Source organism: Stenotrophomonas sp. 2694, from assembly GCF_040548715.1.
Classification (GTDB): Bacteria; Pseudomonadota; Gammaproteobacteria; order Xanthomonadales; family Xanthomonadaceae; genus Stenotrophomonas; species Stenotrophomonas indicatrix.
Window position 1 is genome coordinate 1 of record NZ_JBEPSG010000001.1, and the last position, 56,026, is coordinate 56,026.

Sequence of the window (56,026 nt, forward strand, 5' to 3'; positions counted from 1 at the left end):
CAGCGGCCGGCACTACCGTGCCCGTTTACCGGAAGGGCTGGCGCTCCTCCAGCACACAGTTGCTCCAGGGACGGATTCACGGCGTCCCCCGCGAACCCAACCCGGCCGACCCACCTGCGGCTTTTGCATTCCGCGACCAACCACACCTACCCACGAGGGGCTGCGCCGTTGGCTGAAACCCCCGTATTCGTTAGCCGGAAGTTAAAGATCCGTAAGCATTCTGCTGCTATCCCGCAGTCATCTGCATGCAACCGATCGTCATTAGTCTTCGTGACGTTCCAGTCAGCTTGGTCGCGGTAAGCTCTATCCCGATGAGCCAACAAGTACCGCTCATCGTGTGCAGTACGCAGTAGCAATTTGGAGGAAGACATCACATGGCAATCGTTCTTTATGTCGGTGGTAGCAAGGATGGCGAGAAGGGCGTGGTGCCCTACGGCTTCAGCAAATCCCGCGCCGATACCGCGCTGGGGCCGGAGTTCTACACGGAGCGGTTCATGGAACTGCAGGGTGTCGGCAAGGTCCGCCTGATGGCGCTGGAGAGCCTGCGTGACGACATCGTCATGCAGCGTGCCGCCCGCCACTACCGCTGACCTTCGCAGTACGCGGCAGGACGCGCTCCACCATCGCGCGTCCGCGCCGGCATCCCAGCCCCGGGGCCAGTCCGAGCCCCCTTTGCCAGGATGCCGGCGTCCCATCCGGACCCGCCGCCTGAACCGCCGCTCTGTCAACGCCTTGTCCCTGCCGCCCGCGCATTGCAAGAATGGGCCTTTCCCGCAATGCGGCCCAGGCCGGAAACAATGCACGACGCCAAGCACGCCCAGCGCCAGCTCGCCCAGCAGATCGCCCAGACCATCGCCGATGAAATCGGTGCCCAGACCGCCCAGGTCAGCGCCGCCGTCGGCCTGCTCGATGAAGGCGCCAGCGTTCCGTTCATCGCCCGCTACCGCAAGGAAGTCACCGGCGGCCTGGACGACACCCAGCTGCGCAACCTGGAAACCCGCCTGACCTACCTGCGCGAACTGGAAGACCGCCGTGCGGCGGTGCTGGCCAGCATCGGCGAGCAGGGCAAGCTCAGCGATGAGCTGCGCAACCAGATCCTCGCTGCCGACACCAAGAGCCGATTGGAAGATCTGTACCTGCCGTACAAGCCCAAGCGTCGCACCCGCGCGCAGATCGCCCGCGAAGCAGGACTGGAGCCGTTGGCCGATGGCCTGTTGGGCGACCCGACACAGGACCCGCAGATCTTTGCCGCCACGTTCGTGGATGCCGACAAGGGCGTGGCCGATACCAAGGCCGCGCTGGAAGGTGCCCGCGCGATCCTGATGGAGCGCTGGGGCGAGGACGCCACGCTGGTTGGCGAGCTGCGCAGCTGGTTGAGCGAGCAGGGCGTGATCCGTGCCCGCGTTGCCGAGGGCAAGGAAACCGAGGGCGCCAAGTACCGCGATTATTTCGAGCACGCCGAGTCGTTGGCGAAGATTCCCTCGCACCGGTTGCTGGCGTTGTTCCGTGCACGCCGCGAGGAGATCCTGTTCCTGGAGCTGGACCCAGGCAAGGATGCCGAGGCCGGACATCAGTACGCCGAAGGGCGCGTGGCGCACAACGCCGGTATCCGCGATGCGGGGCGCCCCGCTGACCGCTGGCTGCTGGACGCCTGCCGCCTGACCTGGCGGGCCAAGCTGCACATGCACCTGCTGCTGGACCTGTTCAACCAGGCCCGTGAGAAAGCCGAGGCCGAAGCCATCGCGGTGTTCGGTGACAACCTCAAGGACCTGCTGCTGGCCGCACCGGCCGGCCCGAAAAGCGTGCTGGGCCTGGACCCGGGCATCCGCACCGGCTGCAAGATTGCCGTGGTCGACGCCACCGGCAAGCTGGTCGCCACCGACACCATCTACCCGCACGAGCCCCGCCGGCAGTGGGAGCAGTCGCTGCAGACGATCAAGCAGCTGTGTGCCAAGCACAACGTGCAGCTGATCGCGATCGGCAACGGCACCGCCAGCCGCGAGACCGACAAGCTGGCCGGTGAAGCCATCAAGGCGCTGGGTGACAACGCGCCGCAGAAGATCGTGGTCAGTGAAGCCGGGGCGTCGGTGTATTCGGCGTCGGAAACGGCGGCCAGGGAATTCCCGGACCTGGACGTGTCGATCCGTGGTGCGGTATCGATCGCGCGTCGCCTGCAGGACCCGCTTGCCGAACTGGTGAAGATCGAGCCGAAGGCGATCGGCGTGGGGCAGTACCAGCACGACGTGGATCAGTACCGCCTGGCGCGCGCACTGGATGCGCGCGTGGAGGACTGCGTGAATGCCGTCGGCGTGTACGTCAACACGGCGTCGGCTGCACTGCTGTCGCGCGTCTCGGGCCTGTCGTCGACGGTAGCCGAGAACATCGTGCGCCACCGCGATGACAACGGTCCGTTCAAGCGTCGCAAGGACCTGCTGAAGGTGTCGCGCCTGGGCGAGAAGACGTTCGAGCAATGCGCGGGTTTCCTGCGTATCGCCGATGGCGATGAGCCGTTGGATGCATCGTCGGTGCATCCGGAAGCCTATCCAGTGGTCGAGCGCATCGTCGCCAGCACCGCGCGCCCGATCAAGGCGCTGATCGGCGACGGCAGTTTCCTGCGGGGCTTGAAGGCCGAGCAGTTCACCGACGAGACATTCGGTGTGCCGACGGTGCGCGACATCCTCAAGGAACTGGAAAAGCCGGGCCGTGATCCGCGCCCGGAATTCAAGGCGGCCCGTTTCGCCGATGGCGTCGAGGACATCAAGGACCTGCGCGAGGGCATGGTGCTGGAAGGCGTGGTCAGCAACGTGGCCGCGTTCGGTGCGTTCGTCGATATCGGCGTGCACCAGGACGGCCTGATCCACATCTCGGCGCTGTCTGATACCTACGTGAAGGATCCGCGTGACGTGGTCAAGGCCGGCGACATCGTCAAGGTGAAGGTGCTGGAGGTGGACGTGCCGCGCAAGCGCATCGCCCTGACCCGTCGTCTGGACGACACGCCCGGCCAGGCCACCAGCCGCCCGGGCAGCCGTGACGAACGCAGCCAGGGGCAGGCGCCGCGCCGCGACGCCGGCAACCCCGGGCAGGGACGTGGCCAGGGGCGCAACCCGGGCAATGGCGGACGCCCGGCACAGGCCGCGCCGCCAGCCAACAATGCCCTGGCCGAGGCGTTCGCCCGGGCCAAGCGCAGCTGAGTCCGCCGTCCCCCTCCCGGCGCGATCCGGGCGGGGGACTTGTCGATGTTCCCCGGCAATGCGCACACTTGCGCCGGAAGGGGCGCCTGGGCCCCTGCTGTCGCTGGGGAGGCCATGCCGTCAGCACCATCCGCGCTGTTCCGTGACCGCTGTGGCTCGCCACGGCCTGCGGGCAGCTGCGTCGGCAGGGGAGGCGGCTGATGGCCGATCAGGGCAACAGCGGCAACGCACTGCTGGAGCGCCGGCTGCAGGAACTGGCCGAAGAGCGCCGCCGCCTGGCGATGATCATCGAGGGCACCGCGGCCGGCACCTGGGAATGGAACGTCCAGAGCGGGCAGATGCGGGTCAACGAACGGTGGGCCGAGATCGTCGGCTACCGGTTGGACGAACTTGAACCGATCTGCCAGAAGACCTTCATCGCGCTGGTCCATCCGGATGATCTGGCGCTGTCCGATGCGGCCCTGCAGGACCACTTCGATGGCCGCACCGACCACTATGTCTGCCTGTTGCGGATGCGCCACAGGAATGGCGAATGGATCTGGATCCACGATCGCGGACGGGTATTCGAATGGGACGGGCAGGGCAGGCCACTGTGGATGGCCGGCGCCCATGCCGACGTCACCGAACTGCAGCAGGCGCGCCAGGACGCGGCCGAAATGCGGCAGCGCCTGCAGGCGATGGTGGATGCTTCAGACGAAGTCGCGGTGATCGCGACCGACACCGATGGCATCATCACCATTTTCAATACCGGCGCGCAGCGTCTGCTCGGCTACACCGCCGCTGAAGTAGTGGGTGCGCGCCGCCTGGATGCCTTCCACGACCCGGTTGAACTGCAGGCGTGGCTGCGACCGCTGGCGACCGCCGATGGACAGGTTCCGGGTGTGTTCGAGGCACTCAGTGCACGTGCCGAGGGCCAGACGTATTCGCGGCAGTGGACACTGCTGCGCAAGGACGGTCAGCGTCGCCAGGTACGCCTGTCAATCAGCCGCATGGATGGCGCCAATGGCGAGCGCATCGGCTATGTCGGCATGGCCATCGACATCACCGAGATCCTGCAGGCGCGCGCCGAGGCTCGTCTTGCGGCGGAAAAGTTCGCCGGTGCGTTCACCTCGGCGGCATTGGGCATGGCGCTGGTGTCGCTGGAAGGGCGCTGGCTGGATGTCAACGATGCGCTGTGCCGCATTCTCGGCTACACGCGCGAGGAACTGCTGCAGGTCGATTTCCAGCGGTTGACCCATCCGGCCGATCTGCAGACCGACCTGGCCCTGGTGCAGGACCTGCTGGCGGGGCGACGCACGCACTATCACCTTGAAAAGCGTTACCTGGGCCGTGAGGGCAACACCATCTGGGCACGGCTGTCGGTATCGCTGGTACGCAATGAGCGCGGTGAACCGTTGCATTTCGTGTCGCAGATCCAGGATGTCAGCGCCCAGCGCAGCAGCGAGCAGCGCCTGTTCGAAAGCGAGCAGCGCAGCCGCATCACCCTGGATGCGGTTGCCGACCTGGTACTCAGCGTGGCCCTGGATGGCCACATCGAATATGCCAACGCGGCCGCCGTGCGAATGCTTGCCGGCGATGGAGCGCTGTCGCTGGCCGGGCATCTCGTGCAGGACGTGCTGTCGTTGACCACCGAATACGCACCGCAATCGCAGCTCGACGTCAGCGTGCTGCTGGATCCGGAAAGCAACGCCGTGGATCTGCATGCCGATCTGCTGCTGCAGATGGGCACCGCCGTGGTGCCGGTTGACCTGACCCGGGCCTGGCTTCGCGACGACGAGGGCCAGGTGCGTGGTGCGGTGTGGGTCCTGCGCGATGACACCCAGCAGCGTGCACGCGAGCGCGAGGCACGGCACCTGGCGGAGATGGACCCCCTGACCGAACTGGGTAATCGCCGCGGCTTCGAAGTACATCTGCAGCAGGCGATCACCCGGGTCGAGCGGACCGGGCAGGCGGCGTCACTGATGTACATCGATCTGGACCGGTTCAAGCCGGTCAACGATACCTTTGGTCATCTGGCCGGCGACGCCGTGCTGTGGGCCGTGGCCAGCGTATTGCGCCATGGTGTGCGCGACTCGGATGTGGTGGCGCGCCTGGGCGGTGACGAATTCGCGGTGATCCTGTCCGGGTGCAGCCCGCGGCGAGCGGCACGCATCGGCGGCGATTTGCTGCATACCCTGGCCAACCTGTCCATTCCGTGGGACCAGCACCAGCTGCGGATCGGCGCCAGCATCGGCATCGCACCGCTTGCCGCCGGCATGAGCGTGGACCAGGCCGTCGCCGCCGCCGATGCCCAGTGCTACCGGGCCAAGGCGATGGGTCGCAACAATGTGCAGGTGCAGGGCGAAACCGGCGAACTGCCCGGTAGCTCGGCGGCGGACGGCGGCGACCTCAGCGACGGCTGATCTCAGCCTGTGAGAGGGGCGCGGCGAATACTGCACCAACGCCCCACCTTGGCAGGAAAACAACATGACGTCCTGGAACCTGAGTGCAGTCCGTGCTTATGCGCCGGCCGTTGTCGGCTGGTCCCTGGCTCTCTCCGGCTGGCTCCGGCTGGAGCAGCTGCGCAACGACCAGCAGGCCCGGATGCTGGTCCCCGTGGTGCAGTGGGGCGTGGCGCTGATGCTGCTGGTCACCCTGGGCTGCATCGTCACCACCAGCCTGGTGCTCTGGCGCGCTGCGCGTCGTGATGCGCAGCAACGTGGGTAGCGGATCTGCTGCGTTGATCAGGTGCGGGCCTCAGCGCAGCACCTCTTCGGCATCCACCAGCTGCACGTCGTGCATCATGTTGAGGTAGGCCTCGTAGTAGCCTTTGTGCGAAGCGCCAACGATGGCCAGCAGGCGCGTTCCCGGGCGCTGGCCCAGCACTTCGCGGATGTTGGCGACCATGCGCAGGTTGCGGGTTTCCCAGTAGCCCACATAGTTGCGGCCAAAGCCCTGGGGTGAGGGTTCGACCAGCGCAGCACCGAAATCGGCCTGGTAGGCCTGCAGGCCGACGCCGGGGCGGTTGTAGGCGCGATACAGGTCCAGCACGCCATCGACCTTGCCGATGTTGGCATACAGCGGCTCGTCGGCGTCCCGCCGTGCGTTTGCGTGCGGATTGTCCCAAGCCGACATGATCGCTTCGCGTGCTGCCTTCTCGTCCTTGGGCGCGGTTGGCGAATCGGCGGTGTGGTCGTCCACTGCCCACAGGCGTTCCAGGCCCAGGCGGGCAGCGAGGACTGCCGCCACCAGGTTGGTTTCATTGCGGCGGGTCAGGCTCTTGTCGAGAATCCCGACCAGCGCAGCATCCAGGCCGTCGCCGGCGATCCGGTCCTGCACAGGCAAACGCAGCCATTGCACCTGCGCCGATCCGCGCTCGCCAGCGGCCAGGAACACCGCGGCCAGATGTCGACGCTGCGCGGCTGTCGGGCTTGCCGGCCATGCCGACAGCAGGCGCCCCATCTCGGCGTTGGCGCTGGGCACGTCGAGGCCGGTGGCGACGCGGGCCTCATCGGTGTCGTAGCAGTAGGTTTCAACGCTTTCGGCATAGCGGCTGGGATTGCGACGCATGAAGTCGCACTGCAGGCCGGACAGGTTTTCGGTGGCAATCGCCTCCGGGCGCCAACGTGCCAGGCGCTGCAACAACGGCTCCAGCATGGCCGGCTCGAAGGTCTTTGGCAGTTCCGACAGATGTGCTGTCCCAAGCACCAGTACTTCGTTGTGGCGACCCGCGGGTGGCCCCTTCAGCTGGTCGGGATGGAAGCTGGGGCGGAAGCCCGCGTCGCTGGCCAATGCGCCGGCACTGCACAGGCTGAGGAAGATGATGGCGTTCAAGCGTCGAAGCATGCTGCCTCCCAGGAAAAATCCATTCAGTGGGCACATGCTGCCGGCAGTGCGCAGGCAAGGGATGTCCCGATGGTCATTGCAACCTTCTGCGTGCCTGCCGCATCCCCTTTCCGTCAGCGCTGGTCCAGAATGGTGGCTGGAAGACTTCCGGAAGCGCGTCATGGATGAAATCGCCACCATCGCAGCTGCAGGTGCCGTGCTGGGTGCACTGGCCGGCTGGATCGGGCCGGGGAGGTGGCGGTGGCAGCTGTTGCGGCTGGCACCGTTGCTGCTGGTGCCGTTCGCGCTGTACATCCTCGCCACCCGCAGCTGGATCCTGGGCGGAGGCGGGCCGCTGGCGGGGCCGTCCCTGCTGGTCGTCTGCGGCAGTCTGGGCTACCTGCCGGCGGTGCTGGCAACGATGCTGCTGCGCTGGGTTCTGCGGCGCGCTGCCGACCAGGGGCTGGCCCCCTAAAGTTGCTGGCCGTCGCGCCGTTACCTTCTCTGGAGCCCGCTGCAGGCTCCCGCCGCCGGACCCGAGGCTGCCTCCGATGGGCGGCCCGTGCCGTGTGCTCCGCCGCTGTTTGATGACGATCGCAGCTGCCGTACTGTTCCTGCCAGTCGCTCGAGTGACGCCTTCCGGCGTCTGCAGTCCCAGGCAATCGAAGTTGCCGCCGGGCATCCCGCCCGGCGGGTCGCAACCGCTACCCGGACACCGAGGATCAGACGATGCTTATTTCAGGCTCCATGGAAGGTGCTCAGGCGCCGGTCGAAGTGCTCACCCGTTGGTCTCCCCTGCGCGCGCTGCAGGGAGTGTTGGGCAGGCAGCGCCGCGCCACGGAGGTGGCCGAGCAGCATCGGCGGCACGTCGAGCTTGAGGCCCAGGTTGCCGCATTGCACCGGGTGCAGGCGGTCATCGAGTTCGCCCTCGACGGCACCATCCTGCAGGCCAACGACAACTTCCTGCAGGCAGTGGGATATCGCCTGGATGAGATCCAGGGCAGGCATCATTCCCTGTTCGTCGATCCCGAGGACGCGCGCAGCACCGGATACCGCGACTTCTGGGCGCGGCTGGGCCGCGGTGAGTTCGATGCAGGTCAGTACCGGCGCTTCGGCAAGGGGGGGCGCGAAATCTGGATCCAGGCCTCCTACAACCCGGTGCTTGACCAGCACGGTCGGCCGTACAAGGTGGTCAAGTTCGCCACCGACATCACCGCGCAGAAGCAGCAGGCAGCCGAGTCGGCGGGGCAGCTGGCCGCCATCGACAAATCGCAGGCGGTGATCGAGTTCAGCATGGATGGCCGCATCCTGGCGGCCAATGCGAACTTCCTGGCCGCCACCGGCTATACGCTGGAAGAAGTGCGTGGCCAGCATCATTCGCTGTTCGTCGAGCCCGACTACCGGGCCAGTGTCGAGTATCGGCGCTTCTGGGAAAAGCTCGGCTCCGGCGAGTACGACGCAGGCCAGTACCGGCGGCTGGGCAAAGGTGGTCGTGAAGTGTGGATCCAGGCGTCGTACAACCCGATCCTTGATGCCGGTGGCCGGCCGTTCAAGGTCGTCAAGTACGCCACCGACATCACCGCACAGGTGCATGAGAGCCAGGCCATGCAGCGCGCCGTAGCGCAGACGCGCGAAGTGGTGGCGTCGGCAAAGGAGGGCGACCTGACCCGGAGCATCGGCATGGCCGACAAGACGGGCCCGATCGCCGAGCTATGCGGTGGCGTCAACGCGCTGGTCGAGGCGATGGCGGCCATCATCGGTCAGATCAAGTTCGCCGCAGACACCATTGCGGTCGGTGCGAGCGAGATCGCCGAAGGCAACAACGACCTTTCCCAGCGTACCGAACAGCAGGCTGCCTCTCTGGAAGAAACCGCCGTGTCGATGAAGGGGCTGGCCGAGACCGTGCAGCGCACCGCGACCAACGCGCGCCAGGCCAGCCAACTGGCCGGCGGCGCCGCCGATGTGGCCGCACGGGGTGGCCAGGTGGTGCATGACGTGGTCTCGACGATGGAGGTGATCAATGCTTCCTCGCGTCGCATCGTCGACATCATCGGTGTGATCGATGGCATTGCCTTCCAGACCAACATCCTGGCATTGAACGCGGCGGTGGAAGCGGCGCGTGCCGGTGAGCATGGTCGTGGTTTCGCCGTGGTTGCCACCGAGATCCGCGAGCTCTCGCATCGCTCGGCCGGTGCGGCAAAGGAGATCAAGCAGCTGATCGATGCGTCTGTTGCCAACGTCGGTGCCGGAACGGCGCAGGTCGAGAGCGCCGGCCGGACCATGGACGAGATCGTGGTCGACGTGCGGCGTGTCAGCGACCTGATGACCGAGATCAGTGCGGCTGCGCAACAGCAGAGCGATGACATCCAGCAGATGAACCACGCGGTGGATCTGATCGATCAGGGCACGCAGCAGAATGCAGCGCTGGTGGAAGAGGCCTCAGCGGCCGCGCGCAGCATGGAAGAGCAGTCTTCGCAGCTGCTGCAGACGGTGGCAGGGTTCCGTGTGCACGCGGGGGCAGGGCATGGCCATGGCGTGCATTCCCCGGCGCTGCGGGTGGTGTAGGGCGCCGGCGCGCGCTGGCTTATGGGTGGGCGCGGTCTTCGCCCTGGCCGCAGTGCAGCCGCGGGTGAGTGTGCGCATACATCCAGAAATCGCGCGGCCGTCCACGGACATGGCGATAGGACTGCAGCAATCCCTCGCGTTGCATGCCTGCCCGTTCCAGTACGGCAATGGATCGCAGATTGCTGTCGAGCACGGTGGCCTGGATGCGCACGCAACCTAGTGCGGCCTGCGCCCAGGCGATGACCGCGCGCGCCGCCCCGGTCGCCAGCCCGCGTCCCTGGTGGGCTGGGGACAGGTCGTAGGCCAGTTCCGCGCGGTGGTGCTCGATGTCGATGTCGTTGAGGCCGACGGTGCCCAGCAACTGATCGTGACTGTCGAGGATCGCCCAGCGGCGGCATCGTGTGTTGCGCGCATGGTCGACGATCTGCCGCTGCAGAGCCTCTACAGAGACATCGCCCCAGCTGGTGTGCTCGATCACGCCCGGCAGCGACAGGTAGTTCGACCAGGCGACCGCGTCTGGAAGGACCAGTTCGCGCAGGTGAGCCTGGAACGCTGGGGGAAGGGAGGGAGCGGAGTGCGATGCCATCGCTCCAGTGTCGGCGGCGTTGGTCGGGCAGGGCAAGACCGGAAACGACAAAGGCCAGGTCGTAGACTTGGCCTTTTATCGTGGTGCCGGTGAAAGGACTCGAACCTTCATGGGGTCACCCCCGGCTGATTTTGAGTCAGCTGCGTATACCATTCCGCCACACCGGCAGCAGCGGGCTAGTGTACCCGAGCCGGGCGGGCGTTCATAGAGGTGCGGGCGAACAGGGCCGAAATGGCTTCAAATTGTCGGTATCGGCCGACTGCTGGCTATACTGGCAACGCTTAACAGGCACGGAGCGATAGCCTATGTCAGCGTTGCAGGACCTGCGGGTGCTGGTAGTGGAGAACGACGAGATGAGTGCGGCGCTGCTGCAGATGCAGCTGGTGCATTCCGGTGCTCTGGTCGTTGGTCTTGCCGCGTCCGTTGCCGAGGCACTGCGCCTGCTGGAAGAGGCCAGCCCTGACGTGGCCCTGCTGGATTACCGGTTGGCCCACAACGAGACCAGTGAGCCGGTCGCTGCGGCGCTGGCCGCGCGCGGGGTGCCGTTCGTGCTCGCCACCGGCATGACCGCCGAACAACTGCCTGTCGCGATGCGATCGGGTGTGCTGTTGATCAAGCCCTATCTGTCGGCGGAACTGTCCAAGGCATTGGTCCGCGCAGTGGGACGTTCCAGCGCCAACGCCTGATCCGACCGCTCAGGCGGCTTCTTCGTAGACATAACGGATCTCCTCGCGGTCGTCGAGGATGGCGTACTGCGCTGCCAGGTTGTCCGGGTCCGGGTTGAGCCAGGCGTCCAGATGCTCGGCGCGGATCGGTAGTACGCCCCGGTCATGGCCGGCAGCGGCAACATCGATTGACGGTCCATCGGTGATGGTGGCGAACGACAGCAGGCGTCCTTCCGGGCCCTCCCATTCCGCCCACAGGCAGGCCAGCAACAAGTCGCGCGGCGGATCAGGGCGGAACTCCAGCACCACGTCCTGTTCCTTCTCGTCGTTGTGCAGGGTGCGGCCGGCAATGGCGTGGCGAGGAACGTGCTCGTAGAAGGCCTGTACCACCACCACGCCGTGGCGCAGTCCGAAGGCCCCGCGCCAATAGCCTTCCAGGCTGTCCCGCCGCGCATTGTAGGTGCCGGGATAGAGGACATCGTTGCGCGCGGGCTTGTCCGGAAGCCGGCATTGATAGCGCATCGGCTTGATCACGCGTCGGCCATTCTCGCTGACCATCACCGGCGCGTAGGTGCCAGGAAAAATACGGTTGTCGCGTGGCAGCAGCTGTTCCCGATGCAGGTCGTCCAGTCGTGCCTGCGCGCGGTCGATGCGGTTGCCGGCAACGCGCAGGTCATTGCGTGCTTTCTGCGTGGGACGGGTGGCCAGGGTTGCATTGGCGATGTCGCGACGCTCAAGCTGCCGCTCCAGCTCGGCCTGCAGCTGCTGCCGCTCCTGTGCATGCCATTGCTGGATCTTCGCCACGATGTCGCGGCCCAGTTCAGTGCGCGCACCGGCAAATCCGTCGTCCATCGCTTTCGGCGTTTTCGGTCGTTTCTTGCCGGGATCATGCGCATAGAGTTCGGCGAACTCCTCCAGGGAGAGGACGGCGCCGAACTCGCGCACCAGCTTGGCGTAGTCGGCGCGGATCAGGGCGGAATAGCACATTGGACTCTGCCGGAAGATGGGTCGCAGCGGCTGCGACGTGGATGCGGCAGGATAGCTCGACCTTCCAGGAGACGTTGCATGAATGATCCAGAGACGATCCATTTCCGTCAGGCGGTGCCGACGGTTGAGGACTACTGCCAGCTGCGTGCGCTGGCCGGGCTCAGTGCAAAGACCCATGAGGCGGCGACGCGGGCATTGCCCAATACCGTTTTCGGTGTCTGTGCCTACCAGGGCAGCGAGCTGGTAGCGATGGGCCGGATCATCGGCGATGGTGGTTGCCACCTGCAGGTCTGCGATATCGCCGTGCTGCCGCGCCTGCAGGGGCAGGGTCTGGGCAAGGCTGTGATGCAGCGTCTGAGCGACTGGATGCAGGGCAACCTGCCGCCGTCGGCGTATGTGAGTCTGTTGGCCGATGGCGAGGCACATCGGCTGTATGCGCAGTTTGGCTTTGCGGCGACCGCGCCAGCCTCGATCGGCATGTATCGCCGGTTCTGAAACGCGGTCACCAGGGAATCGCAGGCAAAGAAAAACCCCGGCCGAAGCCGGGGTTTCAAAGATTGGCGTCCCCACGGGGATTCGAACCCCGGTCGCCACCGTGAAAGGGTGATGTCCTAGGCCTCTAGACGATGGGGACGCACGAAAAACTTTGAGTTGTAGAACTTTCGACGGCCTAATGCCGAAAGTGGTGGAGCCAAGCGGGATCGAACCGCTGACCTCCTGCATGCCATGCAGGCGCTCTCCCAGCTGAGCTATGGCCCCATGAAACCAAGATTCCTGCTGGGAGCAGGGTCCTCTTTGAAACTGGCGTCCCCACGGGGATTCGAACCCCGGTCGCCACCGTGAAAGGGTGATGTCCTAGGCCTCTAGACGATGGGGACGCACGAAAAACTTCAAGTTGTAGAACTCTCGACGGCCTAATGTCGAAAGTGGTGGAGCCAAGCGGGATCGAACCGCTGACCTCCTGCATGCCATGCAGGCGCTCTCCCAGCTGAGCTATGGCCCCGTGTTACCGAGCCGCCTATCATACCTGCCTGTTCACATTTGTGGAAGCTTTTTTTTGAAGCTTTTTCATCGAATCGTTCATTGCCACAAGGGCAGGAGCGTTCCGACGCCACAACCTGAATGCCGGTGGGCGGTGAACAAAAAAGACCCGGTTATCGGCCGGGTCCTCGTTGTTCATGATGAGTGGCGTCCCCACGGGGATTCGAACCCCGGTCGCCACCGTGAAAGGGTGATGTCCTAGGCCTCTAGACGATGGGGACGCAGATCTCATCAATGTTCTTTGCGACCTTTCGACGGCCTAATGCCGAAAGTATGGTGGAGCCAAGCGGGATCGAACCGCTGACCTCCTGCATGCCATGCAGGCGCTCTCCCAGCTGAGCTATGGCCCCACGTCGCTGAGGAGCGAAATAATAGCTGTGCCCCCGGGGGTTGGCAAGCGCTTTGTTGCACTTTTCTACACATGGCGCGCGATGGCGCGGAGGCGATTTCCTCCTGCCAGGCAGCACATGTGTCGACGCAGACGCCAGGCGCTCAGCGGTCTTCCCCGGTCAGCGCGGCCAGGATCGGGCACTGGTCGAGCGCGCCATGTCCGGGGCAGGCATCGACCAGTTGCGAGAGGGCGCCGTGCATGCGCTGCAGTTCGGCCATCCGCAGTTCGATGTCCTGCAGTCGAATCCGCGCGGTGTCACGCACGCTGCCCATGTCCTGCGGAGGATGATCACTGAGGGAAAGCAGTTCACCGATCTCGTCCAGGCTGAAGCCCAGAGTCTTTGCACGGCGGATGAAGCGCAGGCGTCGCAGATCCTGCTCGCCGAAGATGCGATAGCCACCTGCCGTACGTGCCGCGGTGGGCAGAAGCTGCTGACGTTCGTAATAGCGGACGGTGTCGATGGGGACGCCGGCCTGGCGTGCCAACTGACCAATGTTCACGGCGGACTCCTCTGGACCTGCCGTGCATAGTCATCCCTGGACTCTGGTCAAGAGTCAAGGCTTTGCCTGCGTCGCCCATTCAGCACACTTTGCAACTTTCTTCATAGCCCCGGGGGCAAAGCAGTTCCTACCCTCAACCTGAACCGGCCGCTCGACGGCCTGAACCGGAAGAGGAGGTGGGGAGTGGAGGGAATCAGCAACGAAGGATTCGTCGAGGTTGCGGTGGTTGAATACCCCGGAGGCGACCCGTCGGCTGCATCGGTGCTTGCCGAAATGGCGCACGTCGCCAATCGTCTGGCGCAGCAGCAGCGACGGCCCTGCAAGCGGGTGCTGGTCACCCGCTGGATTGTGCCTGCCAGCAATACCGGCGTGCATCGCATTGCCGGTGCCGAAATGCTGGACGCGGCAATTCCCGCAGTGATCGCCTTGCCGGGCCAGGTCAGTTCCGGTGCGTCGCTGCGCGCCGAGGATGTCCTGCTGGACTGGTTGCGGGCCCACTACGACGGCGGCAGCCTGCTGGCCGCCGCAGGTGACGGGGTCAGTGTGCTGGCACGGGCGGGTCTGTTGACGGGGCGCACGGTGTCAGGCCCTGACCTCAACCGCCATCCGGCGCTGCAGGTGCAGGTTGGCGGCTGGGCACCCAGTGAGCGTGCACTCGTCGATGATGGCGATCTGCTCACCGTGGGCGGGGCCCAGGCCTGGCGCTTCCTCGGTCTACGCCTGCTGTACCGGCTGCACGGCCAGGGCGTGGCCAGCGCGGTGGCACAGCAGTTGGGGATAGTGGTGCCAGTGGGGATCCAGCAGGATCTCGAGCGATTCAGTGCCAACTTCGCCCATGGTGACCGTGACGTGCTGAAGGCGCAGCGCTGGCTGCATACCACGGCTGCACGTGGGGCGACGCTGGGAGCAATCTGTGAGATCTCCGGCCTGGAACCGCGGACCCTGCAACGCCGTTTCCTGAAGGCGACCGGGCTGCGGCCCATCGAGTACTGCCAGCGACTGCGCGTGGCCAAGGCGCAGACGTTGCTGCAGCAGGGCGCCAGCATCGACGAAGTTGCCTGGGGGGTGGGCTACGCTGATCAGAGCGCATTCCGCCGGCTGTTCCTGCGCATCGTCGGCATGACGCCCGCCAACTATCGTCGCCACGTCAGCAATAAACGCCGCGACCGTCCGCTGACGCCTGCCGTGGCCGGCAGTCTGCGAGGGCTGCGCGCCTCGCCAGGCACGCAGCTGGGGCGCAACGCCGCTTGATGAATGCTGTTGGATGCGTCGTGCTTGCATCGCAGGCACGACGCTTTGACCATGCGGGTCTGTGCAGGCGAGAGCGGGTGAGCTGATGTCGAGTGTTGGGCCGGTGCCGATGCCGGTGGTGTTGATCCTGATCTTCCTGTTGCTGGCGATGGCCATTGCGCGGTTCTGGTCGCGTGCCGAGCCTGGCCAGGCTCGGCCACCTGCAGCCGGGATGGTGCTGGACATGCTGCTGGTTGGCCTGCTGTGTGGCCGGCTGTCCTTTGTTGCCGCGCATTTCAGCCTTTATCGTGAAGCTCCCTGGAGCGTGCTGCAGATTGCCGATGGTGGGTATCACCTGCCCGTTGTGATTGGCGCTGGATTTGCCTGGGCGCTGTGGCGACTGCGCAGGCATCGCGCGTTGAGGGCGCCGGTGCTGGCAGGTGCGCTGGCCGGACTGCTGCTGTGGGGCGGTGCAAGCCAGGGGCTCGCGTACTGGCAGGCAAAGCAGATGCCGCTGCCGACACTGCAGGTAGTCGACCTGCAGGGCAGGGCGATTGACCTGCAGCAGTTTCACGGCAGGCCGCTCGTGCTGAATCTGTGGGCCAGCTGGTGCGGCCCGTGTCGCCGGGAGATGCCGGTACTGGCGACGGCCCAGCAGGAGCATGCCGATATCCAGTTCGTCTTCCTCAACCAGGGCGAGACCCTTGCCGAGGTCCAGACCTTTCTAGCCGCTGAACACATCTCGCTGGGCAACGTCCTGCTGGATGAGTCATCGGCTGCCTCTACCTCGCTGGACGTCCGGGCTTTCCCCTCCACGCTCTTCTTCGACGCGCAGGGGCGGTTGCAGGAACTGCATCTCGGCGAACTGACGCAGGCCGGTCTTGAACACAAACTGCGCCGGCTGCGGTAGCCTGCGCTGGCATCCCACTACGGAGTTTCCATGTTGTCGATTTCCCCGCGCATCGCGCATACGCTGATGCTGCCGGCCATGCTGGCGCTGGCTGCCTGCAGCCAGGCACAGACCCCGCCGGGCAAGGATGCCGCTGCACCGGCAACGGCTTCGGCAACGGCAGCCGCCAGGAAGGGTGAGTTGCCAGCTGTCCTGAAGGGCATCGAGAAGCATGGCTTCGAGGTGGTCTCCGAATTCGACGCGCCGGGCGGCCTGCGCGGCTTTGCCGGCATGGTTGGTGGCCAGCAGCCGGCGGCGGCTTACGTGACCGCCGATGGCAAGCATGTGCTGGTGGGTAGCCTGTTCGACGCCGAGGGCAACGAAGTTGCAGCCGAGACGCTGGAGAAGCTGGTTGCCGCGCCGATGTCGACCAAGATGTGGAGCAAGCTGGAGGCCAGTGCCTGGGTACGCGATGGCAAGGCCGATGCGCCGCGCGTGGTGTACACCTTCAGTGATGCCAACTGTCCTTACTGCCACAAGTTCTGGGAGGCGGCACGGCCCTGGGTGGACGCAGGAAAGGTGCAGTTGCGCCACATCATGGTCGGCGTGATCCGCGAAGACAGTCCGGCCAAGGCGGCGGCGATCATGGCCGCGCGCGATCCCAGTGCGGCACTGCTGGAGAACGAGCATCAGTTCGATCGCGGTGGCATCAAGCCGCTGCCCAGCATCAGCCGGGACATCGCAGCCAAACTGGATGCCAACCAGGTGCTGATGGTGGAGATGGGCTTCCAGGGTACGCCCGGCATCCTGTTCCAGGATGCGCAGGGCCAGGTGCAGCGACGTGCCGGCCTTCCGCAGGGCAACGATCTGCAGGCGGTACTCGGCCCACGCTGAGGCCCCCGGGCTGCTGAACCGAGTGACAGGCCCACATGGCGACATGTGGGCCTGTTGCTTTCTGCGACAGTCCCGGCGAAGAGGGCTGCGCACGTCACGAACAGATGTCACGTCTGAATCGTGACTGACATCAAGCATTTCGCTTTGATTCCAATCAAGGCCAAAAACGACAGTCGAACTAGCCTTGGCGCATGGAATACAGCGTCACTGCGCTATGGATGCCGCACACGTCATGCCCTCGAGAGGGCGTGCGCGCAATGCCATTCACGACATTCTCACCCAGCGCTTGTTACCCAGACCCCTGCGGTCGCCACCCCTTCGGCAGCGCTGCCGCAGTGGAAGCGACTCCGGCGCTGTCCGGGCAGGTGGGGCAATGTCATCGCCCTGTTGCCTGCATCGCGCAGGCTGGCGACGGTCGTCGACGCAGTACCCGCATTTCCAGCAACGGCTCGTTGAGGTCGGGGCGGCGCACGCGCGCTGCTCGGCCGCGCGGCGGAAGTTCCAGTCCGGGGAGGATGCAATGCGCTTGGCGGTACTGAGTATGGGGTGCCTGACGGCGATGGCAGCGATGCCGTTGCACGCACAGGATGATGCGCAGGCATTGCGTCGGGAGATCGACGCGATGCGGCAGACGCTGCAGGGCATGCAGCAGCGTCTGGACCAGCTTGAACGACGCGAAGAGCGTGCGGCTGCGGCTCCCGTTGTACTGCCGACGCCGACGCCCACTGCATCGCAGGCGACCACGACTGTGTCAACCGCCAGCGGGATCCTGCACCCGACCCAGGTTCCCGGCGTGTCGCCGACCGTGCTGCCCCAGCGTGAGTCGGTGGCCGATCCGTCAACGGCGGCCTCGCGCCCGGACAGCGCCGCCGGCCCGACCGATCCGGACCTGAAAGGCTTCTTCGCCATTCCCGGCACCGACACCGTGATCCGCATCGGTGGCTATGCCAAGCTCGATGCGATTGCGGATTCGCGCGGCGCAGGGGACGAGGATCAGTTCATTCCCTCGTCGATGCCGGTGGGCGGCAGCCATCGCGATGTTTCGAACTTCAACATCCACGCCAAGCAGACGCGTTTCAGTTTCGAAGCGCGGCGGCCGACCACCCATGGCAACCTGCGCTTCTATCTGGAGAATGACTTCTTCGGCAGCAGCGATGGCTATCAGTTCCGCCTGCGCCATGCCTATGGCCAGCTTGGCAACACGTATGCGGGTTACGGGTATTCCAGCTTCATGGACCCGGACAGCCTGCCCGACACGCTGGATTTTGCTGGACCCGGCGGCGCCGGTTACCTGCTGGTGGCCGGCATCCATCACAGCTTTGCACTGGGCAAGGGCAACACCCTGACCCTGGCCGCCGAAGACCCGGACACCGAGCTGGCCGGCGCCAGCGATGCGATGGCGGCGGTCAATCGATTGCCGGATGTGAGTGCCATCGCGCGCATGGAGCGTGACTGGGGCCACCTGCAACTGGGCGTCGTGGCGCGCAATCTTGCCTACGACGGCGATGCCCGCCGTGACCGCGTCTTTGCCGGTGGCGCGCAGCTCAGTGGCTCGGCCTCGGTGGGGGAACGCGATCTGTTGCTGTTCGGTGCGCTGGGCGGCCGCGGCCTGAGCCGCTACACCGCCGATCTCACCGGTTCCGGTCTTGACGCCGTGGTAGGTGCCGATGGACGTATCGATGCGCTGGACCTGCGCGGTGGCTTCGTCGGCTATACCCACTACTGGTCGGATCTGTGGCGCTCGAACCTGATCTACGGCCAGCTGACACTCGAGCGCAATGCGGCGCTGCCGAGTGATGCATTCCGGCAAAGCCGCTATGGCGTGTTCAACCTGATCTGGAGCCCGGCACCGTCGTGGACGATGGGCATGGAACTGCTGTACGGCCGCCTGCAGCAGCAGAGCGGAGCACGCGGCGACACGGTCCGGGTGCAGGGCAGCCTGCAATACAACTTCATCAAGTAAGCGCCAGCGGCAGCACGCCAGCGTAGCCATTCCCCACGCCCGGGTTCACCGGGCCCATGCCAGGTACAGGAGATTGTCATGGCAGAAGCAAAGAAAATCGGGGTGGTCGGAGCCACCTTCCTCGTCGCCGGCAACATGATGGGCTCAGGGGTGTTCCTGCTGCCCTCCAGCCTGGCCAAGATCGGTACCGCCTCGATATGGGGGTGGCTGATCACCACGGCCGGTGCGCTGCTGCTGGCTTTCGTGTTCGCCAAACTCGGCAAGCTGGCGCCCAAAGCGGGTGGCCCGTATGCGTATGCACGCGATTGGTTCGGTCCCTACATGGGCTTCCAGACCAACACCATCTACTGGTTCGCCAACTGGATCGGCAACGTTGCCATTCCCATCGCGGCGGTGGGCTACTTCAGCTACTTCTTCCCGATCCTGTCCGAGCCGCTGGTGCGCTGCATCGCGGTGCTGATCCTGGTGTGGGCGCTGAGCTTTGCCAACATGATCGGACCGGCGTTCGTCAGCCGCGTGCAGACGGTCACCACCAGCTTCGCGCTGGTGCCGATCCTGGGTATCGCCATCTTCGGCTGGTTCTTCTTCGATGCCGACATCTTCAAGGGGGCCTACAACGTTTCCGGCGAGTCGAACTTCGGTGCGATCTCCAGTGCTGCGGCACTGACCCTGTGGGCCTTCATCGGCGTCGAGTCGGCCTCGGTCACGGCCGGCGTGGTTGAAAACCCGGAGAAGAACGTGGCCCGCGCCACCCTGGCCGGTGTGTTCCTGGCCGCCATCGCCTACATCGCCAGCTCGTCGGTGATCATGGGCATGGTGCCCAACGGCGAGCTGCAGGTGTCTGACGCGCCGTTCGCACTGGCGGCGGCCAAGGCCGTCGGGGGCTGGGGTGGTGCGCTGGTTAGCCTGTGTGCCTTCATCGGCGCCGCAGGTTCGCTGGGCGGCTGGATCCTGCTGACCGCGCAGAGCGCCAAGGCGGCCTCCGATGATGGCCTGTTCCCGAGCATCTTCAGCAAGACCAACAAGGACGACGTGCCGGTCAAGGGCGTGCTGATCGTGGCCGTGCTGATGACCCTGGCGGTGCTGGTGACCTCCACCTCGAAGACGGCCTCGGCCCAGTTCGACGTGATCACTTCGGCGGCGGTCGTGCTGACGCTGCTGCCGTACATCTATTCGTGCGTGGCCTGCTACTTCGTGGTGGAGCGGTCGCACACGCTGGTGCACACCGGTGCGTTCTGGACCCTGACCAGCCTGACGGTCGTGTACTGCCTGTGGGCGATCTACGGCTCGTCGGGAACGATCGTGCAGTACGCCTTCCTGTTCGTGCTGTTCATCACTGTGTTCTATCCCTTCTTCAGCGAGGAGCGTCGCCAGCAGCGGCAGCGTTCCCGCGAGGCGGCGGCAATTTCGTCCGGCGCCCAGCGTTCCTGAGTTAGACAAGGAGAATCAACGTGTATTTCAAGTCCCTGGATTATCCGGTCATCGTCATTGACGGTGACTACGACTCGCCGCGCATCGGCGGCATCCTCATCCGTGCGCTGGTGGAAGAGCTGCGCAGCAATGACCAGCGCGTGCTGTGCGGCCTGAACCTGGACGATGCCCGTGCCGGCGCCCGTACCTATGTGGCCGCTTCGGCGGTGCTGATCTCGATCGACGGCAGCGAGGAGGTCGATGGCGAGTTCCAGCGCCTGACCGCCTTCCTGCGCGAGCAGAGTGCGCGCCGGGCCAACCTGCCGGTGTTCCTGTATGGCGAGCGCCGTACCATCGAGAAGGTGCCGAGCAAGCTGCTCAAGTACATCCACGGCTTCATCTTCCTGTTCGAAGACACCAAGAGCTTCATCTCGCGTCAGGTGATGCGTGCGGCCGAAGACTACATGCAGAACCTGCTGCCGCCGTTCTTCAAGGCGCTGATCCACCACGCGGCCGAGTCGAACTATTCCTGGCATACGCCGGGCCATGCCGGCGGCGTGGCGTTCACCAAGTCACCGGTCGGGCGCGCCTTCCACCAGTTCTATGGTGAGAACACGCTGCGCAGCGATCTGTCGATTTCGGTGCCGGAGCTGGGCTCGCTGCTGGATCACACCGGCCCGATCAAGGAGGCCGAGGACGAGGCCGCGCGCAACTTCGGCGCCGACCACACCTTCTTCGTCACCAACGGTACGTCGACGGCCAACAAGATCGTGTGGCACGGCACCGTGGCCCGTGGCGACGTGGTGTTCGTCGACCGCAACTGCCACAAGTCGCTGCTGCATTCGCTGATCATGACCGGCGCGGTGCCGGTGTACTTCACGCCCAGCCGCAATGCGCACGGCATCATCGGCCCGATCAGCCTGGACCAGTTCACCCCGGAAGCCCTGCAGCAGAGCATCGCGGCCAATCCGCTGGCCAGCCAGGCCTACCAGGCCGGTTCCAAGCCGCGTATCGCGGTGGTGACCAACTCGACCTACGACGGCCTGTGCTACAACGCCGAGAAAATCGCCGAGGAGATCGGCAGCGCGGTCGACTTCCTGCATTTCGATGAGGCCTGGTACGCCTATGCCGCGTTCCATCCGTTCTACGAGAACCACTACGGCATGGCCAAGGGCAAGCCGCGCGAGCAGGACGCGATCATCTTCACCACCCATTCCACGCACAAGCTGTTGGCCGCGTTCTCGCAGGCCTCGATGATCCACGTGCGCAACTCGGCCAGCCGCGACCTGGATGCCGAACGCTTCAACGAATCGTTCATGATGCATACCTCGACCAGCCCACATTACGGCGTGATCGCGGCGTGTGATGTTGCCTCGAAGATGATGGAAGGGGATGCGGGGCGTTCGCTGGTGCAGGAAATGCATGACGAGGCGATCGCCTTCCGCCGGGCGATGCTGCATGTACGCGACGATCTGGGTCGCGATGACTGGTGGTTCAGCGTGTGGCAACCGACAAAGGTCGAGCGCAGCCTGGACAAGGGCGATACACCGGCGCCGCTGGTCGCCAAGCGCGAGGAGTGGTACCTGCAGCCCGATGCGCATTGGCACGGGTTCGAGAACCTGGTCGATGACTATGTGCTGATCGATCCGATCAAGGTGACCCTGTTGACGCCGGGCCTGTCGATGGACGGCAGCATGGGCAAGCTGGGCATCCCGGCTGCGGTGCTGAGCAAGTTCCTGTGGGGCCGCGGTATCACCGTGGAGAAGACCAACCTGTATTCGGTGCTGTTCCTGTTCTCGATGGGCATCACCAAGGGCAAGTGGAGCACGCTGGTTACCGAGCTGATGGCGTTCAAGGAGCTGTACGACCGCAACGCGCCGCTGACCCAGGCGCTGCCGTCGCTGGCCGCCGACTATCCCCATGCCTATGCCGGCTGGGGCCTGCGTGACCTGTGCGACGCATTGCATGCGTTCAACCAGGAGTTCGCCGTGGCCAAGGTGATGCGTGAGATGTACGTGGACCTGCCGACGCCGGTGATGACCCCGGCCGATGCCTACAACCACCTGGTGAAGGGCGAGATCGAGCGGGTCGACATCGAGCAGATCAGCGGCCGCATCGCTGCAACGATGCTGGTGCCGTATCCGCCGGGCATCCCGACGATCATGCCGGGCGAGCGCTTCGGCGACCACGACGAACCGATCATCCAGTCGCTGCGCATCGCCCGCGAGCAGAACGCGCGCTTCCCGGGCTTCGAGTCGGACGTCCATGGCCTTATCATCGAGCGCGATGGCGACGTGCCGTCCTACAAGGTGGAGGTGCTGAAGGCCTGAGCCGGTACGGTCGGCCCTTCGGCGGACGATGGATACCGCGCGCGAGCAACGCATCCTGAAGTTCTCGATCGGGGTCACCGTGGCGGTCAGCGCGGTCGGCTTCATCGGTGGCCTGCTGGTGGGATCGCAGGCCATCCTGTTCGACGGCATCTACAGCCTGGTCGACGTAGCCCTGACCCTGGTGTCGTTGTCGGTGTTGCGGCTGGTGGCGCGGGAGCACAGCCCGCGCTTCCAGTACGGCTATTGGCACCTGGAGCCGATGGTCGAGGCGCTGGGCGGGGTGATCCTGTCGCTGGCCTGCGTGTATGCGCTGGCCAACGCCGTGATCGGCTTGACCACCGGCGGGCACGAAGTGAAGTTCGGACCGGCGCTGTGGTGGGCGGCGCTGCTGAGTGCCAGCAACCTGGGCATGGCCGCGTTCGTGGCCCAGCGTGCCCGCAGGCTGCAGTCGGCATTGCTGTGGCTGGATGTGCGCGGCTGGTTGCTGGGGGGCTTGATGAGCCTGGCGGTGGTGCTGGCCTTCGTATTGGCGCTGGTGCTGCATGGTGGCCAGTGGCACTACTGGGTGCCCTATCTGGATTCGATCGTACTGGCGTTGATCAGCCTGGCGGTGTTGCCGGTGCCGGCGCGCAGTGCGTGGAAAGCCATGCGTGAAGTGTTGCAGGTGGCGCCCGATGACCTGGACGAGCGCGTGCAGCAGGTGATGCAGGCATTCGTGGCCGAGCATGGCTATGCCGGCTTCACCAGCCATGTAGCGAAGATGGGGCGGATGCGCTTCATCGAGATCCACATCCTGACGTCGCCGTCTACGCCGCTGGGCACGGTGGGTGAGGTGGATGCGATGCGCGATGAGATTGCAGTGCGGTTGGACGCGCGAAGCAGCACGTTCTGGCTGACGATCGATTTCACCGCGGATCCGGCGTGGACCTGATCCTTCCGATCGTTGCGTGCGTTGGACCGCTCTGTTGCATGCAATTGGTTTGACCTCAACAGCAGTTGAGGTCGCAGACTGCATCGCATTCCCCACAAGGCATGCGGTATGAACCTGCTGACCACCCCGGACTTCAGCCATGGCCTGCTGGATCTGTTCGATCCGCCCGGCCTGCACGATCCCAGTGCCAACGGATATTCGCATGTGGCGGTGGTGCGACTGCCAGCGCGTGTGATCCATATCGCCGGACAGGGAGGCGAGGACGACCAGGGAAGCCTGTCGCCGAGCTTCGAGGAGCAGGTGTCGCAGGCACTGGACAATCTGCAGACCGCGCTGCGGTCGGCGCATGCGGATCTGGCCGATGTTGCACGACTGCGGATCCTGGTGGTCGACCACGACGAGGATCGCCTGGGCATCATCGCCCGCCAGGTGCGGCGACGTTGGGCCAATCGCGCAGCGCCGACCTGCACGTTGATTCCGGTGCCGCGGCTGGCGTTGGACGGAATGCTGTTCGAGATCGAGGCAGAGGCCTACAGCGCTTAGCGCAGGTAGTACTCCACCGGCACCACCAGTTCCTGCGGAGCTGGCAGTTCTTCTGGAATCCGGGGCAGAGGCTGCGCGCGGCGGAATGTCTGCAGCGCGCTTTCATCCAGCATCGGCTGTCCACTGGACTGTTCCATACGCAATGCCCGCAGGTGGCCGTCGCGGTCGATGCTGGCCCTGACCCATGCGGTGCCCTGCTGGCGCCGCGACCTCGCTACGGCGGGGTAATAGCGGTAACGCTCCAGCCGCGCCATCAGACGGGCTTCCCACTGGTCGCTGGCGGCGCCGGCCTGGAAGTCCGCCGGTGGTGCGTCCGGAGCGGGCGGTGCGGCCGTGATCGATGCCGGTGCGGAACGGGCATCGGTCGCGGCCGCAGGTGGGGCCACGGGCAAGGGCTGGTGGCCGTCGCCATTCTTCTCGCTGGCGGCGAGGTTGCCTTCGGGTGCCGCCGTGGCCCGCGGTGGTGGAGGTGTTTTCCGCGCTTCGGCTGCCCGCGATTGCTGGGCCTGGCTGAGGCGTTCGGACTGCAGTTCTTCCACCGGCTGCGGCGGCGTGGCTGGCGCCAGCAGGCGCAGGCTGATGCGCACGTCCTGTTCGGGAGGCGGTGGCAGCGGCGGAGTGGACACCCAGTGGACGAACAGCAGCAACGGCAGCAGGTGCAGGCCGATGCTGATCGTCACCGCTTGCCAGTGCTGCCGACGCTCACTCATCGCCGACCACCCACAACAGATCAGCGTCATCTCTCGCCACATCTTCGTCGACTGAGGCCAGCGCGATCACCAGCGCTGGCGCAGAGGTTGGCAGATAACCGGGTACGCCCGTGCCACGCAGCACATGCCAGCGGCCGGCGACGAGCAGGGCGGGTGCCGGCGACTGCATCAGCACCCGTGCCATCCGCGTGTCGCGCGCGTGCTGAACGGCGAGCATGCCGTCGAGCATGGGCGCAGCGTCGGCGTGCTGGGCCAGCACCACTGCTGACAACCGTTGCCGCGCGCCGTCGGCCGGGAACACCACCTCGGGCGATGACGCCAGCAGCGTATTGACTTCAGCGCGCGACAGGTTGCTGCCCTGCAGGCGGATGCCGCTATCGGTGGCGATCTGTACCAGTCCGCCATAGCGTGTCCAAGGCCAGCGGGGATCCCAGTCCAGCAGTTCGGCCAGCCGTTGCGATTCTGCCCGGTTGCCCTTGTCCAGCCAGCGCTGCACACGCTGCAGTCGCGGCTGGCGTTCGCTTTCGATCATCTCCAGCACCAGCGCGCCCTGCGGGCGCTGCTGCTGCAATGCCTGCAGCAGCCAACGTTCGGCGTCATGGTCGGCATCGATATCGTGACGCTCGCCGAGCAGCACGCGCTCGGCGGCAGCAACCCGCTGCACGAAGGCAGCCTGGTCGAGCTCCTTGCCACTGGCCAGGTCGATCACCTTGCCGGGCATCGGCTGCGCGCCGGCTGCCGCCGCCAGCGCGATCAGACCCAGCCCCAGCCAGCGCCGGCTAGAACGCCACATTGACGCCCACCGAGACGGTACGGCCACGGCCGTTGCCGCGGTCCAGGATCGGGCTGAAGATGCTGTCGATGGAGGCGTTGTTGTCATAGGCCTTGTTCTGCAGGTTTTCGATGTTCAGCCACAGCGTGGTGTTGGCCTGTGGCTTGAAGCTGGCGTAGAAATCCAGCAGCACGCCGGTGCCGCCGGTCTTGCGGGTCTGGAAGAAGTCGTAACCCTCTTCGGTGGGGCCGGAGTACTCGGCGCGCACACCGGCCTGCAGGCGCTGCTGCCACCAGCGGCCGCCGACATCCAGCGTCCAGTAGCGGTCGGGCAGGGCGGTGATGTCTTCCAGGTTGACGAATTCGATGGCCGGCGCGCTGGTGCGCGAGCGGGTCCAGCTGAGGGTGGCGTGGTAGTGCTCGCTGGCGTAGTGCGCTTCCAGTTCCAGGCCGCGCATGCGCACCACGCCGGGATGGTTCATCCAGCGCGTGGTGGTGCTGAAGTCGTCCACCTCCAGGCTGTCGGTCCACGCGTTGAGCTGCGGGTCGCTGTCGATCGGTACCACGAACGGTTCGACTTCCGGCGGATGCACGATCAGCAGGTACTGTGGCTTGATGTAATCGCGGATGCGGTTGTCGAAGCGGGTCAGGCGCAGCTGCACCAGGTCGCCGTCGACCAGCAGCGAGCTGGCGCTGAGGTTGGCGCCGAACTGCAGGTTGCGCGAACGCTCGCGGCGCAGGAAGGGGTTGGCGCCGACGCCGTCGGCATCGCTCATACCTTCCAGCGGGATCTTCTCGAAGAACATTTCCTGCACGCGCGGCGGCCGCGAGGTGCGCGAGACTTCGGCAAAGAGCTGCAGCCAGTCAGTGGCCTGCACCGACAGTGAGAGGCTGGGGCTGAGCGCATGCTGGGTGCGATCGACGTCGATGCCACCACCTCCGATCTCCAGGCATTGCCCAGGCACATCCGAGCAGGTGGGGACGTGGCCGCGGATGTTGTAGCGGTCCTGGCGCAGGCCCGCCGACAGTGCGTAGGTGTCGTACTGCAGCTCCAGCGTGGTGAACACGCTGTCGAGTTGGCTGCGCCCTTGTGGGTTGGCGCCACGCAGGGTGGGGGTATCGGCAACGAAGATGTCCGACTGGTGCTTGATGCCGGTGTTCCAGCGTGCCTGTACGGCGCCGAGGTCGAAACGGCTGGTGTTGTCCACGTTCCAGCTGCTCAGGCTGCTGTGGGTACGCCGGCCGATGTAGCTGGAATCTTCCACCGGCGGGTAGAACAGCCGGGTCTTGTTGGCGGCGAAACTGGCGCGCAGGTCGATCCACGGCGAGTAGGGCGTGTAGTGGTAGCTGGCGCGCTGGTTGCGGGCGGAAATCTGCCAGGGATAGTTGTGGTAGAAGTCGTTTTCATAGCGCATGTGGCTCAGGTCCAGGCGGTGCTGGTCGCTGGGCTGCAGGCGCGCCTTCAGCAGCCAGCTGCTGGGCTGCTGGCTGCCGGGGTCGGCATCGTTCTTCTGGCCATGGGACGTGGCGTATTCGCTGCTGCGGCTGCTGCTGGCGGCGGCCAACAGGCCGAACTGGCGATCGCCACCGTCTTCGCTGTGGCGCCAGGCACCGGCGAAGGTACGTCCGCTGCCATAGCCATTGTTGCCATGCCGATAGCCTGCACGCAGGCCCCAATCGCGGCCATCGGAGACCAGGTCTTCGATGTCCAGGGTGCGGAAGTTGGCACTGCCGGCCAGCGTGCCGGCACCCTCGCCACCACTGACCGCGCCGCGCTGTACGTCGACGCCTGCCAACAGGAACGGGTCCACGTAGGCGAACGGGCCGCCCGAACCATGGCCGGCGTTGTTGCGGAAGGTCTGGGTGACGCCGTCGATCATGGTGTTGACCCGGCCTGCGCCGGCCATGCCGCGGATGTTGACCTGCAGGCCGGGCTGGCTGCGCGAGTGGAAGCTGTGCGTGCCGGGCATCGAGCGCAGCAGGCTGTTGCCGTCCTGGCGCTCGGCCATGGCGACCCGCTCGCTGCCGATCTTCGGCGCGAAGCCATCCTGCGTGGCCGGAATGTACTGGCTGGCACCCGTGCCCGGTGTCGTGGCATGGGCAGTGCGCCCCTGCACGCGCAGCGGGCCGGTGTGGCGGCTACCGTCGCCGGTGCTGGCCGGCGCCGGTTCGAGGGTGGCACGGCGTGCATCGATGAAGCGCGCGCGCAGGCCACTGCCGGCCAGCAGCCGTGCCAATGCCTGGGTGTCGTCGAAGTCACCCTGCAGGGCGGGTGCGCTCTGGTTGGCTGGCATGGCACGGCCGATCACCAGATCGACGCCGCTGAGGCGGCTGTAGGCGTCCAGCGCGGTGACCAGCGGCTGTGCGGGAATATCGTAACGGCGGGTTGCGCTGGCCTGCGCCTGCGCGGTGGCAGCAAGCACGGGGGCGATACCGGCGCAGGCAAGAGACAGTGCAAGAACAAGGGGGCGGTGGGACAGCATCGTGGGCTCCAGGGAGTGACGCAGTGCGTCGTCACCCTGGGAAGACGCAGCGGTGGCCCGGATGTCAGGGTCGATGCGTTCAGCGTGCATCGGACGATGCCTTCGCCGGCAGCCACACCTGCAGGCTGGGCCCGATACGGACAACGCGCACGTGCAGTTCGGCGGCCAGCTGGTCGCGGCTGTGCGCGGCCGTATCCGCGTCGGCCAGCACCGTGACCGGCTGCCGCCGCAGTGCGTCGCCGGCGATCCAGGTGCGGCCGCCGTACCAGCGATCCAGATCCTGGACAACGTCAGCCAGCGGCGCGGAGACCCAGGCCAGCCGGCGTTCGCGCCATGCCAGCTGCGCCGGGTCTGCTGCAAGCGCGGCCGAGGGCGCCGTGCCATCGAAGCGCAGCTGCTGGCCGGCGGCCGCTTCGCTGCTGCCCGAGCCACTGTCCACGCGCACCTGGTGTTCGGTGACGGTCACTACGCTGGCATCGCCGTTGACCGCGATATCGAAGGCAGTACCCACCGCCGTGACCGTACCGTGCGGCGTATGCACCTGGAACGGACGGTCGCGATCAGGTGCGACCTGGAACCAGGCCTGGCCGTGCCGCAGCTGCAACGCACGCCGGTTGGCATCGATGCGCACGCCCAGTTCGCTGTCCGGCGAGAGCTGCAGGCGAGAACCGTCCTGCAGGCGCACCTCTTCGATTTCGCCTGATGCCGTGCGCAGTGTCTGTTCCGGCGGGAGGGCGTTGTGCCGGGTGTAGAGGCCGAGCGCACACAGCAGCAGCACGGCGATGCCGGCTTCGCGCAGGCGCCGGCGCTGGCGACGCTGCTGTTGCCGTTGCAGGCTTGGCAGTGCTGCACCGGCCTGCCACAGCCGCAACAGGTGCTGGTACTGCGCCGCGTGGCGTGGATCGGCCTCGTACCACTGGGTGAAGGCAGCTTCGTCGCGCTGTTCGTCGTGCGCATGCAGCCACCAGCGCGCTGCCTCGCGGGCAATCGGATCCTGGCTCATGCGGTCGGCACCTGCTGCAGGGCCACCAGCGCGCGCAGCAGATGGCCATGCGCGGTCTGCCGGCTGATGCCAAGCTGGCGGCCGATGTCGGCAAGGCCGAGCTGTTCGACGCGCGCCAGCAGGAACACCTCGCGCGAGCGCGGCGGCAGGGCGGCGATGATCGCGTCTAGGTGACGCAGTTGTTCGGCATCGAGCAGGCGTTGCTCGGGCAACGGGGCGGGATCGGCGATGGCCTGCAGCTGCGCGTCGTCCAAGGCCTCTTCGCGACGCCGCTGGATCAGGCGATAGTGGTCGGCGATCAGGTTGTGGGCGACGCGATACAGGTAGGCGCGGCCATTGCCGAGCAGGCCGCTGGCGGCGACTTTGACGACACGCAGCCAGGTTTCCTGGACGACATCATCGGCGTCACTGCGTTGTGGGAGTTTGCGACGGACGTGGGCGTGCAGCGGCCGGTAATGGGCGGCGCACAGCTGCGCGACATCCGTCGATTCGACAGGCGTGGGCACGGGGCGGGCGAAGGCTGGGGAAGGGAACAGCCCGCGGCGGCAAGGGCAGCGGCATTACCTTACAGTAAAGGAGAATCATTTGCATCTATAGGCGGGGAGGCAGGGTGCCGAGCGGATGGGCGTTGGCGGGTGCAGAGAGCGCTACGGCGAGCGCGCAGCGTTGGCCATCTGCAGCAGCAGTCTGTGGGCAGGGAAAAGGCGCAGGGTGGAGTAGCGGGCGCGGTAGTAAGCATCCCAGTAGCTGGCGGCGCGTTGTCGGCAGAGGTCGAAGAAGGCGTGGTTCTCGCTGATGAGCGCGGCATAGCGCTGCAGGCCGGTGTGCCGCGCCTGGATCGCCACGGTCGATGCGATCTCGTCTACGTACTCACCCAGCAACGCGAGATGGAAGGCATGCACCCAGGGCATCGGCGAGGGCCCCAGCGTCTCGATCGCACGTTGCCGTACATGTCCGTCGCAGTGACGCGAGAGCAGGCAGAGGCAGAGGGCGCGCGTATCACCCTGCAGTTGGGATGCGAGCCGGAACAGGTCCGTGGCGTCGGCGTAGATACGATAAGGGAACCGCAGCAGTTCGCCTTCGATGATGAGGCTTCGTTCGCCATTGCCCGACAGGTTGTCGATCCGGCCCAGCCGTTGCTGAAGGTCGGTGCAGGTTGCCTGCAACACGCGGGGAACGTCGATCAACGCGACGGTTCCGCCAGCGTGATGCCGCGATAGTCGCAGTGGATCTGCAGGCTCTCCGTGGCGTTGGGGTGCAGATCGAAGCCGCACCGCTGCAGTGCATGCTTGGCCGCTGCAACGGCGTCGGCATGGCGGCTGACGCGCTGCTGCTGCCAGCGCAGTGGAGTGAACACGCCCAGCGGAAGCAGGCGCAGGCGCTGGCCGTGCAGGACCAGCGAGACATCCACATGACGCCCGTCCAGATCGTGGCCATTGGCGCCGAAGATGGCGTCGATCTCATCATGGCGATGCCGATAGCAGCAGCGGAACACGGCGATGCCCAGCCGCCGGACCACGCGCCGGAAGCCGCCCAGCTGTCCCTGGCTGCATTCGAAGCCGCGGGTGACCAGCAGACGCAGCGTGGACGGCAGCAGGGCCTGCGCGTCGAGCAGGCGCTGCAGAACCTCGGCCTCGACGATGACCTGTGACGCGGGCCAGCGTGGGGCAATGCGCAGGCCGTCGATGGTGCCGCGTGACAGTTTCAACATGCGTGAAGCTTCGCATGGGAGTGGGTAGCCGGGTAGTGCCGGCCGCTGGCCGGCACCTGGCGCGATGGTCAGAGATCGCGGTACTGGATCTGCGCGGCCAGCACGCGCAGGCCATCGGCAGTGCTGGAGAGGATGCGCTCCTCACCGATGCCCTTCTGCCGTTGCAGGCTGAAGCCTTCGGCGGCGGGCAGGCGTGCGGCGATGGCATCGATGCGTTGCAGCGCGTTGGGACCGTCACAGTCGAAATGGCCCCAGTGGATGCCGTTGTGCTGGATGGTCAGGCGGTAGTGCATGGGCGGGTCTCCGGCAGGTCGTGCAGCCACTGTTGGAACATCGCGGTCGCCGCGGCGGCGAGAGGCCCGCCGTAGCGGCGGGCCTGCGCGCGCAGGTCGATGGGATCGATGCCGGCCGCGGCCAGTTCCAGCGCGTGGCCGATCAGCCAGCGCTCGAACTGGCGCGCATCCAGTTCGGGATGGCATTGCAGGGCGAGTGCATGGTGGCCGATGGCGAAGGCCTGGTGGCGACAGGCGGGCGTACTGGCGAGGCGGCGTGCGCCCTCCGGCAGTTCGAAGGCTTCACCATGCCAGTGCAGCACCGGGATGCCCTGTAATGCCTGCAAAGGCGAGCGCTGGCCTTCATCGGTGAGCAGCAGCGGTGCGAAACCAATTTCCTTGCCGCCGGTGGGGGCAACGACCGCATGCAGTGCGCGCGCCATCAACTGGGCGCCCAGGCAGATGCCCAGCGTCGGCCGCTGTTGCTGCAGGCGACGCTGCAGCAACGCGATGCTGTCGGCGAGGAACGGGTAGGCCGCTCCATCGTTGACGCTGATCGGGCCACCCAGCACCACCAGCAGATCGGCATCTTCGGCTGCATCGAGTGCATCCACGCCGGCTTGCAGTGCATGTACCTGCCATCCTTGCGCGAGCAGCAGCGGACGCAGGGTGCCAAGATCTTCAAAGGCCACGTGCTGCAGGGCAACGGCGCGCTTCATGCCAGTGCTCCCGGGGTGGGCCAGTAGAAGCTGTCGGGCGTAGAGCGTGCACCGAAGATCGCCTGGCCAACGCGGACGACGGTGGCACCTTCCTCGATGGCGACTTCAAAATCACCGGACATGCCCATCGACAGCTGCGACAGGTCCAGGCCTGCCGGCGCCGTCTGCTGAAGCTGGTCGCGCAGCTCGCGCAGGCGCACGAAGCAGGCGCGTACGCGTTCCACCTCGGGGGTGAAGATGGCGAGGGTCATCAGGCCACGCACGCGCAGGCGGTCGAAGGCGGGCAGCTGCTGCACGAAGTCGGCCACCGCTGCCGGCTCCAGGCCGTATTTGCTGGGCTCTGCCGAGGTGTTGACCTGTACGAACACATCCAGCGTACGGTCCTCCAGCAGGAGCCGCTGCTGCAGCGCCTCGGCCACGCGCAGGCTGTCCAGCGCCTGGAACTCGCTGGCGAAGCGTGCGACGTACCGGGCCTTGTTGGTCTGCAGGTGGCCAATGACCGACCAGTGCACGCCAAGGTCAGCCATGGCCTCGGCCTTGCGCTGCGCCTCCTGTACCTTGTTTTCCCCCAGCTGGTGGCAACCGGCGGCTACGGCCATGCGGATGCGTGCTTCATCGACGGTCTTGCTGACCGGTAGCAGGCGCACGCTGGCCGGATCACGACCGGCGCGGGCACAGGCGCTGGCGATGCGCTGGTGCACGGTGGCGAGATTGGCGGCGATCTGTTCGACGGACTGGGCGACGGGCCAGTCGGCGGCGGCGAGGGACATGGGGCACCTCCGGTGCGGGGTGGCCAGGGTGGGATACACTGGCACAGGACAAGAGATAGTTTGGCATAGGACAAAATGAAAATCACCGGAAACAGCGCCGAAGCGATCTTCGACAGCATCCGCGAGGGCATCGGTAGCGGCCATCTGGCGGCCGGCAGCGTGCTGCCGCCGGTGCGGGATCTGGCCGATCGACTGGGGGTCAACCGCAATACCGTAGCCGCTGCCTACAAGCGGCTGGACGCGGCGGGCCTGGCCAGTACGGCGGGACGTCGCGGCACTGTGGTGCGCGGCCTGCCGGCGACGATGGCACGCGAGGGCAGTGCACCGGGATTGGCCCTGCACGATCTGGCCGGCGGCAATCCGGATCCGCGCTGCCTGCCCAGCCTGCGGGTGGCTGCGACGTCCTCGCGCCTGTATGGGGTGGAGACGGTTGATCCACGCATGCAACGCCTGGCACGGGCCTCGCTGGATGCCGATTGCCCGCCGGGCTATGCGCTGGAACTGAGCCACGGCGCGGTCGATGGCATCGAGCGCCTGCTGTCGGCGTGGCTGCTGCCGGGGGACCGCATCGCGGTGGAGGATCCCTGTTTCCTGGGCAGCCTCAATGTCCTCGGTGCGGCCGGACACGTGCCGTTGCCGGTGGCGGTGGATACGCACGGCATGCAGGTGGAATCACTGCGGCAGGCGTTGGATGCGGGTGCACGCGCGGTGCTGCTGACCCCACGCTCGCACAATCCCACCGGTGCCAGCCTGGATGCGAAGCGTGCGCGTGCGCTACGCCAGTTGCTGGCCGGCTATCCGCAGGTGGCGGTGCTGATCGACGATCACTACGCGCTGCTCTCGCAGCAGAGCTATCACTCGGTGCTGCCGATGGACGGTCGGCGTTGGGCGCTGCTGCGTTCGTTGTCCAAGGCATTGGGCCCGGACCTGCGCGTGGCCTGGTTGGCCTGCGATGGGCAGACCGCGGTGCGCCTGCGCCTGCGCCTGGCGGCGGGCACCGGCTGGGTCAGCCATCTGCTGCAGGATGCAGCCAGTTCGGTATTGGAGTCGGCGCAGCAACGGGCGAAGGTGGCTGCCGCCGGTGAGCGCTACCAGCAGCGGCTGCAGGGTCTGCAGGCCCTGCTGCAGGCGCGCGGGCTGCCGACACCGATGCCGATGGAAGGCTTGAATCTGTGGCTGCCACTGCCGGCCGACAGCACGCCGCAGGTGCTGGCGCTGGCGGCGCGTGGCTGGCATGTGCGTGGGGGTGAAGTCTTTGCGGTGTCTGCACCGGCGCATGGGTTGCGCATCACCTGTGCGGCACTCGGCCCGCCGCAGCAACGTCGGTTGGCCGATGACCTGGCGGCGGTGATGCGCTGAGCGTGCGCGCTCAGGGCGCAGCGCTGGCGCCGGGGCGCACGTAGTAGGACTGGCCGCTGTCGTCGAGGAACACCAGCTCCGGCTTGCCCTGCCAGGAACTCAGCATGGCGCCGGTGTTGTTCTGGTGCTTGACCATCAGGCTGGCGCCGCGGTCCGGGTTGGCCACCACCTTGAAGACTTCGGTGGTGCCGGTGGCATCGTCAAGGGTCAGCAGGGCTTCGCCACCCCGGTCGCTGGTGCCGTAGCCGCCGCGCTCGGAGCCATCGGGGCCGAGCAGGATCAGGCCGGACAGGGCGGTGGCACGCGGCCCCTGCGGGCGGCCCCGGCTGAGGGGGTCGGGAACCGGGGCGCCGAGGATCACCCGCGGCTGGCCGCTGGCATCGTGGATGATCAGGCCGCGCGCTTCGATCACGCGGTGCGGTGACTGGCTGCGATGCAGGTTCCAGGCTGTCCAGCCGGAAACGAGCAACGCGAGCATGGCGACCACCAGGGTGGTCAGGGTCAGGGCACGAGCCATTGTGTATTCCTTCCTTGGACGTGGCCGACGATAGCGGAATCCGGTCGGTCGTGGCCAGTTCGGTGTGTGACGGTGTGTATCGTCAATGGAAGTCGCGGCTGTGGCTGCGCAGTCCCTGCAGCAGTTCGTCCAGGCAGTGCATGCGCTGCACGATCACATGCTGCACGCCATCCACGCGTTCCAGCCGGCCGTCGATCTGCATCAGCTGCGTATCTACCAGGACGTGGTGCTGGCGGTCGGCCAGATGTCGCCAGACCACGGCGTTGACCATGCCGGTTTCATCTTCCAGGGTAAGGAAGGTGACGCCGCTGGCGGTCTGCGGGCGCTGGCGCATGCGTACCAGGCCGGCGATGCGTACGCGCCGGCCATGGCCGTGGTTGGCCAGCTGCGCGGCATCCAGGCAGCCACGGGTTCGCAGCTGCGCACGCAGGAACGACATCGGATGGCGGCCGAGGGTGGTGCCGGTGCTGCGGTAATCGGCCTGCATGTCTTCCCAGGCGCTGGGCAGGGGCAGGGCCACGCGCGCTTCGGCGGTGGCCCGGGCCTGGTCGAACAACGGCAGGCGGTTCTCCACGCCGGAGATATCCCAGCGTGCGCGGTGGCGATGGCCGCTGAGACCGCGCAGGGCGCCGGCATCGGCGAGCAGGCCCTGCTGGCGGCGATCCAGTGCGGTGCGCTGGCAGAGATCGCCGACATCGTCGAAGGGGCGCCGTGCGCGTTCACGCATGATGATCTGCGCGGCCGGTTCGCTGCAGCCATCGACCAGGCGCAGGCCGAGCCGGATTGCCGCCGCGCCCTTGCTGAAGTCCAGTGTGCAATCCCAGTCGCTGTGGCGCACGTCCACCGGCAGTACCGTGATGCCATGCCGGCGCGCATCCTGTAGCAGCTGGTCGGGGCTGTAGAAGCCCAGTGGCTGGCTGTTGATCAGGCTGGCGGTGAATGCAGCCGGGTGGTGGCACTTCAGCCAGCAGCTGTTGTAGGTGAGCAGGGCAAAGCTGGCCGCATGGCTCTCCGGGAAACCGTAATCACCGAAGCCCTTGATCTGCTCGAACAGGTGCTCGCCATATTCGCGGCTGAAGCCGTTCTTCAACATGCCCGTCAGCAGCTTTTCGCGGTGCGGTTCCAGGCCGCCACGACGCTTCCAGGCGGCCATCGAACGGCGCAGCGCGTCGGCTTCGCCGGGTTCATAACCGGCAGCTTCCACCGCCAGCTGCATCACCTGCTCCTGGAACAAGGGCACGCCCAGAGTGCGCGCGAACACGCGTTCCAGTCGCGCTGGATACAGCGGGTTCTCCGGATCGTTCAACGCATCCGGGCCTTGTTCGCGCAGGATCCGCCGCCGCTCCAGGTAGGGATGCACCATGTCGCCCTGGATCGGCCCGGGGCGCACGATCGCTACTTCGATCACCAGGTCATAGAAAGTGCGCGGCTGCATGCGTGGCAGCATCGCCATCTGCGCGCGCGACTCGATCTGGAACACGCCGATGGTATCGGCGGCGCAGATCATGTCGAAGGTCTTTGTGTCCTTGGGCGGGATCGCATCCATGCGTCCTTCGTGCAGGCCGTGCTGCTGCAGCATCGCCAGGCATTTGCGGATGGCGGTGAGCATGCCCAGGGCAAGGCAGTCGACCTTCATCAGGCCGGTGGCGTCCAGGTCGTCCTTGTCCCACTGGATGACGGTGCGGTCGGCCATCGCTGCGTTCTCCACCGGCACCAGCGTCGACAGCGGATGCTCGGAAATCACGAAGCCGCCCGGATGCTGCGACAGATGGCGCGGAAAATCGATCAGCTCGGCGGTCAATGCCAGCAGCCGGCGCATCAGCGGTGTTTCCGGATCGAAACCGCGCTCGCGCAGGGTTTCCGGCAACGGAATGTTGCCGCCCCAATGGTCCATCGCCGCGCCCAGCTCGTTGACCTGGTCCATCGGCAGGCCCAGCGCACGGGCGACATCGCGGATCGCGCTGCGGCCACGGTAGCTGATCGCCACCGCCGTCAACGCGGCACGCTCGCGGCCATAGCGGTTGAATACGTACTGCAGTACTTCCTCGCGGCGCTCGTGCTCGAAGTCGATGTCGATGTCCGGTGGTTCATCACGCTCGGCGGAGATGAAGCGCTCGAACAGCAGGTTGCTGCGCGCTGGGTCGATCTCGGTCACGCCCAGCACGAAGCACACCGTTGAATTGGCGGCCGAGCCACGGCCCTGGCAAAGAATGTTCTGCTCGCGGGCGAAGCGCACGATGTCCTGTACGGTGAGAAAATAGGAGGCGTAGTTCTTCTTTGCGATCAGGTCCAGCTCGTGTTCGATCTGTTTGCGCTGGGCTTCCTTGATGCCCTCCGGCCAGCGCCAGGGAATATTCTTCTCGACCAGCACGCGCAGCCAGCTATCCGGGTCGTGGCCTTCGGGCACCAGTTCGCGCGGGTAGGTGTATTTCAGCTGGTCCAGGGAGAAGTGGCAGCGTTCGGCGATGCGCAGGGTTTCTGCCAGCAGGTCGGGCGGATACAGCTGGGCCAGTGCAGTGCGCGGGCGCAGATGGCGCTCGCCGTTGGCAAACAGGCGCCAGCCAGCCTCGGCCACGCTGCAGCGGTGGCGGATCGCGGTCAGCGTGTCCTGCAAGGCACGACGCCGGCGCACGTGCATGTGCACGTCGCCACTGGCGACCAGCGGCAACCGGTGGCGCTCGCCGAAGGCCTGCAGCTGCTGCAGCCGGCGCGTGTCGTCGTGTTCGTGGTGCAGCTCCACGGCCAGCCACAGGCGCTGCGGAAAACAACGGCGCAGCAGTTCCAGTTCGGTGGCCGCCGGTTGCCGGTCCAGCCACAGGCACAGCAGGCCCTCGGGCAGTCCCTGCAGATCCTCGCGCAGGCAGCGGTATCCGCCCTTGGCTGCCCGCCGGCGACAGGTGGTGATCAGCTGGCACAGTCCGGCGTAAGCGGCCTGGTTGGTGCACAGCAGGGCCAGCTTGGGCCCGTCTTCAACCTGGAATTCGGCACCGACGATCAGCGCCACGCCGTGCGTCTTCGCCGCCTGCCATGCGCGCACGATGCCAGCCAACGAGCATTCGTCGGTGATGGCCAATGCGCGGTAACCCTGGCCGGCGGCGCGTGCGAACAGTTCCTCGGCGGTGGACGCGCCACGCTGGAAGCTGAAGGCCGACAGGCAGTGCAGTTCGGCGTATCCGGGCAGATCGGTGTGCATGGGGCTCAACCGAACCAGCCGTGCAGCATCCACGGCGCATGCGGATCATTGCGCGTGCGGAAGGCCCAGCCCCGCTGGCCCTGCGCGGTTTCCACCACGTAATAGTCGCGGCGTGCATCGGCCTGGTCCCACCAGCCCGATTCAATCCGTTCCGGCCCGGCGACGATACGCAGGCGCGGATCGCGCAGCGGCTGTGGCGTCTCCAGCAGCCAGCCGGGGCGCAGCGGCCACCAAGCGGGTGGCTTGGCCGGTGGCTGGGTGCCACTGGCGCGTTCGGGGCGGTGGTCGGCCTGCACGGCCAGTGGCTGCACGGCGTCATCGCCGAGGCGGGCACGCAGGCGCTCGCGCAGCTGGGTCCATGGCATCGCCTGCGCCGGGCGGGTATCGAACAGGTCACGTGCGGCCGGCACGAACGGCGGCAGCTGCTCGGCCTGCAGGCGCAGCGCACGGCTGCCGGCGGGCAGGGCGAAGGCTTCCATGCGGTTGCGTGCGATCTCGAACAGCAGCGCCGCATCGCGTTCGGGGGCCAGCAGGCCGATGGTCAGCACGCTGGCCGGCAGCAGGTCGTGCTCGAAATGCAGATCGAAACGCTGCACGCCACCATCGCGCGAACACAGGAATGCGGCCAGATCCAGCAGCAGGCGCCGCAGCGGGAACAGCAGGGCCTGGCTGGATTCGATCTCGTATTCGAATTCGATGCGCGTATCGAACCGGTCCGGCGGCTGGTAATAGCGCAACGGCGCGTTGCCCAAACCGCGCACGGCATCCAGCTGCTGCAGTACCTCGGGGGCGAAGCGGCGGGCCAGGCTTTCGCGCGGCAGGTCGAAGGCCGCCCCCAGCGTGCGCAGGCCGGAGCGTGCCAGCACGGTCACTGCATCAACGGGCAGGCCACTACGCGCCAGTGGCAGCTGTGCCAGTGCGGCGGGCAGCTGCTGCGCATCGATGCCAAGGCCATCGTGCACATTGGCCAGCACGCGCGCGGCATGCGGGTTGGGGGCAGCGACCAGGCGATGGCGGAAGCCCAGGTCGTGCAGGCCGTTGCGCAGGCGTTGTTCGATCGTCAGCCAATCGCCGAACAGGGCACGGCTGGCACCGATCTCCAGCACCAGCGCATGCGGAAAATCGAGGCTGACCAGCGAGCTGGTGCCATACAGCCAGCTGGCCAGCAACTGCCGGGTGTGCTGTTCGGCGCTGGGATCGTAGTCATGCAGCTGCAGGTCCTGCACCAGCACCTGCGCGGCCGACAGCAGCATGCCCGGGCGCAGCCCCGCTGCCCGCGCGGCAGGGCTGACCGCACGCAGCACACGACGCTGCGCCGGCCCCTGCAGCAGTACCAGTGGCCGCTGTGGATCGGGCTGCAGGCGCAGCACGCTGTCCAGCGCCAGCTGCGGCAACAACAGGCAGGCCCAGTGCATGGCGCGGCCTCAGTGGGCGATGGCCAGCGGCAACGGCTGCGCTGGTGGCAGCCCGCCGCGGCACTTCAGCACCCGCACCTGGCCATGGTCGAGCTGCAGGCGCAGGCTGGCCGGGGAGGGGTTGCGGGCGGCGCGGGCCTCGCGGAACACGAAACCCAGGCACTGGCCGCTGTCGGCGGCAACCTGCAGGCGGCGCAGGGCACGATCGTCGGCCTGCTGCGGCCAGCACAGCACGGCGGCGCAGGCGGCAGAGCGCAGGCACTGCTCGGCCGCCCACAGCGCCTGCTTCGGCGCGGCGTGGATGATCTGCAGCTGGGCCAGGTCGAGCCCGGCGGCGGCCCATGCCGGGGCGTGCGGGCGATGGGGTGGGGCGACCAGCACGATCGGCCGTGGGTGCTGGCTCAGCTTTGCCAGCGCCGGCCAGACCAGGGCCAGTTCACCGACCCCGGGTGCGGCCTGCAGTACTTCGCACAGCCCGCTGGCTGGCCAGCCACCGCCGGGCAGGCGCGCGTCCAGCGCCGGGTGGCCACTGGCCAGATGGTCGCTGGCCTGCCCCTGGCGTGCCGGCCCGCGCCAGACCTGGCGGCCGTCCAGCAGGCGGTCGAGGGCGACGACGGCGCCCATCAGCCGGTCCTCCGGGGGAGGCGCCGGGCTGGCGGGAAGCGGCAGAAGTGGGCGGAAACGGCAGGCATGGAGCGAGTATCGACAGGCCGATATCAGGGGCTGAGACCGGACATGCTACTCGGCTTGTGAGTAATATTACTAATGAAATCGGAGGGCGGGGTTTCAGCTTGCTGAAGGAGGCAAAGCATCCACGCATGGCGTGGATCTACTGGGGAACGGGGGCCTGGATGCGGGAAAAGCGGTGCCGGCCAAGGTCGGCACCGCCCACCCTGGACCGGCTATCGGGTCACGGGCGGACCGGCAGGGCCACCGGGCGCAGCGGCGCGGCGTCGCCGCCGCGGATCTTCAGCGGGCCACCGATGAAGGCGAACTCATAGACCTTGTCGCGCGCCAGTTCATCCAGCGCCACCAGCTCGATGATCGGCGCGCCCTGCTGCGCCAGCAGGTAGGTGTGCAGCGGCACGTAGTCGTCGGACACTTCGGAAGGGAAGGTCTCGAAGCTGAGGTTGTCGGCGCCGACGATCATCGCGCCGCTGTCCTCCACCAGGAAACGCGCCGCATCCAGGCCCATGCCCGGTGGGTTGGCCATGTAGGCCTTGGGCTGTTCGAACAGGCGCATGCGACCGGTGCGGATCAGTACGATGTCGCCCTGCTGCAGCTGCACGTGCTGGCGTGCCAGCGCATCCTTCAGGTCCTGGCGGGTGACGCGGTAGCTGTCCGGCAGCATGTCCATGCCCTTGGCGCCGGCCACGTCGATCAGTACGCCACGGGCGATCAGCGGCGGGAATTTCTCGATGCCGGTGACGTTCCAGCCGCGGTCGCCGAGGTGCTTGTCGGCCTCGAAGCCATTCCAGATCTTTCCATGGATGCCGAAGTGGTTCAGCGCATCGATGTGGGTGCCGGTGTGGCTGTACATCGAGAACGCGGTGCCGGTGTAGCTGCGGGTGAGGTTCATCGTCTCGCCTACGCCCATCGGGTCGTCCATCACCGTGCCGCGCGGGGTGTGGGTCATCCAGAACTGGTAGTGCGGGTCGCCGGCATCCTGCCAGCTGGGCATGCCGACGTAGTACTCGGTGGCCAGATCGTAGGCTTTGCCGCCGCTGACCCGCGACAGGATCGCTGCGCGTGAGGCCTCGGTGATCAGGTTGAGGCGGCCGATCTCGTCCTTCGGCCCCCAGGGGCTGGTGCCGACCTGCTGGCCGGAGGGAACGCGTTCGTGCGCGGACACGGTGGTGGAAGCCGCGGCGCCGGCCAACAGCAGGGCCAGGGCGGTGCCCAGGGTACGTGGGGTCATGGGAATCTCCTTGAAGGTGGGGGAACGGTGCGGCTCAGGCCGCGACCAGCGGCGCCAGGGCCTGGCGCAGTTGCGGCAGCGGCAGGGTCTGCAGGCGCAGGCCGTTGCCGGTGATGACGGTGGGGATGGAGCGGATGCCGAGTGCGGCAGCTTCAGCGCGGTCGGCCTGCACGCGCTGGCGCACCTCATCGCTGCGCATCCGGTCGGCGAAGACGCCACGCCGATGCCCCAGCTGTTCGGCGATGTCCAGCAGCACCTCGACGTCACCGACGTTTCGGTGCTGGTGCAGGTGCGCCCACTGCACGGCATCGAACATCGCGCCGTGTGCGGCGTTGCCGCCGAGCATGCCGGCGGCCTGGCAGGCCAGTGCACCCAGCCAACCGGAAGGGTATTCGAAGTCCTGTGCCCGCATGCCGTCGATATCGATGCGCGCGCTGTCGTCATGCGCGGCGCAGTCGGCCCAGTGGCGCAGGATGATGGCCTTGGCACGCGGCATCGAGCCGAATACCTCGATCATCTGTTCGCGCGAGTCCTGCAGCACGAAGCTGCGGTGGCGGACCTGGATGCCGAGTTCGACCGAGACCTGCTGCAGGCGCGGGGCCAGCACGAAGCACCAGCCGCAGACCACGTCATGAAAGAAATCGACCACCGGTGCAGTGGTGGTCAGCGAAGGAGAGGCGATCATCGGCCTGCCGTCCGTGAGAGGGGAGGCGGCAGAGTAGGCAGTGGCGCCGGGCCGAAACAGCACGCGGCGGGCAGCTCAGTTTTCGCTGGCGGTTACGAATCCAGCCCGGCGCAGGCGGGCAGTTCGGCGTGCAGGAAATCGATGAAGGCGCGTACCTTCGGTTGCAGGTGGCGCGCGGTGGGGTAGACCGCGTAGACGAACCGCGGCGGATAGCGATGGTCGGGCAGCACCTGCTGCAGTTCGCCGCTGGCCAGTGCCGGTGCGGCCAGGAACGAGGGCAGCGCACCGATACCGAGGCCGGCGACCAGCAGGTCACGCAGCAGCAGACTGTTGTTGGCGGTGACCCGTGTCGGCAGGGTCACCGTGACCTGGCCATCGGGGCCGAGCAGCGGCCAGCTGCCGGGTGAATCGGACAGGCTGTAGCCAAGCACGCTGTGCGCCTGCAGTTCTTCCACCACCTGCGGTGCCGGATGGTGCTGCAGATAGGACGGTGCCGCGCACAGCACCTGTTGCAGCGAAGCCAGGCGGCGTGCGACCAGCCGCGAATCTTCCAGTTCGGCGCGGATGCGCAGGGATACATCGAACCCTTCGCCAACCGCATCAAGCAGACGGTCTTCCATCACCAGGTCCAGTGCAAGCTGCGGATGCTGCTGCAGGAAGCGTGGCAGCAATGGCGACAGCGTGCTCAGCGCGAATGACTGCGGTGCATTGACCCGCAGGCGCCCGCTCACTTCACCGCGCTGTTCGGCGATGCCGCGCTCCAGCGCGTCCAGTTCATCGAGCAGGCGGCAGCATTCGCGGTAATAGGCATGGCCGGTTTCGGTCAGGCTCATGCGGCGGGTGGTCCGCTGCAGCAGCACTACGCCCAGGTGCGTTTCTAGCGTGCGCAGCTGCTTGCTCAGCCCGGCTGGCGACAGGCCCAGGTCTTCGGCAGCACGGGCGAGGCTGCTGCGTTCGACGATGCGGCGGAAGGCGCGCATCAAGGTGAAGGAATCCATGCCGGTCCAGGCCGCGATGAGGTCGACATTGTAGATCCACGCCAGACGTGGATCGCCCACCAAGGTAGGCATTCAACGTGAGCGGACGCGGGGTTGCGCTGTTTGTTCAAGCCTGCAGCCCCCATGCCGCGCCAGCATGCAGGCCCCTCACTGTTCAGAGCCAGCCATGAAGCACTGGATGCTCCGCCTGTATGCCCCGTTGTTCCTGCTGGGTTTTGTTGCCGCCGCCATCGCCTGGGTCGGCCACTCCCACGGTGACCCGTTGTGGCTGCTTGCCTTGCTGGCTGTCGCCATCGCGGTGTCGTTCGCTGCCGAGCGGCTGTGGCCTTACGATCCGGCGTTCAACCACGACCAGGGTGACCGCCTGCGCGACGTCCTGCATGCGCTGGTCAATGAAAGCCTGAACCTGCTGTCGATCGCCACGGTGCCGATGCTGGCGGCAATCGTGCCCTGGCACGTCTGGCCGACGCAGTGGCCATTCGCGCTGCAGGTGCTGGTGGCGATCATCGCGGCTGACCTTGGCATCACCCTGGTGCACTACGCCAGCCATCGCATCGGCTGGTTGTGGCGGTTGCATGCGGTGCATCACAGCGTGACCCGCATGTATGGCTTCAATGGTTTGATGAAACACCCACTGCACCAGGCCGCCGAAGCGGTGGGCGGCGTACTGCCGCTGCTGCTGTTGGGCATGCCGATGCCGGTGGCCGCGGTGCTGGCGTTCGCCATCGCGATTCAGCTGCTGCTGCAGCATTCCAACGTGGACATGCGCCCGGGTGTGTTGGGCCGGATGATGGCATGGGCACCGCTGCACCGCTTCCACCACATCCGCTATGGCACTGCAGGTGATGTCAATTTCGGTTTGTTCTTCACCGTGTGGGACCACCTGCTGGGGACCGCGTTTGATGCACCGGGCTATCGGTTGCGGCAGCGTGATCTGGGCATCGGCAGCCAGCCGTACTATCCGCAGGCCTATTCCGCACAACTGCTGGCGCCCTTCCGCGCGCTGCCCCATGGCGAGGTGCCGGAGCTTCCGGAAGGCCTGCGCAGGCGCGGTTGATCGATGCCTCAGGCTGCGTGCAGCTGCAGGCCCTGCAGTTGCGCGGCACCGATGCCGAACATGCGGCGCAGGCTGCGCGAGAGGTGGGGCAGATCGGCGAAACCGGCGGCATGCGCGCTGTCGGTCAGGCTGTGCCCGCGCAGATGATGCGCCAGCGCACTGCGCAGCCGTTGCCACAGCACCCAACCGCGCAGGGTCACTGCCAGCTCGGACTGGAAGCGCCGATGCAGCTGGCTGGTCGACAGATGCGCGGCCTCGGCGATATCGGCGGCCGGCACCGGGCCGGGCAGGTGCTGGGTGATGCGGGCCAGCGCCGCCTGCACGCGGCGGTCCAGGGGCTGCGGGCGGCTCAGTCGCGGCAGCCACTCGTGCAGCTGCGCGGCATTGCCAGGCAACGACTGCAGATGCTGCTGGATCTGTTCGAGGTCGGCATGTGCCGGTTCGAGGAACACCGTGCAGCCGTCAGCGGGCGCCGACAGGATCGCGTGCGATTGGAAGGAGCGCAGCCACAGCCGTTGGCCCTGCTGCTGCACGCCATCGATCTCGACCTGCCAAGGGTCGCCCTCGCTCAGCAGCAGCTGATGGGCGTAGTGCGCGTGCGCGGCGCTGTCACCGGCGTGGCCCTGCAGCACGGCCACGTGTGCATCCAGCAGCAGGGTGCCATTCCAGGGTAGAGCGGAGGAGGACATGGAGGAATTGTAGATCCACGCCATGCGTGGATGACGTATGCCGCAAAGGTTCATGGGAAAAACATCCACGCATGGCGTGGATCTACTGCGCGCCGGGAATCTGTCGAAGGCGGGGTGGGGCCGGTTGCGGGGGCGTGAGCCGCATGGATGCGGCGACCGAGGCTACATGGACGTACTTGCGCCGTCCCCCGCAACCGGACCTGCCCCGCCTACCAACAGGAGCCCAGCTTTTGCTTCGGCTATTGCTGTTGCAGTTGCCGTTGCCTCTGCGGGTGCCGGGCGCAGCCCGGCCGCCACCTCACCGCCCCTGCGGGTCCGGCCGGTGGTGCACGTACTCGACCACGGTGCCATCGGGATGCACCGCATTGAACGCCGCACCGGTCGGTACCACCTGCAGCGGAAAGATGATCTCGGCGCCGGCGGCCACCAACTTGTCGTGATAAGGCCGAACGTCGTCGACCAGCAACGTGCCCGTGGTCGACGTGAACGGCGCCAGCGCCTCGTCGCAGCCTTCGATCAGCAGGAACGCACCGACCATCGCCAGCCGCAGGCCCGCATCGGGAAACGGAAAGCCGGCATCGGCGACCACACCCTGCAGCTGCTCGTAGAAGGCCACGCTGCGTTCCAGTTCGCCGGGGGCGACGAACACCCGGATCAACACGCGCGGGCTGCGCTGGCTGGAGGTGTCACAGCGGTCGCGCCAGAGATGGTCGAAGTCGCGATGTACGGTCATGGGCTCGAATCGTCGCCGGGGAGAACCATTATCGGCAGCGCCGTGCAGCCCGTTGATGACCGCCGGTGATGGGCTGATAACCAGTCCGCACATCGCGCCTGTGACTTAGGTCCTGTTGACAGCGATGAACGCCCTCGCACACTCTTCACATGATGGGTCGCCCTGCGCGGCCCGGACAGGCAGGTTGTCACGCACGGGAGGAGGGTCCCGCGCGCAGACCGGCCCGTCCTCTGGCCTGCAAGGCGTTGCCCGGCAACGCATGCGCGGCATGACGCTGCACCCTTCGGCGGCACTTTCCCTGGACCGATTGCCTTGGCAACGGAATTACGCCCGCCGATGAAAACGTTTACAAAGCCGCTCGCCCTGTCCCTGGCCCTGTCTGCCGCACTGGCCACCCCGGCCTGGGCCGACTCCGCCGCCTTCACCGTGCTGACCCTGGAACAGGCGCCGACCGCGGACGCGATGCCGGCCCTGGCTGCCCAGTTGAAGACCCTGCAGGTGGATGCGGTCAGCGTTCGCCAGGTACAGCGCGGCATCGGCCAGGTCGATCCGCTGCAGCTGCTGGCCGATGGCCTGGGCTACCAGTACCGCTTCATCGCCGCCGGCAAGGATGACGGCCAGACCCAGCACGGCCAGGCCGTGTTGACCCGGCTGCCGATCGCCGCCGAATCCGGCCCCGACCAGCCGGGCCTGAACTACCTGCGCCTGGATGACGGCCGCCATGCAGTGGCGGTGTACACCGACGCTGGCGCCGGTGCTTCGCAGTTGCCGGCACTGGTGTCGCGTTCGCGACTGGGCGCGCCGGCGGTGCTGCTCGGCGCGGTGGCCGGTGAATCGGCCAAAGCGGCCGGCTTCGATCCGGCACGCGTGGCCCTGGAGGCCGATGCCAGCTATTTCAGCGATGGCTTCCAGGCCGCCAGCAGTGCGCCGTTCAAGGTTGAAGGCAGCGCGATGCGTGCAACCCTGCTGACCCTGGCCTATGCGGCTGACAAGGGCGGCGAGCAGCCGTGGATGGATACCACGCTCACCGCCGATGCGCGCGCTGCGCTGCTGCTGAAGGCGATGACCGAGGACGAGAAGTTCCAGATGCTGCACAGCTACTTCGGGCTGGGCAAGGACGGTGGCAAGCTGCCGGAAGGTGCGGTGGGTTCGGCCGGTTTCGTGCCGGGCGTAGCGCGCTTGGGCATTCCGTCGCAGCAGTCGGCCGACGCCGGCGTGGGCGTGACCAATCCCGGTGGCATCCGCCCGGGTGATTTCGCCACCGCCATGCCGTCTGGCCCGTCCACGGCGTCCACCTGGAACCGCGGTGTTGCCTTTGCCGGTGGCGCGACGATGGGCCGCGAAGCCTGGCAGCAGCGCTTCAACATCCTGCTGTCCGGCAGCGTCAACCTGCAGCGTGACCCGCGTAACGGCCGCAACTTCGAATACGCTGGTGAAGACCCGCTGCTGGCCGGTTCGATGGTCGGCGCAGTGATCCAGGGCGTGCAGAGCCAGCACGTGATCTCGTCGATGAAGCACTTCGCGCTGAACGACATGGAGACCCGCCGCAACTTCCACGACGTGCGCATTGGCGAGCAGGCCATGCACGAGTCGGATCTGCTGGCGTTCGAGATCGCGCTGGAAGCTGGCCGCCCGGGCGTGGCGATGTGCTCGTACAACAAGATCAACGGTACCTACGGCTGCGAAAACGGCTACCTGATGAACCAGGTGCTGAAGCAGGAGTGGAAATTCCCCGGTTTCGTGATGTCCGACTGGGGCGGCGTGCACAGCGGTTCGAAGGCGGCGCTGGCCGGCCTGGACCAGCAGTCGGCCGGTGAAGTGTTCGATGCGGCGGTGTTCTTCGATGAGCCGCTGCGCCTGGCCGTGCACGGCGGCGTGGTATCGCAGGCGCGCCTGAACGACATGGTCGCGCGCATCCTGCGCACGATGTTCCTGCACGGCAATTTCGACAACCCGCCGCAGCACCAGAAGGTCGACGCTGAAGCCGGTTTCGCCGTGGCCCAGCGCACGGTGGAAGAAGGCAGCGTGCTGCTGCGCAATGAAGGCAGCCTGCTGCCGCTGGCCGACAGCGCCAAGCGCATCGTCATCATCGGTGGCCATGCCGACAAGGGCGTGATCGGTGGCGGCGGTTCGTCGATGGTGGGCGTCACGGCCAAGGGCACCAACGCGGTGCCGGGCGTGCTGCCGACCACCTGGCCGGGCCCGGTGATCTTCCATCCGTCCTCGCCGTTGGAATCGCTGCGTGCCGCGCGTCCGGACGCCACCATCACCTATGTTGACGGCACCAATGCCGCCGCTGCGGCCAAGGCTGCTGCACAGGCGGATGTGGCCATCGTGTTCGCCACCCAGTGGGCGGCCGAATCGGTGGACCTGCCGGACATGCAGCTCCCGGACAACCAGGATGGGTTGATTTCGGCGGTGGCCAAGGCCAATCCGAAGACCGTGCTGGTGCTGGAAACCAACGGCCCGGTGCGTACGCCGTGGCTGGCGCAGGTGCCGGCGGTGCTGCAGGCCTGGTACCCGGGTATCCGTGGCGGTGAAGGCATTGCCGCACTGCTGACCGGCCAGGCCAATCCGTCCGGCCGCTTGCCGGTGACCTGGGTGGTGGACGAATCGCAGCTGCCGCGCCCGCACATCGATGGCCTTGGCTTCAAGCCGGCCAAGCCGTTCGGCGATGTGTTCGATTTCGATATCGAAGGCGCCAACGTCGGCTACAAGTGGATGGCGGCCAAGGGCCTGACCCCGACCTTCGCCTTCGGCCACGGCCTGTCCTACACCTCGTTCGCCTATGAAAACCTGAAGGTGAGCGTGGAGGGTTCGCGCCTGGTTGCCAGCGTCGACATCCGCAACACCGGCAAGCGCGCCGGTGCCGACGTCGCCCAGCTGTACCTGAAGCTGCCGGCCGGCAGCGCCACGCCGATCCGCCTGATCGGCTACGACAAGGTCGAGCTGCAACCGGGCGAACAGCGCCGCATCCGCATCGAAGCCGAGCCGAAGACCCTGGCGCATTACGATGCGCAGGCACGCCAGTGGAAGATCGCCGGCGGCACCTACCAGGTGCAGTTGTCGCGCAACGCCGCCGAGCCGCTGCAGACGGTGGGCGTGCAGCTGGTGGAGCAGGTGCTGCGCTGATCCGCTGCGGCACTGATGGTTGAAGACACGGCCCCGCAAGGGGCCGTGTCTGTTTACGGGGTGCCGCTGCGCTCGCCGGGCATGGCCCGGCGCTACCCGGTTACGGGCATCCCGGTAGCGCCGGGCCGTGCCCGGCGGGCGCAGGATTCAGCTGGCGTCGTCACCAAACCAACCGCGCAGGAAATCGATCAGCTGCCGCACCTTCGGCGAGGGCTGGCTGCTGTGCGGGTACACCGCGTACACGCTCTGCTGCGGGAAACGATGCTGGCGCAGCACCGGCCGCAGGCGGTCGTGGGCGAGATCGTCCTCGATCAGCCAGCGTGGCAGCACGGTCACTCCTGCACCGGCCACGGCGAACGCGCGCAGGCTGCTGGCCCCATCCACGCGTATCACCGCGTTGCCCGGATTGGTGGCGAACAATGCATCGCTGCCATCCGGCGCGACCACCGGCACATCGGCCAGGCGCGGATAGCCGAGGCGGGGCAGGGTGCCCAGCAGTACCGGATCATCCACCGCCTCGGCGGACCCCAGGCGCGCCAGCAATGCCGGAGCGGCGACCGCGCACAGCGGGTGACGTTCCAGCTCGGTGGCATGCAGTTGCGAATCGGGCAGGCGGCCGAGGCGGATCGCCAGGTCGAAACGCTCGGGAATCAGGTCGGCCGGTGCCGGCGAGGTCGATAGATGCAGCGCCAGCGCTGGATGCTGCGCGCGGAAGGCTTCCAGTGCTGGAATCAGCCGCAGCTGCGCGTACTCCGGGGTGGTGGTCAGGCGCAGTACGCCCTGCAGTTGATGCTGGTCGCGGCGCGCGGCATCGATGGCGGCCTGCGCGGCATCCAGTGCCTGCACGCAGTGCTGCAGGAACTGTTCGCCGGCCTCGGTCAGCGCCAGGTGGCGGGTACTGCGCAGCAGCAGGGTTACCCCCAGCTCCTGCTCCAGCCGCTTCAGGTTGAAGCTGACCACGGCCCGGCTCAGGCCCAGGCGCTCGGCGGCGGCGGTCAGGCTGCCGGCCTCGACCACGGCACGGAAGATATCGAAGCGATCGAGGCTGACCATGGTGGCTGATTGTCAAAACAGGTTTGACAGTGTTGCAGCTGCCGTCGTGTTTTTCCAACAACGCTGGTCCGCGATGCTGTCGCCTTCGCTGCCGGAGCCTGCTGATGCCTTCCCCACGCCTGCGCCATGAGGCGATCTTCCTGCTGCTGTTCGCCCTGGACCTGGTCAACATGTTCATCGCCACCGTGGCCTACCCGGCGCTGGCGGCCGAGCTGCATGCGGACATCGGCACCCTGGCCTGGGTGGGCACGGCTTACATGCTGGGTCTGAGCGTGGTGATTCCGCTGGCCCCGTGGCTGGCCGCGCGCTGCGGCGAGCGTCGCCTGCTGCTGGCTGCCTTGGTGCTGTTCGCAGTGGCTGCGGGCCTGGCCGGCGCCGCGCCGTCCATCGGCTGGCTGCTGGGCTGGCGGCTGCTGCAGGGGTTGGCTGGCGGGCTGCTGATTCCGGTGGCGCAGGCGGCGGCGTACCGGCAGTGCACGCCTGAGCAACGCGGTGCGCTGACCCGGCGCATCCTGCTGGTGGCGTTGCTGGTGCCGGCACTGGCGCCGGCTCTTGGCGGCCTGCTGGTGCAGTGGCTGTCCTGGCGCGGCGTGCTGTGGGCCAGCCTGCCGCTGGCGGTGCTGGCGATCGCCCTGGTGCTGGCGTGGATGCCGGCCGATGGCCTGCGCAGTGCGCCACGCCTGCAGGGCTATGCACTGGCCACCGCGATGTCTGCGCTGGGCGCGTTGCTGCTGGCATTGACCTGGCTGGGTGAGCCCGACCATCGCTTCGCCGGCGCAGGGTTGCTGCTGCTGGCAGCAGTGCTGGCCGCCGCCCACCTGCGTAATGCTCGCCGGCAGCCGCAGCCGCTGCTGCGCTGGTCGCTGCTGTCCCATCGAGGCCTGCGCATGGCGATGCTGGTCTATCTGGCGGTGCCGGGTGTGTTCATCGGCAGCCAGCTGGCCAGTACCCTGCAGCTGAACCACGCCGGTTACAGCGCCGCGCAGATCGGCGCCTTGATGTTGCCGTGGGCGCTGGCCTCGGCACTGGCAATCACCGGCAGCCGGCGATTGCTGGCGCGCTTCGGGCCGGGCGCGGTGCTGCGGCTGGGCATGGTCCTGCAGGCCAGCGGTCTGCTGCTGATGGCGCTGCAATCGCAGCCCCCCTTCGCGCTGGCCGCAACGCTGTTCGCCCTGATGGGCGCTGGCGGCAGCCTGTGCAGCAGCACCGCGCAGACGCTGGCGTTCCATGGTGTGGACGCCGAGGCGCTGGGCGATGCCAGTGCACTGTGGAACCTCAACCGCCAGCTCAGCTTCTGCCTGGGTACCGTCGCCATTGCTCTGCTGCTGGCCTTGGCCATGCAGTGGTGGCCGGCGCATGCCACCGGCGTGGCGTTGGGCCTGGCGGCCGTACTCACCCTGTTGCCGCTGGCGCTGCTGCGCCGGTCGCAGCTGCATTCCCTTTCCGCTCCGGAGACTGCTTGATGGACATGACCGCCGAACACGAAATCCACCTGCTGCACGACAAGCTGCAGGCCTGGTTCCGCGCAGAGGTCGCGGCCGATGCACTGGCTGATCTGATGGAACATTTCTGCGCGGACTTCAGCATGGTCGGCATCTCCGGTCGCAGGTTGGACCGCGCTGCCGTGCAGGCGCTGTTCGTGGGCGGACACGGCGCCCGGCCGGGACTGCGGATCGCCATCGAGGCCGTGCAGGCGGTGGAAGCGCCGTCGCCGCTGGCGGTGCTGCGTTATCGCGAGGGACATGCCGTGGGTGCGGGAGAAACCGCGTGGCGGGAATCGCTGGCAGTGCTGCGGCAGGAAGGAGGGCACTGGCGCTGGCTGGCCCTGCATGAAGTACCGGTGGCGTGATGGATCCGCCGGGCATGGCCCGGCGCTACCGTGGTTGGTCGTGAACGGGTAGCACTGGGCCATGCCCGGTGAGCGCAGCGGCAGCAGACCGCACATGTGCCATCAGTACTGCCTGTAAACGCCGCAGAATGCAAAGCAGGCACACGCTTTGCCGGGGGCTACGGGAGTAGGCTGGGGCCTTTCCTGCCGGGAGGTGATGTCCATGCGTGTGCGTGCCGTTGCTGTTGCCGTAGCCCTGAGCCTGTCCAGCGCCGTGCTGGCCGCCGACACGCCGCCGATGACCCCGGACATCAGCGGAAAACCCTTCGTCGCCCCCGATGTGGGCCGCGACTACGACAAGCGCGTGGTGATGGTGCCGATGCGTGATGGCACCAAGCTGTACACGGTGATCGTGGTGCCCAAGGGCGCCCACAATGCACCGATCCTGCTGACCCGCACACCGTACGACGCCGCCGGCCGTGCCAGCCGCAGCGATTCGCCGCGCATGCGCGATCTACTGCCGCAGGGCGATGAAGTGTTCGTCGATGGCGGCTACATCCGCGTGTTCCAGGACATCCGTGGCAAGTACGGCTCCGAAGGCGATTACGTGATGACGCGGCCGCTGCGTGGGCCACTGAACGGTACCAAGGTCGATCATTCCACCGACGCGTGGGACACCATCGATTGGCTGGTCAAGCATGTGCCGGAGACCAACGGCAAGGTCGGCATGCTCGGCTCGTCGTACGAAGGCTTCACCGTGGTGATGGCGCTGACCGATCCGCACCCTGCACTGAAGGTGGCCGCGCCGCAGAGCCCGATGGTCGATGGCTGGATGGGTGACGACTGGCTCAACTACGGCGCTTTCCGCCAGGTCAATTTCAACTACTTCGCGATGCAGACCGAGAAGCGTGGCAAGGGCACGCCGCTGCCGTCGCTGGGCTACGACGATTACAGCACTTTCCTGCGCATCGGCTCGGCCGGTGACTACGCCCGCTTTACCGGCGTGGACCAGCTGACCTGGTGGAAAAAGCTGGTACAGCACCCCGCTTACGATGCGTTCTGGCAGGGCCAGGCGCTGGATGCGGTGATGGCGAAGACGCCGCTGAAGGTGCCGACCATGTGGCTGCAGGGCCTGTGGGACCAGGAAGACATGTGGGGTGCCAACCACGCCTACCAGGCGATGGAAGGGCGCGACACCGGCAACACCCACAACTACCTGGTGATGGGCCCGTGGCGGCACAGCCAGGTGAACTATGACGGCAGCCAGCTTGGGGCGCTGAAATTCGATGGCGATACCGCGCTGCAGTTCCGCCGCGACGTGCTCAAGCCGTTCTTCGACCAGTATCTGGTGGATGGCGCGCCGAAGGCCGATACGCCACCAGTGCTGGTCTACAACACCGGTGAAAACCACTGGGACCGCCTGCAGGGCTGGCCGCGCAGCTGCGAGAAGGCGTGCGCGGCAAACAGCAAGCCGCTGTACCTGCGTGCCGGTGGCAAGCTGGCGTTCCAGGCGCCGGCGGCGGGCGAGGGAGACTTCGAGGAATACGTGTCTGATCCGTCCAAGCCGGTGCCGTTCGTGCCGCGTCCGGTGCGCTTTGGCGACCGCGACATGTGGACGACCTGGCTGGTCAAGGATCAGCGCTTCGTCGATGGCCGCCCCGACGTGCTGACCTTCATCACCGAGCCGTTGACCGCACCGCTGCGCATCGGAGGTACGCCGGTGGTGAACCTGCAGGCGTCCACCAGTGGCACCGACAGCGACTGGGTGGTGAAGCTGATCGACGTGTATCCCGACCAGGAAGCATCGACACCGGAGATGGGCGGCTATGAGCTGCCGGTGTCGCTGGCGATCTTCCGTGGCCGCTACCGCGAGAGCTTCAGCGACCCCAAGGCGCTGGCGGCCAACCAGGTGCTGCCGTACCGTTTCGACCTGCCCAATGCCAACCACACCTTCCAGAAGGGCCACCGGGTGATGGTGCAGGTGCAGTCCAGCCTGTTCCCGCTGTACGACCGCAACCCACAGACCTACGTGCCGAACATCTACCTGGCCAAGCCGGGTGACTACCAGAAGGCGACGCAGCGGGTATGGCACAGCGCCGCGCAGGCCAGTTACATCGAACTGCCGGTGTACTGAGACAGAGGGGATGACGCCGGGCACGGCCCGGCGCTACCCCGGTCGCGCGATGTCGGTAGCGCCGGGTGTGGTAGTGCCGGCCGCTGGCCGGCAACGCGATGGTGCGAAAGCGTGTCGACCAAGGTCGACACCTACCGGAACAGATCGCCTGAAGGACCGACGGGGTAGTGCCGGCCGCTGGCCGGCAACCCGGTGGCGCGAAAGCGTGTCGACCCAGGTCGACACCTACCGGAACAGATCGCCTGAAGGACCGAGGGGGTAGTGCCGGCCGCTGGCCGGCAACCCGGTGGCGCGAAAGCGTGTCGACCCAGGTCGACACCTACCGGAACAGATCGCCTGAAGGACTGATGGGGTAGTACCGGCCGCTGGCCGGCAACGTGGTGGTGCGAAAGCGTGACCACCAAGGTCGACACCTACCGGAACAGATCGCCTGCAGGACTGATGGGGTAGTGCCGGCCGCTGGCCGGCAACGCGGTGGTGCGAAAGCGTGTCGACCAAGGTCGACACCTACCGGAACAGATCGCCTGCAGGACGGACGGGGTAGTGCCGGCCGCTGGCCGGCAACGCGGTGGTGCGAAAGCGTGTCGACCAAGGTCGACACCTGCCCGGGCAGATGCGCTTCAACCAACCTTCGAAGGACCGGTGCGCCAGCGGCTGGGCACCAGCCCGAAGCGCTTGCGGAATGCGGCAGCGAAGTTGCTGGGATGCCGATAGCCGGTTTCCGCAGCCGCCTGTTCCACGCTCCAGCCGGATTCGCGAAGGCCCTGCTCGGCATGTCGCATGCGTTGCTCGTGCAGGTAGTCGAACACCGAGCAGCCATACGCCTGGACGAAGTGCCGGCGCAGTGCGCTGGGGCTCATGCAGGCCAGTTGGGCAAGTTCCAGCAGGCTGTGCGCATGGCCAGGGTCGTCGTGCAGGAACGTCCGTACGCGTTCCAGCCGCGCCCGCTGGCCACTGCGCAGCGCACGCGCACATTCGGCGTGCAGATCATCGGCCTGCAGGCCCGTGGACAGCAACTGCAGGGCAATGCCCTCGCGCCACAGCGCATCCAGGCCGTCCTGCCAGGGGCTGTCGAACAGCTGCGCGAGAGGCGGCAGCATCGCGTGCGGAATCGCCCAGTGCCTGCATTCCATGTGTGAACCCAATGCCCGCTGCAATTGCGGTTGCCGCAGCAGGTCCGGGTCCAGATCGGCTGGCACCATCAGGCTGATGCCACGCAGGCGCATATTGCCGGGATGGACGCCGACCATTGCCACATGGTCGCGGTGGCTGGTGGTCACTGCGGTGCCTGCGCGCAGGCTGAAGTCACTGCGGTTGGGAACCTGCACGTCGACCTGGCCCTGCAGCATCACGCGGATGACCAGGCCGGGCCGTTCGTGCGCTGTGGCGGTGTAGGCGATGCGGTTGTGCACATCCGATGCGAGCAGGCTCATGCCGCCGCGCAGGGTCTGTTCGTGCAGGTCGCCGTGACCGGCCCACTGTTCTTCGCGCAGGTGGCTTGGATCGGCACGGTAGTCATAGCCGTGTCGCTGGCCAAAACGGCGGTAATCGGCAAACGTGAAATATCGGGACATCGCTCGGCGCTCAACCATGGATGATGGGTGCCGGCGACGATGTGCCCGCACGTTCCATCGTGCACCTGCAGCGCGGATCGGTCCTGCGCTTTCAGAGTTGGAAATAGATTCCTGTCATTTTCTCCAATGCCAGCCCGAATGCGATATCCAACGGGTCAATCGATTGGCATTTACGGCCAAGTTGAAGATCGCGCAGCAATGCGCGTGCGTACTGTAACTGCTCGGGACGGGTGATCGATTCGTCTTCGTAGTGGTCAAAGAGCAGGCCGAACCGCGTATTGAGGGTAGTGAGGAAGCCGCTGTCGAACAGCAGATCGACCGTGGCATCGCTGAGCATCACTTCGTACAGATCGCCAGGCAGGCAGGAATCGGTATCCAGCCGCCGTTCGGCATCGGCAGAAAGTGGAACGCAGGCTGTACGCATGGGAGCTCAGGTGGCGGGCATGCGCAAGTATCACGCATGCAGCGCTTTCGTCACGAAGAAGGGCGTAGTGTCGGTGAGGTCGGACGGTTCTGTCCGCATCGATTTCCCAACAGATGGAGACCACAGATGATTGATTACCGACTCAACGGAAAAACCGCGATCGTCACCGGCGGTGTATCCGGTATCGGCCTGGCGGTAGCGGAAACGCTCGCTGCATCGGGGGCGCGCATTTCGGTGTGGGACCTGAAGCAGGATGCGGTGGATGCCACGGTGGCCACGCTGCGCAACCAAGGGGCCGAGGCCATCGGTGTCGCGTTGGATGTCACCGACGAGGCGGCGGTGGAAGAGGCGGTGCAGCGCACGGTGAAGGAACTGGGCGGCGTGCATGTCGCAGTGAATAACGCTGGCATCGGCGGGCCAGCGGCAAGCAGCGGCGACTATCCCATTGATGGCTGGAAGCGCGTGGTCGATGTGAACCTGACCAGCGTGTTCCTGTGCCAGCGGGCGCAGATCCAGGCGATGCGCACGGCGGGCAGCGGCGGCAGCATCATCAACATGGCCTCCATCCTGGGCCAGGTCGGGTATGCCGGTTCGACCGCCTACGCGGCGGCCAAGCACGGCGTGGTCGGCCTGACCCAGACGGCTGCATGGGAGCACGCTGCCGATGGCATCCGCATCAATGCGGTGGGCCCGGGCTTCATCAACACGCCGTTGCTGGAAAAGATGGACGCCAAAGTGCGTGCCACCCTGGAGGGCCGGCATGCACTCAAGCGTTTGGGAACGCCGCAGGAAGTGGCCGCGCTGGTCGCCTGGCTGGCCAGCGACGATGCCTCGTTCGCGACGGGTGCCTACTACGCCATCGACGGTGGTTATCTGGCGCAGTAGTGCCGACCGCTGCCCGGCAACTCCCGTTGCATGGAACAAGGCGGCATCGCCCGGTGAAGAGGGCGTGCCATCG

49 protein-coding genes and 7 tRNA genes are annotated in these 56,026 nt (G+C 66.6%); 23 read left to right on the plus strand and 33 right to left on the minus strand.

Features of this window, described 5'->3' with window-relative positions; genetic code table 11:
* The first annotated feature begins 374 nt into the window (after positions 1–374).
* From ABIA73_RS00005 to ABIA73_RS00020, 4 genes are all read left to right on the plus strand, one after another.
* Positions 375–590, plus strand: coding sequence for a hypothetical protein (locus tag ABIA73_RS00005; RefSeq protein WP_025879252.1), 216 nt, complete (start codon positions 375–377; stop codon positions 588–590).
* Between the two features lie 207 nt (positions 591–797).
* A complete protein-coding gene (locus ABIA73_RS00010; protein ID WP_354275208.1) occupies positions 798–3,191 on the plus strand; it encodes a Tex family protein in 2,394 nt (797 codons plus the stop codon).
* A 200-nt stretch (positions 3,192–3,391) separates the two neighbouring features.
* Positions 3,392–5,593: a PAS domain S-box protein gene (locus tag ABIA73_RS00015; protein ID WP_354275209.1), complete on the plus strand. Its 2,202-nt coding sequence runs from the start codon at positions 3,392–3,394 to the stop codon at positions 5,591–5,593.
* Positions 5,594–5,657: 64 nt separating this feature from the next.
* Complete coding sequence (locus ABIA73_RS00020) at positions 5,658–5,897, plus strand: hypothetical protein (RefSeq protein ID WP_080148534.1); 240 nt, start codon at positions 5,658–5,660, stop codon at positions 5,895–5,897.
* A 30-nt stretch (positions 5,898–5,927) separates the two neighbouring features.
* On the opposite strand, the gene ABIA73_RS00025 is transcribed toward ABIA73_RS00020, so the two are convergent.
* Positions 5,928–7,016 carry a DUF5694 domain-containing protein gene (locus tag ABIA73_RS00025; protein WP_354275210.1) on the minus strand — a complete coding sequence of 363 codons (1,089 nt, stop codon included), beginning with the start codon at positions 7,014–7,016 and terminating at the stop codon, positions 5,928–5,930.
* A 160-nt stretch (positions 7,017–7,176) separates the two neighbouring features.
* Here ABIA73_RS00025 and ABIA73_RS00030 point away from each other — a divergent pair, with 160 nt between their 5' ends.
* Both ABIA73_RS00030 and ABIA73_RS00035 read left to right on the plus strand, forming a co-directional pair.
* A complete protein-coding gene (locus ABIA73_RS00030; protein ID WP_105164275.1) occupies positions 7,177–7,470 on the plus strand; it encodes a hypothetical protein in 294 nt (97 codons plus the stop codon).
* 254 nt (positions 7,471–7,724) lie between these two features.
* Complete coding sequence (locus tag ABIA73_RS00035; RefSeq protein ID WP_033831397.1) at positions 7,725–9,560, plus strand: methyl-accepting chemotaxis protein; 1,836 nt, start codon at positions 7,725–7,727, stop codon at positions 9,558–9,560.
* A gap of 19 nt (positions 9,561–9,579) precedes the next feature.
* Here ABIA73_RS00035 and ABIA73_RS00040 read toward each other — a convergent pair whose 3' ends face one another.
* Positions 9,580–10,146, minus strand: coding sequence for a GNAT family N-acetyltransferase (locus tag ABIA73_RS00040; RefSeq protein ID WP_059064458.1), 567 nt, complete (start codon positions 10,144–10,146; stop codon positions 9,580–9,582).
* Positions 10,147–10,227: 81 nt separating this feature from the next.
* Positions 10,228–10,313: transfer RNA gene (locus ABIA73_RS00045), tRNA-Leu, on the minus strand.
* A gap of 138 nt (positions 10,314–10,451) precedes the next feature.
* Here ABIA73_RS00045 and ABIA73_RS00050 point away from each other — a divergent pair.
* Complete coding sequence (locus ABIA73_RS00050) at positions 10,452–10,832, plus strand: response regulator (protein WP_025879243.1); 381 nt, start codon at positions 10,452–10,454, stop codon at positions 10,830–10,832.
* Positions 10,833–10,841: 9 nt separating this feature from the next.
* Here ABIA73_RS00050 and ABIA73_RS00055 read toward each other — a convergent pair whose 3' ends face one another.
* Positions 10,842–11,798: an SOS response-associated peptidase family protein gene (locus ABIA73_RS00055; protein ID WP_170919579.1), complete on the minus strand. Its 957-nt coding sequence runs from the start codon at positions 11,796–11,798 to the stop codon at positions 10,842–10,844.
* Between the two features lie 78 nt (positions 11,799–11,876).
* Between ABIA73_RS00055 and ABIA73_RS00060 the strand changes: the two genes are divergently transcribed.
* A complete protein-coding gene (locus ABIA73_RS00060; RefSeq protein ID WP_033831394.1) occupies positions 11,877–12,293 on the plus strand; it encodes a GNAT family N-acetyltransferase in 417 nt (138 codons plus the stop codon).
* Between the two features lie 63 nt (positions 12,294–12,356).
* Here ABIA73_RS00060 and ABIA73_RS00065 read toward each other — a convergent pair.
* The 7 genes from ABIA73_RS00065 to ABIA73_RS00095 form a co-directional block, all read right to left on the minus strand.
* Positions 12,357–12,432 (minus strand) — tRNA-Glu (locus tag ABIA73_RS00065).
* Positions 12,433–12,481: 49 nt separating this feature from the next.
* A tRNA-Ala gene (locus ABIA73_RS00070) sits at positions 12,482–12,557 on the minus strand.
* A gap of 43 nt (positions 12,558–12,600) precedes the next feature.
* Positions 12,601–12,676 (minus strand) — tRNA-Glu (locus ABIA73_RS00075).
* 49 nt (positions 12,677–12,725) lie between these two features.
* Positions 12,726–12,801, minus strand: a tRNA-Ala gene (locus ABIA73_RS00080).
* Between the two features lie 183 nt (positions 12,802–12,984).
* Positions 12,985–13,060, minus strand: a tRNA-Glu gene (locus ABIA73_RS00085).
* A gap of 53 nt (positions 13,061–13,113) precedes the next feature.
* Positions 13,114–13,189: transfer RNA gene (locus tag ABIA73_RS00090), tRNA-Ala, on the minus strand.
* 142 nt (positions 13,190–13,331) lie between these two features.
* Positions 13,332–13,730 (minus strand): heavy metal-responsive transcriptional regulator, encoded by a 399-nt coding sequence (locus ABIA73_RS00095; protein WP_025879240.1) that lies wholly within the window; start codon positions 13,728–13,730, stop codon positions 13,332–13,334.
* Positions 13,731–13,913: 183 nt separating this feature from the next.
* Between ABIA73_RS00095 and ABIA73_RS00100 the strand changes: the two genes are divergently transcribed.
* From ABIA73_RS00100 to ABIA73_RS00135, 8 genes are all read left to right on the plus strand, one after another.
* Positions 13,914–14,981 (plus strand): GlxA family transcriptional regulator, encoded by a 1,068-nt coding sequence (locus ABIA73_RS00100; protein WP_025879239.1) that lies wholly within the window; start codon positions 13,914–13,916, stop codon positions 14,979–14,981.
* Positions 14,982–15,066: 85 nt separating this feature from the next.
* A complete protein-coding gene (locus ABIA73_RS00105) occupies positions 15,067–15,870 on the plus strand; it encodes a TlpA family protein disulfide reductase (RefSeq protein WP_025879238.1) in 804 nt (267 codons plus the stop codon).
* Positions 15,871–15,900: 30 nt separating this feature from the next.
* A complete protein-coding gene (gene dsbG / locus ABIA73_RS00110) occupies positions 15,901–16,743 on the plus strand; it encodes a thiol:disulfide interchange protein DsbG (RefSeq protein ID WP_354275211.1) in 843 nt (280 codons plus the stop codon).
* A 520-nt stretch (positions 16,744–17,263) separates the two neighbouring features.
* On the plus strand, positions 17,264–18,706 hold the full coding sequence (locus ABIA73_RS00115) for a DcaP family trimeric outer membrane transporter (protein WP_218787682.1): 1,443 nt from the start codon (positions 17,264–17,266) through the stop codon (positions 18,704–18,706).
* Positions 18,707–18,784: 78 nt separating this feature from the next.
* Complete coding sequence (adiC, locus tag ABIA73_RS00120; RefSeq protein WP_025879235.1) at positions 18,785–20,137, plus strand: arginine/agmatine antiporter; 1,353 nt, start codon at positions 18,785–18,787, stop codon at positions 20,135–20,137.
* A 20-nt stretch (positions 20,138–20,157) separates the two neighbouring features.
* The gene (locus tag ABIA73_RS00125) at positions 20,158–22,446 is read left to right on the plus strand and encodes an Orn/Lys/Arg family decarboxylase (RefSeq protein ID WP_032975241.1); all 2,289 of its coding nucleotides are present in this window, start codon (positions 20,158–20,160) and stop codon (positions 22,444–22,446) included.
* Positions 22,447–22,474: 28 nt separating this feature from the next.
* Complete coding sequence (locus ABIA73_RS00130) at positions 22,475–23,377, plus strand: cation diffusion facilitator family transporter (RefSeq protein WP_032975242.1); 903 nt, start codon at positions 22,475–22,477, stop codon at positions 23,375–23,377.
* Positions 23,378–23,485: 108 nt separating this feature from the next.
* On the plus strand, positions 23,486–23,920 hold the full coding sequence (locus tag ABIA73_RS00135; RefSeq protein ID WP_025879232.1) for a RidA family protein: 435 nt from the start codon (positions 23,486–23,488) through the stop codon (positions 23,918–23,920).
* Here the strand turns inward: ABIA73_RS00135 and ABIA73_RS00140 are convergent.
* From ABIA73_RS00140 to ABIA73_RS00185, 10 genes are all read right to left on the minus strand, one after another.
* A complete protein-coding gene (locus ABIA73_RS00140) occupies positions 23,917–24,630 on the minus strand; it encodes an energy transducer TonB family protein (protein ID WP_105164269.1) in 714 nt (237 codons plus the stop codon). The two genes, ABIA73_RS00135 and ABIA73_RS00140, sit on opposite strands and share 4 nt — an antisense overlap.
* Positions 24,623–25,423 carry a ChaN family lipoprotein gene (locus ABIA73_RS00145; protein WP_099784567.1) on the minus strand — a complete coding sequence of 267 codons (801 nt, stop codon included), beginning with the start codon at positions 25,421–25,423 and terminating at the stop codon, positions 24,623–24,625. Before ABIA73_RS00145 ends, ABIA73_RS00140 begins: the two co-directional genes overlap by 8 nt.
* The gene (locus ABIA73_RS00150) at positions 25,410–27,884 is read right to left on the minus strand and encodes a TonB-dependent receptor (protein WP_154881355.1); all 2,475 of its coding nucleotides are present in this window, start codon (positions 27,882–27,884) and stop codon (positions 25,410–25,412) included. The genes ABIA73_RS00145 and ABIA73_RS00150 overlap by 14 nt, the downstream gene beginning before the upstream one ends.
* 79 nt (positions 27,885–27,963) lie before the next feature.
* Positions 27,964–28,887 carry a FecR family protein gene (locus ABIA73_RS00155; protein ID WP_354275212.1) on the minus strand — a complete coding sequence of 308 codons (924 nt, stop codon included), beginning with the start codon at positions 28,885–28,887 and terminating at the stop codon, positions 27,964–27,966.
* Positions 28,884–29,393: an RNA polymerase sigma factor gene (locus ABIA73_RS00160; RefSeq protein ID WP_099784563.1), complete on the minus strand. Its 510-nt coding sequence runs from the start codon at positions 29,391–29,393 to the stop codon at positions 28,884–28,886. The genes ABIA73_RS00155 and ABIA73_RS00160 overlap by 4 nt, the downstream gene beginning before the upstream one ends.
* A 141-nt stretch (positions 29,394–29,534) precedes the next feature.
* A complete protein-coding gene (locus tag ABIA73_RS00165; protein ID WP_099784561.1) occupies positions 29,535–30,074 on the minus strand; it encodes a hypothetical protein in 540 nt (179 codons plus the stop codon).
* Positions 30,071–30,598 carry a hypothetical protein gene (locus ABIA73_RS00170; RefSeq protein ID WP_105164267.1) on the minus strand — a complete coding sequence of 176 codons (528 nt, stop codon included), beginning with the start codon at positions 30,596–30,598 and terminating at the stop codon, positions 30,071–30,073. Before ABIA73_RS00170 ends, ABIA73_RS00165 begins: the two co-directional genes overlap by 4 nt.
* Before the next feature lie 68 nt (positions 30,599–30,666).
* Complete coding sequence (locus ABIA73_RS00175) at positions 30,667–30,891, minus strand: hypothetical protein (protein ID WP_025879228.1); 225 nt, start codon at positions 30,889–30,891, stop codon at positions 30,667–30,669.
* Positions 30,876–31,589 (minus strand): glutamine amidotransferase, encoded by a 714-nt coding sequence (locus ABIA73_RS00180; protein ID WP_099842814.1) that lies wholly within the window; start codon positions 31,587–31,589, stop codon positions 30,876–30,878. The genes ABIA73_RS00175 and ABIA73_RS00180 overlap by 16 nt, the downstream gene beginning before the upstream one ends.
* Positions 31,586–32,359, minus strand: a complete 774-nt coding sequence (locus tag ABIA73_RS00185) for a YggS family pyridoxal phosphate-dependent enzyme (RefSeq protein ID WP_354275213.1) — start codon at positions 32,357–32,359, stop codon at positions 31,586–31,588. The genes ABIA73_RS00180 and ABIA73_RS00185 overlap by 4 nt, the downstream gene beginning before the upstream one ends.
* A gap of 75 nt (positions 32,360–32,434) precedes the next feature.
* Here ABIA73_RS00185 and ptsJ point away from each other — a divergent pair, with 75 nt between their 5' ends.
* On the plus strand, positions 32,435–33,718 hold the full coding sequence (gene ptsJ, locus ABIA73_RS00190; protein ID WP_354275214.1) for a MocR-like B6 salvage transcription factor PtsJ: 1,284 nt from the start codon (positions 32,435–32,437) through the stop codon (positions 33,716–33,718).
* A gap of 10 nt (positions 33,719–33,728) precedes the next feature.
* On the opposite strand, the gene ABIA73_RS00195 is transcribed toward ptsJ, so the two are convergent.
* From ABIA73_RS00195 to ABIA73_RS00225, 7 genes are all read right to left on the minus strand, one after another.
* A complete protein-coding gene (locus ABIA73_RS00195) occupies positions 33,729–34,235 on the minus strand; it encodes a hypothetical protein (RefSeq protein ID WP_025879224.1) in 507 nt (168 codons plus the stop codon).
* 82 nt (positions 34,236–34,317) lie between these two features.
* The gene (locus tag ABIA73_RS00200; RefSeq protein ID WP_354275215.1) at positions 34,318–37,428 is read right to left on the minus strand and encodes an error-prone DNA polymerase; all 3,111 of its coding nucleotides are present in this window, start codon (positions 37,426–37,428) and stop codon (positions 34,318–34,320) included.
* 5 nt (positions 37,429–37,433) lie between these two features.
* Positions 37,434–38,843: a Y-family DNA polymerase gene (locus tag ABIA73_RS00205; protein ID WP_354275216.1), complete on the minus strand. Its 1,410-nt coding sequence runs from the start codon at positions 38,841–38,843 to the stop codon at positions 37,434–37,436.
* A gap of 9 nt (positions 38,844–38,852) precedes the next feature.
* Positions 38,853–39,467, minus strand: a complete 615-nt coding sequence (gene imuA, locus ABIA73_RS00210; protein ID WP_033831381.1) for a translesion DNA synthesis-associated protein ImuA — start codon at positions 39,465–39,467, stop codon at positions 38,853–38,855.
* A gap of 286 nt (positions 39,468–39,753) precedes the next feature.
* Positions 39,754–40,761 carry a cyclase family protein gene (locus ABIA73_RS00215; RefSeq protein WP_059064442.1) on the minus strand — a complete coding sequence of 336 codons (1,008 nt, stop codon included), beginning with the start codon at positions 40,759–40,761 and terminating at the stop codon, positions 39,754–39,756.
* Between the two features lie 34 nt (positions 40,762–40,795).
* Entirely contained in the window at positions 40,796–41,446 is a 651-nt protein-coding gene (locus ABIA73_RS00220; protein WP_025879219.1) for a DsbA family oxidoreductase, read from the minus strand.
* Positions 41,447–41,538: 92 nt separating this feature from the next.
* A complete protein-coding gene (locus tag ABIA73_RS00225) occupies positions 41,539–42,444 on the minus strand; it encodes a LysR family transcriptional regulator (protein WP_140226803.1) in 906 nt (301 codons plus the stop codon).
* A 178-nt stretch (positions 42,445–42,622) separates the two neighbouring features.
* Here ABIA73_RS00225 and ABIA73_RS00230 point away from each other — a divergent pair, with 178 nt between their 5' ends.
* Entirely contained in the window at positions 42,623–43,501 is an 879-nt protein-coding gene (locus tag ABIA73_RS00230) for a sterol desaturase family protein (RefSeq protein WP_354275217.1), read from the plus strand.
* Positions 43,502–43,509: 8 nt separating this feature from the next.
* Here the strand turns inward: ABIA73_RS00230 and ABIA73_RS00235 are convergent, their stop codons facing one another.
* Positions 43,510–44,214: a helix-turn-helix domain-containing protein gene (locus ABIA73_RS00235; protein WP_218787671.1), complete on the minus strand. Its 705-nt coding sequence runs from the start codon at positions 44,212–44,214 to the stop codon at positions 43,510–43,512.
* Positions 44,215–44,488: 274 nt separating this feature from the next.
* A complete protein-coding gene (locus ABIA73_RS00240; RefSeq protein ID WP_025878496.1) occupies positions 44,489–44,923 on the minus strand; it encodes a VOC family protein in 435 nt (144 codons plus the stop codon).
* Between the two features lie 336 nt (positions 44,924–45,259).
* On the opposite strand from ABIA73_RS00240, the gene ABIA73_RS00245 reads away from it, so the two are divergent.
* Complete coding sequence (locus tag ABIA73_RS00245; protein WP_354275218.1) at positions 45,260–48,055, plus strand: beta-glucosidase family protein; 2,796 nt, start codon at positions 45,260–45,262, stop codon at positions 48,053–48,055.
* A gap of 147 nt (positions 48,056–48,202) precedes the next feature.
* Here the strand turns inward: ABIA73_RS00245 and ABIA73_RS00250 are convergent, their stop codons facing one another.
* Complete coding sequence (locus ABIA73_RS00250; RefSeq protein ID WP_032975257.1) at positions 48,203–49,108, minus strand: LysR family transcriptional regulator; 906 nt, start codon at positions 49,106–49,108, stop codon at positions 48,203–48,205.
* A gap of 104 nt (positions 49,109–49,212) precedes the next feature.
* Between ABIA73_RS00250 and ABIA73_RS00255 the strand changes: the two genes are divergently transcribed.
* The 3 genes from ABIA73_RS00255 to ABIA73_RS00265 all read left to right on the plus strand — a co-directional run bounded on the left by ABIA73_RS00255 (position 49,213) and on the right by ABIA73_RS00265 (position 53,070).
* Positions 49,213–50,571: an MFS transporter gene (locus tag ABIA73_RS00255; protein WP_354275219.1), complete on the plus strand. Its 1,359-nt coding sequence runs from the start codon at positions 49,213–49,215 to the stop codon at positions 50,569–50,571.
* Complete coding sequence (locus ABIA73_RS00260) at positions 50,571–50,957, plus strand: DUF4440 domain-containing protein (protein WP_312308110.1); 387 nt, start codon at positions 50,571–50,573, stop codon at positions 50,955–50,957. The genes ABIA73_RS00255 and ABIA73_RS00260 overlap by 1 nt, the downstream gene beginning before the upstream one ends.
* A 202-nt stretch (positions 50,958–51,159) precedes the next feature.
* Positions 51,160–53,070: a CocE/NonD family hydrolase gene (locus ABIA73_RS00265; protein ID WP_025878501.1), complete on the plus strand. Its 1,911-nt coding sequence runs from the start codon at positions 51,160–51,162 to the stop codon at positions 53,068–53,070.
* A 620-nt stretch (positions 53,071–53,690) separates the two neighbouring features.
* On the opposite strand, the gene ABIA73_RS00270 is transcribed toward ABIA73_RS00265, so the two are convergent.
* Complete coding sequence (locus ABIA73_RS00270; RefSeq protein WP_354275220.1) at positions 53,691–54,644, minus strand: helix-turn-helix transcriptional regulator; 954 nt, start codon at positions 54,642–54,644, stop codon at positions 53,691–53,693.
* 91 nt (positions 54,645–54,735) lie between these two features.
* The gene (locus tag ABIA73_RS00275; RefSeq protein ID WP_025878503.1) at positions 54,736–55,068 is read right to left on the minus strand and encodes a hypothetical protein; all 333 of its coding nucleotides are present in this window, start codon (positions 55,066–55,068) and stop codon (positions 54,736–54,738) included.
* A gap of 126 nt (positions 55,069–55,194) precedes the next feature.
* Between ABIA73_RS00275 and ABIA73_RS00280 the strand changes: the two genes are divergently transcribed.
* On the plus strand, positions 55,195–55,953 hold the full coding sequence (locus tag ABIA73_RS00280) for an SDR family NAD(P)-dependent oxidoreductase (RefSeq protein WP_263929268.1): 759 nt from the start codon (positions 55,195–55,197) through the stop codon (positions 55,951–55,953).
* Positions 55,954–56,026 lie beyond the last annotated feature (73 nt).

What these genes read in the sequence shown, in the direction of transcription:
- ABIA73_RS00005 (WP_025879252.1), top strand. Translation starts at nt 375, where the DNA reads ATGGCAATCGTTCTTTATGTCGGTGGTAGCAAGGATGGCGAGAAGGGC.
- ABIA73_RS00010 (WP_354275208.1), top strand. Translation starts at nt 798, where the DNA reads ATGCACGACGCCAAGCACGCCCAGCGCCAGCTCGCCCAGCAGATCGCC.
- ABIA73_RS00015 (WP_354275209.1), top strand. Translation starts at nt 3,392, where the DNA reads ATGGCCGATCAGGGCAACAGCGGCAACGCACTGCTGGAGCGCCGGCTG.
- ABIA73_RS00020 (WP_080148534.1), top strand. Translation starts at nt 5,658, where the DNA reads ATGACGTCCTGGAACCTGAGTGCAGTCCGTGCTTATGCGCCGGCCGTT.
- ABIA73_RS00025 (WP_354275210.1), bottom strand. Translation starts at nt 7,016, where the DNA reads ATGCTTCGACGCTTGAACGCCATCATCTTCCTCAGCCTGTGCAGTGCC.
- ABIA73_RS00030 (WP_105164275.1), top strand. Translation starts at nt 7,177, where the DNA reads ATGGATGAAATCGCCACCATCGCAGCTGCAGGTGCCGTGCTGGGTGCA.
- ABIA73_RS00035 (WP_033831397.1), top strand. Translation starts at nt 7,725, where the DNA reads ATGCTTATTTCAGGCTCCATGGAAGGTGCTCAGGCGCCGGTCGAAGTG.
- ABIA73_RS00040 (WP_059064458.1), bottom strand. Translation starts at nt 10,146, where the DNA reads ATGGCATCGCACTCCGCTCCCTCCCTTCCCCCAGCGTTCCAGGCTCAC.
- ABIA73_RS00050 (WP_025879243.1), top strand. Translation starts at nt 10,452, where the DNA reads ATGTCAGCGTTGCAGGACCTGCGGGTGCTGGTAGTGGAGAACGACGAG.
- ABIA73_RS00055 (WP_170919579.1), bottom strand. Translation starts at nt 11,798, where the DNA reads ATGTGCTATTCCGCCCTGATCCGCGCCGACTACGCCAAGCTGGTGCGC.
- ABIA73_RS00060 (WP_033831394.1), top strand. Translation starts at nt 11,877, where the DNA reads ATGAATGATCCAGAGACGATCCATTTCCGTCAGGCGGTGCCGACGGTT.
- ABIA73_RS00105 (WP_025879238.1), top strand. Translation starts at nt 15,067, where the DNA reads ATGTCGAGTGTTGGGCCGGTGCCGATGCCGGTGGTGTTGATCCTGATC.
- dsbG (WP_354275211.1), top strand. Translation starts at nt 15,901, where the DNA reads ATGTTGTCGATTTCCCCGCGCATCGCGCATACGCTGATGCTGCCGGCC.
- ABIA73_RS00115 (WP_218787682.1), top strand. Translation starts at nt 17,264, where the DNA reads ATGCGCTTGGCGGTACTGAGTATGGGGTGCCTGACGGCGATGGCAGCG.
- adiC (WP_025879235.1), top strand. Translation starts at nt 18,785, where the DNA reads ATGGCAGAAGCAAAGAAAATCGGGGTGGTCGGAGCCACCTTCCTCGTC.
- ABIA73_RS00130 (WP_032975242.1), top strand. Translation starts at nt 22,475, where the DNA reads ATGGATACCGCGCGCGAGCAACGCATCCTGAAGTTCTCGATCGGGGTC.
- ABIA73_RS00135 (WP_025879232.1), top strand. Translation starts at nt 23,486, where the DNA reads ATGAACCTGCTGACCACCCCGGACTTCAGCCATGGCCTGCTGGATCTG.
- ABIA73_RS00140 (WP_105164269.1), bottom strand. Translation starts at nt 24,630, where the DNA reads ATGAGTGAGCGTCGGCAGCACTGGCAAGCGGTGACGATCAGCATCGGC.
- ABIA73_RS00145 (WP_099784567.1), bottom strand. Translation starts at nt 25,423, where the DNA reads ATGTGGCGTTCTAGCCGGCGCTGGCTGGGGCTGGGTCTGATCGCGCTG.
- ABIA73_RS00150 (WP_154881355.1), bottom strand. Translation starts at nt 27,884, where the DNA reads ATGCTGTCCCACCGCCCCCTTGTTCTTGCACTGTCTCTTGCCTGCGCC.
- ABIA73_RS00155 (WP_354275212.1), bottom strand. Translation starts at nt 28,887, where the DNA reads ATGAGCCAGGATCCGATTGCCCGCGAGGCAGCGCGCTGGTGGCTGCAT.
- ABIA73_RS00170 (WP_105164267.1), bottom strand. Translation starts at nt 30,598, where the DNA reads ATGTTGAAACTGTCACGCGGCACCATCGACGGCCTGCGCATTGCCCCA.
- ABIA73_RS00175 (WP_025879228.1), bottom strand. Translation starts at nt 30,891, where the DNA reads ATGCACTACCGCCTGACCATCCAGCACAACGGCATCCACTGGGGCCAT.
- ABIA73_RS00180 (WP_099842814.1), bottom strand. Translation starts at nt 31,589, where the DNA reads ATGAAGCGCGCCGTTGCCCTGCAGCACGTGGCCTTTGAAGATCTTGGC.
- ABIA73_RS00185 (WP_354275213.1), bottom strand. Translation starts at nt 32,359, where the DNA reads ATGTCCCTCGCCGCCGCCGACTGGCCCGTCGCCCAGTCCGTCGAACAG.
- ptsJ (WP_354275214.1), top strand. Translation starts at nt 32,435, where the DNA reads ATGAAAATCACCGGAAACAGCGCCGAAGCGATCTTCGACAGCATCCGC.
- ABIA73_RS00195 (WP_025879224.1), bottom strand. Translation starts at nt 34,235, where the DNA reads ATGGCTCGTGCCCTGACCCTGACCACCCTGGTGGTCGCCATGCTCGCG.
- ABIA73_RS00200 (WP_354275215.1), bottom strand. Translation starts at nt 37,428, where the DNA reads ATGCACACCGATCTGCCCGGATACGCCGAACTGCACTGCCTGTCGGCC.
- ABIA73_RS00205 (WP_354275216.1), bottom strand. Translation starts at nt 38,843, where the DNA reads ATGCACTGGGCCTGCCTGTTGTTGCCGCAGCTGGCGCTGGACAGCGTG.
- imuA (WP_033831381.1), bottom strand. Translation starts at nt 39,467, where the DNA reads ATGGGCGCCGTCGTCGCCCTCGACCGCCTGCTGGACGGCCGCCAGGTC.
- ABIA73_RS00215 (WP_059064442.1), bottom strand. Translation starts at nt 40,761, where the DNA reads ATGACCCCACGTACCCTGGGCACCGCCCTGGCCCTGCTGTTGGCCGGC.
- ABIA73_RS00220 (WP_025879219.1), bottom strand. Translation starts at nt 41,446, where the DNA reads ATGATCGCCTCTCCTTCGCTGACCACCACTGCACCGGTGGTCGATTTC.
- ABIA73_RS00225 (WP_140226803.1), bottom strand. Translation starts at nt 42,444, where the DNA reads ATGGATTCCTTCACCTTGATGCGCGCCTTCCGCCGCATCGTCGAACGC.
- ABIA73_RS00230 (WP_354275217.1), top strand. Translation starts at nt 42,623, where the DNA reads ATGCTCCGCCTGTATGCCCCGTTGTTCCTGCTGGGTTTTGTTGCCGCC.
- ABIA73_RS00235 (WP_218787671.1), bottom strand. Translation starts at nt 44,214, where the DNA reads ATGGCGTGGATCTACAATTCCTCCATGTCCTCCTCCGCTCTACCCTGG.
- ABIA73_RS00240 (WP_025878496.1), bottom strand. Translation starts at nt 44,923, where the DNA reads ATGACCGTACATCGCGACTTCGACCATCTCTGGCGCGACCGCTGTGAC.
- ABIA73_RS00245 (WP_354275218.1), top strand. Translation starts at nt 45,260, where the DNA reads ATGAAAACGTTTACAAAGCCGCTCGCCCTGTCCCTGGCCCTGTCTGCC.
- ABIA73_RS00250 (WP_032975257.1), bottom strand. Translation starts at nt 49,108, where the DNA reads ATGGTCAGCCTCGATCGCTTCGATATCTTCCGTGCCGTGGTCGAGGCC.
- ABIA73_RS00255 (WP_354275219.1), top strand. Translation starts at nt 49,213, where the DNA reads ATGCCTTCCCCACGCCTGCGCCATGAGGCGATCTTCCTGCTGCTGTTC.
- ABIA73_RS00260 (WP_312308110.1), top strand. Translation starts at nt 50,571, where the DNA reads ATGGACATGACCGCCGAACACGAAATCCACCTGCTGCACGACAAGCTG.
- ABIA73_RS00265 (WP_025878501.1), top strand. Translation starts at nt 51,160, where the DNA reads ATGCGTGTGCGTGCCGTTGCTGTTGCCGTAGCCCTGAGCCTGTCCAGC.
- ABIA73_RS00270 (WP_354275220.1), bottom strand. Translation starts at nt 54,644, where the DNA reads ATGTCCCGATATTTCACGTTTGCCGATTACCGCCGTTTTGGCCAGCGA.
- ABIA73_RS00275 (WP_025878503.1), bottom strand. Translation starts at nt 55,068, where the DNA reads ATGCGTACAGCCTGCGTTCCACTTTCTGCCGATGCCGAACGGCGGCTG.
- ABIA73_RS00280 (WP_263929268.1), top strand. Translation starts at nt 55,195, where the DNA reads ATGATTGATTACCGACTCAACGGAAAAACCGCGATCGTCACCGGCGGT.